Here is a 57,671-nt window from a genome sequence, read left to right on the forward strand (position 1 = left end):
GGCCGAGCAGGCCGAGCAGGCCGAGCAGGCCGAGCAGGCCGAGCAGGCCGAGCAGGCCGAGCAGGCCGAGCAGGCCGAGCAGGCCGAGCAGGCCGAGCAGGCCGAAGCGAACGTCCCGAGCGGGGTGAAGGTCGCGGCGCGGCACGCCGTACGCTGGCGCGGCAGAGCTCTACCGAAGGAGATGTCCCGTGCTGGTCCTGCTGCCGCCCTCCGAAGGCAAGGCGTCCTCGGGGCGCGGCGCCCCGCTCAAGCCGGAGTCCCTGTCGTTGCCGGGGCTGAGCGCGGCCCGCGAGGCCGTCCTCGACGAACTGGTCGAGCTGTGCGCGGCCGACGAGGAGAAGGCGCGCGAGGTGCTCGGACTGAGCGAGGGGCTGCGCGGTGAGATCGCGAAGAACACGCGGCTGCGGACGGCGGGCGCCCGCCCGGCCGGGGAGATCTACACCGGCGTCCTGTACGACTCCCTCGGGCTCGCCTCGCTCGACGCGGCGGCGAAGCGGCGCGCCGCCCGGTCGCTGCTCGTCTTCTCCGGGCTGTGGGGCGCCGTCCGCGTGACGGACCGGATCCCGTCGTACCGCTGCTCGATGGGCGTGAAGCTGCCGGGCCTCGGGGCGCTGGGCGCGCACTGGCGCGCCCCGATGGAGCCGGCGCTGACCGAGGCCGCCGGGGACGGACTGGTGCTGGACCTGCGCTCGGCGGCGTACACAGCAGCCTGGAAGCCGAAGGGCGAGGTCGCGGCACGGACGGCGAGCGTACGGGTGCTGCACGCGCCGACGCGGAAGGTCGTCAGCCACTTCAACAAGGCGACGAAGGGGCGGATCGTACGGAGCCTGCTGGCTGCGGGGATCGCGCCGAAGGGCCCGGCAGCGCTGGTGGAGGCTTTGCGGGACCTCGGCTACACGGTCGAGGAGCACGCGCCGACGCGGCCGGGGACCGCCTGGTCGCTGGACGTCCTGGTGGACGAGGTCCACTGACGGCCGCGGACTCTCCGGTGGCTTCCGATGGCTTCGGGTGGCTTCTGGTCGCTTCGGGTGACATTCGCCGGGGTCCGCCGAGGCCCGCCGAGGCCCTCCGAGGTCTGCTGAGGTCTGCTGGGGTCCGCCGAGGTCTGCTGGCGCGGGGATTCGAACCCGCCCCCTGACCGTGCGTTGCAGCATGCGCAATGACCTTTGCGCCTGCTGCAGGGCGGGGTCAGGATGAGGCGTATGACCTCACCTGCGCCCTCTCCTGCGGCTGCCTCGGTACTGGATCTGACCCCGGCCCCCGTCGTGCCCGTCGTGGTGGTCGAGGACGCCGCCGACGCGGTGCCGCTGGCCCGGGCGCTGGTGGCCGGCGGGCTGCCCGCCATCGAGGTGACCTTGCGGACGCCGGCCGCGCTCGACGCGATCAGGGAGATCTCCGGGGCGGTGCCGGAGGCCGTCGTCGGGGCGGGCACGGTGATCACGCCGGAGCAGGTGACGGCGTGCGGGGCGGCCGGGGCCCGGTTCCTGGTGAGCCCCGGCTGGACGGACGTCCTGCTGGCCGCGTTGCTGGCGTCCGGGCTGCCCTTCCTGCCCGGGGTGTCGACGACGTCGGAGGTCGTCGCGCTGCTGGAGCGGGGCGTGCGGGAGATGAAGTTCTTCCCGGCTCAGGCGGCGGGCGGCACGGCCTACCTGCGTTCGCTCGCCGGACCGCTCCCGCAGGCTCGTTTCTGCCCGACGGGCGGCATCGGCCCGACGAACGCGGCCGCATACCTGGAGCTGCCCAACGTCAGCTGTGTGGGCGGGAGTTGGATGGTTCCGGCCGACGCGGTCGCGGCCCGGGACTGGCGGCGGATCGAGGAGCTCGCCCGGACGGCGTCCGCGCTGAGGACTGCGTCCGGGCGTAGGACTGCGGCCGGGCTGAGGCCTGCGTCCGCCCCAGGCCCGCGCTGAGGACCGAGTCCGGCCCCGGGCCCGCATCCGCGCTCAGGAGCACGACCGCGCCCGGGTCCGCGTCCGATCCCGAGGCCGGGTCCGATCCCGGGTCCGCGTCCGATTCCGTGGCCGCGTCCGCCCTCAGGGCCTCAGGTGGGACGTGTCGTTGAAGAGGCGGACGCTCGCGTTCCCGTCCGCGTAGTAGGCCACGGCCGACAGCGAGGCCGCCGACAGTTCCATGCGGAACAGGGACTCCGGCGGTGCGCCGAGGGCGAGCCGCACGAGCGTCTTGATCGGGGTCACATGGGTGACCAGGAGGACCGTGCGGCCCGCATACGCCGCGACCAGCCGGTCTCGTGCGGCGGCGATCCGTACGGCGGTGGCCGCGAAGCTCTCGCCGCCGCCGGTCGGCTCGGCCTCCGGGTCGGCCAGCCAGGCGTTCAGGTCGTCCGGGTGACGTTCGCGGACCTCGCCGAAGGTCAGTCCCTCCCACGCGCCGAAGTCCGTCTCGATCAGACCGTCCTCGACGGTGACCTCGAGGCCGAGGCGGGCGGCCACGACGCCGGCGGTCTCACGGGTACGGGCAAGCGGGGACGCGAGGATGTGCTGGATCGTGCCACGCCGGGCGAGCGCGGCGGCGACCCGCTCGGCCTGTCCCCTGCCGACGTCCGAGAGCGAGGGATCGGCGCCCCCGCTGCCGGAGAACCGCTTCTGTGGCGTGAGCGGCGTTTCACCGTGCCGCAGCAGCACGAAGGTCGCGGGCGCCCCGAGATCAGGAGCGGCGCCCCAACCGACGGTCGGGGCCGGGGCAGCGGTGGGCCCGGCGGCGGAGGCTGTGGCTTCTGCGGACGCTATGGCTGCGGCTTCGGCTGTGGACTGAGCGACCGCGCGGGCGGCGCGCACGTCGTCGCCGGACTTGGCGCCAGGCTCCACAACGGCTTCCTCAACGGTTTCCACAACGGTTCTCCGCACATCTTCAGCAACGGCTTCCACGCGCATTCCCGGTGCTGTGCCTGCGCGGCCTTGAGCAACCGCTTCCGAACCCGTTTCCCCGACGGCTCCAGAACCGCTTCGCGGAACCGCTTCCGAACCCGTTTCCCCGGCGCGGCCCGAACGGCGTTCCGTAACCGCTTCCACGCGGCTTCCCGCGGCCGCACCCGCGCCGCGTCGCACAACGCCTTCCGAAACTGTTTCCGTTCCGCTGCGCGGCGACGCCTCCACAACCCCTTCCGCAATTCTTTCCGCGGCCGCACGGGACAGGGCCTCGCGGGCCCTCGCCGCGCCCGCGACGGCGTCACCGGGAGGGCCGGACGGCTCGGGGAGGGCCGGGGCGGCGGCGGAGCGGCGGGCGTCGAGCGCGGCGCGTGACGCGCCCTCGTCCCACTGCTCGCCCCGCTTGCCGGCGTCCATCGCCTCGTTCGCGAGGCGGTCGGCGTGCTTGTTCTGCTCGCGCGGGATCCACTCGTAGGCGACCTGCTCAGGCGGGAGCACCCGGGCCGCCTCCGCCGCGAGCGGCTTCATGTCGGGGTGCTTGATCTTCCAGCGGCCCGACATCTGCTCGACGACGAGCTTGGAGTCCATGCGGACGCGCACCCTCGCCGACGGGTCGAGTTCACGGGCGGCCCGCAGGCCGGCCACCAGCCCCCGGTACTCGGCGACGTTGTTGGTGGCGACGCCGATGTACTCGGCGCGCTCGGCCAGCGTCTCCCCGGTCGCCGCGTCGATCACCACGCTGCCGTAGCCCGCGGGTCCCGGGTTGCCCCGCGACCCCCCGTCGGCCTCGACGATGAACTCCCGCACGGTGAAGGCCCCTTACCCGGCTACAGCCCGGACTCGGACGTGCGCACGAGGATGCGGCGGCAGTTCTCGCACCGTACGACCGTGTCGGGCGCGGCCGAGCGGATCTCGTTGATGTCGGTGATGGCCAGCTCCTGGCGGCAGCCCTGGCAGGTGCGCTGGTGGAGCCTGGCCGCGCCGATGCCGCCCTGCTGCTCCCGCAGCTTGTCGTAGAGCTTGAGCAGGTCGGTCGGCAGGGACGCGGCGACGACCTCGCGCTCCTTGGTGACGGTGGCGGCCTCGCCGTCGAGCTCCTCGAAGGAGGCGTTCCGGCGTGCGGTGGCGTCGTCGATCCGACCCTGCACGGAGCCGACCCGCTCGGTCAGCTCGGCGACCCGCTCCTGGGCGCTCTCGCGGCGCTCCATGACCTCCAGGACGACGTCCTCGAGGTCGCCCTGGCGCTTGGCGAGGGAGACGATCTCCCGCTGCAGGTTCTCGAGGTCCTTCGGGGAGGTGACGGCGCCCGAGTCCAGTCGCTGCTGGTCGCGGGTGGCGCGCTGACGCACCTGGTCGACGTCCTGCTCGGCCTTGGTCTGCTCGCGGGCGGTGTCGCTCTCCTCGGTCTGGGCGGCCACGAGGAGGTCGCGCAGCTGGGTGAGGTCCTTGGTCAGCGACTCGATCTCGGCGTGCTCGGGCAGGGACCTGCGCTTGTGCGCGAGCTGCTGCAGACGGACGTCGAGGCCCTGGAGGTCGAGGAGTCGGATCTGGTCGGCGGGCGCGGCGTTCAGTTGGGGGCTCCCATTGAGCTAGAGGTGGCGGTGGACGCCGCGTGGGCGGTCCAGGGGTCGGTGACCGTGCGGGAGACGTGGACCCGCAGGTCCCATCCCCTCCGGTCGGAGATCTCGTCGAGCTGGGCGGCGGCCAGCTCGCACCAGGGCCACTCGGTGGCCCAGTGCGCCGCGTCGAGCAGCGCGAGAGGACTGTGGGCGCGGGCCTCGGAGACGGGGTGGTGGCGCAGGTCCGCGGTGAGGAAGGCGTCGACGCCCGCGGCCCTGACCTGATCGAACAGGCTGTCTCCGGAGCCGCCGCTGACGGCGAGGGTCCGCACGAGCGCGTCCGGGTCGCCCGCCACCCGGATGCCCTGCGCGGTGGCGGGCAGCCGTTCCGCGGCGCGCGCGGCGAGTTCGCGGACGGTGAGCGGGTGGTCGAGCTCGCAGAGGCGGCCGAGACCGCGTCGCCCTTCGGGGTCGCCGCGATCGGGGACGAGGGGTCCCGTGACGCGCAGACCGAGCGCGCCGGCGAGGGCGTCGCTCACGCCGGGATCGGCGCTGTCGGCGTTGGTGTGCGCGACGTGCAGGGCGATGTCGTTCTTGATGAGGGTGTGCACGACGCGGCCCTTGAACGTGGAGGCCGCGACGGTGGTCGTACCGCGCAGATACAGCGGGTGGTGGGTGACGAGCAGGTCGGCGCCGAGCTTCACGGCCTCGTCGACGATCTCCTGGACGGGATCGACGGCGAAGAGGACCCGGGAGACCTCCTGGTCGGGATCGCCCACGACGGTGCCGACCGCGTCCCAGGACTCGGCCCGCTCGGAGGGCCACAGATCGTCCAGCGCGGCGATGACTTCAGACAGACGGGGCACGAACGAAAGGCTACCTGGCCGTTCTGCGGGGAGGTACCGCCGCCTCGGCATGCACACGCCTTCCGCGACCCTCAGGCGAATCGCTTCTGCACCACTCTTACGAGGGAAGAAGACCGCCCGTGGGTCCCACGCCCGTGCGTGCGAAAACTAGCTTCGTCGCCGGAGGTGGCGGAACGATGACGATGCCGGCCTGTGCGATCGAGCCCACCGCGGCGGCGGACGGGGAGGACCGGGAGTACCCGGAGGACGGGGCGGACCCGGGAGAGGGGGAGAGTCCGGAGGGCGGGGGCGGTCCGGACGGCCGGCAGGCCCCCGCGAACGGCAGGGAACCCGCGGACGGTGTGGAACCCGAGGCCGAAGAGGGGCCGGCTCCCCTCGAGTCTCCGGCGCTCCTGACGCTCCCGGGGGCTCAGGACTGCTGGGAGGCGCCGGCCTTCCTGGGAGCCGCGGATCTCACGGAGGCCCCGGATCTCCCAGAGGCTCCGGACTTCCCGGCAACGCCGACGCTCCCGGAGGGCCGCGCCGCCGCCGGGACGACGCACACGCAACGCATGCACCCCGCGCGGCCTGCGCGGGGTGCATGGCCGACCGAGCTCTCCCAGCTCACGCACCACACACATCCCACGACGCACGCACAACCCACGCACCACACACAGCCCACGACGCACGCACAACCCACGCACCACACACAGCCCACGACGCACGTACAGCTCACGCACCACATGCAGTCCACGGATCACACGCAGCCCACGGACCACATGCAGCCCGCGCAGTCCCAGCAGCCCATGCAGCCCGCGCTGCACATGCCGGCACGGGGCGTCGACGTTCACGGCGTCGCGCCCCCCGCGTCCTGGGTGCTGACCGCGAACGGCGCCTACGCCGCGCGCCTCACCCGGGACGGCGACTCGTGGTTCCCCGAGCGCTGGACCCTGGACGGCCCCGAGCCGTACGCCGTGCCGCTGCCCGGCAACCAGCCCGAGGAGCCCGGCACGGAGGTCCAGCCGATGGCCGACGGCCGGGTCCTGATCAGGCGGCCGACCGACGGACGGCACGCGTTCTCCCTGCTGTACCCGACCGGACCCGGCACCGGCGAGCTGCCCCTGGGCGCCGTCGAGTGCCCGGACGACGGCGTGGAGCTGCGCCTGCTCCCGCCGGCCCCCTGCGGCGAGCGCGCGTACGCCCTCGCCGTCGGCCCCTGGACGACGGCCGTGTGGCTGGTCGCGGGCGGCGCCTTCGGCCCCGAGCACGTCGCCGAGATCCCCGGCCGGTGCTCCGGCGGCGTGTGGCTGGACCGCACCGGCCGCATGCTCGCGCTGGACCGTGAGGTCGGCGGACGGACCAAGGCCGTCGTGGTGGACCTGGAGCGCGGCGGCGAGGTGTCGCCGCTGCTGCAGATCTCCGCGGACAGCGACGACCGTGTGCTGCTCGCCGATCCGGACAGCGGACTGCTGCTGATCAGCTCGGACGCCCCTTCGCCGGGAGAGGCCCGGCTGGGCTGGGGCGTCGTGGGCAGCACGCTGCCGGTCCGCTTCCCGGAGTCCCTGCGGCTGCCCGGCCTCGCGCTGACGCCCTTCGCGATCCAGCCGGGTCAGGCCCTACTGCCGGAGGCGTGCGCGGTGGCGCTACGCATCGACGGCCCCTTCGGCGCCTGGGTGGGCGTCTGGCGTCCCACGGAACGCCGACTGCATCAACTGGCCGCCCCCGAGGGCTGGCTGACGGGCAGTGGGCTGTGGACGCCCGACGGCGTGCTGCGGCTGCCGTACGCCACGACGGCGGAACCCTGCGGGGTGGCGCCTCTCACGGCTCCGGCCGTGGGCTCGCCCGAGGCCTCGGCCGGAGCCGTGACAGGCGCGGCCGCAACTGCCGAGGACGGCACGCCCGCCGCCCTCCGCCGGCCCGAGGAAGCACCGCGACACACCACGACACCATCCGGCACGACACAACCCGGCATGTCACAACCCGACGCGACACAGCCCGACGCGACACAACCCGGCACGACACAACCCGACGCGACACAACCCGACGCGACACAACCCGGCATGTCACGGCCCTGCGCGACCCAGCCCGACTGGACGCGCTCCGACTGGACGCCGCTCGACAGGACATCGTCCGAGGCGCTCCCCTACTGGGCATCGCCGTACGAGGCGGGCGCGTCCGGCGGAGCCGTGGACGCCGGGTGGGCGTCGCAGCCGACGCCGGCCGCCGCCCGTCCCGTGCCCCTGCAACAGGCCCCGCTCGGCCGACTTGTAACGAAGTAGCGGCGGTTGGCGTGGCCGCCTGGATTCGCCCCGCGGTGTGCTGGATAAAATCGCCCGGCTGTAAAGAAAGATCATGTTGACGGGGTGAATTCTTCCGATGAGCGACACAAGCACCATGCAGGCGCCGTCCGCCGACCTCCAGGAGACGGCCGGACACGGCCGCCACCGGGGCCCGGTCTCGGCCCACGAGGCCGACTCGGCTCCTCACGGTCGGCATCGCAGGCCGGCCGTGAACGGGGCCGACGACACGACCGAAGCGGCTGCCTGACAGTACGCCGTAGGGGCCCGGTCGTCCATGGACGGCCGGGCCCCTACGCATGTCGTGCCCTCGCCTTCTTCCGACGCCTCGGCGTGGACGGCGCCTCGCCCCCCTCCCGGCGCCTCGCCCCCTCCCGACGTCTCGCCGTGGACGGCGTCTCGTCGTGGACGGGCTAACCGCGTCGCAGGCCCAGCACCTCGGCCGCCGCGAACGTCTCGCCGTCCGGCCGGTCCGCGTAGTACCCGCCGAGGACGGCGTCCAGCTCGTCGAAGCTGAACGCGTCCTGCTTGCTGTCGAACTTCGCCGCCACCCGGGGCCGTTCGACGACCGCGACGATGCCTCCGTGCACGACGAACAGCTGCCCGTTGACCCGCGCGGCCGCCGGCGCCGCCAAGTAGCCGACGAGCGGGGCGACATGCTCCGGGGCGAGCGGGTCGAGGCCGTCCGCCGGCTGCTCGAACCCGGCGAAGACGTCCGCCGTCATCCGGGTGCGGGCGCGGGGGCAGATCGCGTTGGCGGTCACGCCGTACCTGGCGAGCGCGAGGGCCGTGGAGGTCGTCAGGCCGACGATCCCGCCCTTCGCCGCCGCGTAGTTGGGCTGCCCCGCGGAGCCGGCGAGGAACGCCTCCGACGAGGTGTTCACGATCCGCCCGTACACCGGGGCGCCCGCCGCCTTGGAACGCTCGCGCCAGTGCTCGGCGGCGAAGCGGGTGGTGTTGAAGTGGCCCTTGAGGTGGACCCGGATCACCGAGTCCCACTCCTCCTCCGCCATGGAGAAGACCATGCGGTCGCGCAGGATGCCCGCGTTGTTGACGACGACGTCCAGCGTGCCGAACTCCGCGATCGCCGCGCCGACGAGCTCGCGGGCCTGCCGGAAGTCGGACACGTCCCCGGTGTGGGCGAGCGCGGCGCCGCCCGCGGCCCGGATCTCCGCCGCGACCTCCTGCGCAGGCCCTGCCGACGCCTCGCCGGAGCCGTCACGGCCGGGCTGTCCGTAGTCGTTGACGACGACGGCCGCGCCCAGCCGGGCCAGCTCCAGCGCCTCGGCGCGCCCGAGCCCGCGCCCGGCGCCCGTGACGATCGCGGTCAGCCCTTCGAGGGGCAGTGGCAGTGACATCGGGGCTGCCGCCTCTCAGATCTCTATGCACGTACGGAGCGCCGCACCGGTGCGCATCTGGTCCAGCGCCTCGTTGATCTCGGAGAGCGCCACACGGTGGGTGATCAGGCCCTCGAGGTCGATGCGGCCGGCCCGCCACAGGGCGATCGTCCGCTCGTAGGAGCGCAGGACGTCTCCGCCGCCGTACATCGAGGGCAGGATCCGCTTCTCGTCGAAGAACAGCTCGAACATGTTGAGCTGGAGGTAGTCGTCCAGGGCTCCCGCGCCGACGACGACGAGGGTGCCGCCGCGCCGGGTGTTCTCGTAGGCGGTGCGGGCGGTGGCGGAGCGGCCGACCACCTCGAAGACGTAGTCGAACCCCTCCCCGCCGGTGACCAGTTGCTTCGTTCCGGGCAGCTCGTCCGGTGAGACGGCCTTCGTGGCGCCGAACCGCAGGGCGGCCTCCCGGCGCGAGGCGACCGGGTCGACGGCGACGATCTCGGCGGCGCCCTTGAGCCGCGCGCCCTGGATCGCGGAGACGCCGACGCCTCCGCAGCCGATGACGGCGACCGACGAACCGGCTTCCACGTCGGCCGTGTTGAGGGCGGCGCCCAGTCCCGTGGTCACCCCGCAGCCGATGAGGGCGGCGATGTCGAAAGGCACGTCGTCCGGGATCGGGACCGCGCAGCCGGCGTCGACCACGACCTCCTCGGCGAAGGTCCCGGTGCCGGCGAAGCCGAACACGTCGCCGCCCGGACGGCGGAAGTTGGGGGTGCCCGCGTTCATGAAGCCTGCCAGGCACAGCTCGGTCTGGCCGCGCTTGCAGGCGGGGCAGGCGCCGCAGGCCGGCAGCCAGCAGACCACGACCCGGTCGCCGGGCTTCACCCGGGTGACGCCCTCGCCGACCTCGATGACCTCGCCCGCGCCCTCGTGGCCTGGCACGAAGGGTGCGGGCTGGGGCAGCACCCCGCCCATCGCGGAGAGGTCCGAGTGGCACAGCCCGGTGGCCCGTACCCGGATCCTGACCCGTCCGGGCCCGAAGCCCACGGCCTCGACGTCGTCGAGGACCTCCAGCTTGTCCTGGCCGATCTCGTGCAGTACGGCTGCGCGCATTGGTGCGGCTCCCCTCGGACCCCTGACGGGCGGTGTTCTGACGGGCGTTCTGACGGGCTGTGTTCGGCGGGCGGTGCTCTGACGGGCGGTGTTCTGGCGGGCAGTGTTCTGACGGGCGGTTCCCGTGATGTGGGACGGGTGGTTCAGGAGTGCTGGACGACGGTGTCGGCGAGGACCGCCGCGTCGTCGCGCTCGACCGCGCTCACGGCCGCCCGCACCTCGCCCGCACCTCGCCACATCCGGATGCGCAGGGTCTCGCCGGGGTACACCACTCCGGCGAACCGCGTGGCGTAGGAGCGGACCCGGCCGACGTCCCCGTCGAGCAGGGTGTCGACGATCGCCTTGAGCGTGACGCCGTAGGTGCACAGGCCGTGCAGGATGGGCCGGTCGAACCCGGCGAGCTTCGCGAACTCGGGGTCGGCGTGCAGCGGGTTGTAGTCGCCCGAGAGGCGGTAGAGGAGCGCCTGGTCCTCGCGCAGGGCCCGTTCGAGCGTCCTGTCGGGCTCGCCGGCGGGCGGCTCGAGCCGGGCGGACGGGCCGCGGTCCCCGCCCCAGCCGCCCTCGCCGCGGACGAAGATCTGGGCGTCGTTGGTCCACAGGGGCCCGTCCGCGTCGGCGACCTCGGTGCGCATGACGAGCACGGCGGCGCTGCCCTTGTCGTACACGCCGGCGATGCGTCCGGTGGCGGTGGCCCGGCCCTCGGCCGGGATGGCCCGGTGGATCTCCAGGCGCTGGCCGCCGTGCAGGACCCGGGCGAGGTCGACCTCGACGCCGGGCATGGACAGCGAGCTGATCACGCCCGGCGAGCCCGAGCCCGCGACGGTGGCGAAGCTCGGCAGGACGTGCAAGCGGGACTCCAGCGTGTAGCGCAGTTCGTCGGCGTCGGTGGCCGGGACGCCCGCGCCGATGCCGAGGTGGTACAGCTGGACGTCCCGGCGGTCCCAGGCGATCTCGCCGGTCCGGGGTTCGGCGGCGAGCGCCTTGGCTGCGTCGATGGGCATGGAGCTCCTGATCGTTCGGATCCGTCGCGATCAACGGATCGCGTCGGATCGCCATCGGATCGTGTCGAATCGGTCCTGATCGATCGGATCGGCCGGATGGGCTGGATCGGCTGGATCGGCTGGATGGGCTGGAGCGATCGGATCGGCTGGATCGATCGGTTCAGGTGGTTCGATCGAGTCGTTCGGAGACCTCGGCACGGCCGTCCGCACCGATCGGCCGCACCGAGGTCGTCACGGGGCCGCGGAACCCGCCCGAGCGAGCAGATCTAGAACGCGTTCCAGCGCGGCGACCCCCTGTATAGCCCAGGCCTCCGGAGTTGTGAAGACACCTGACGGCATGTCAGATACAGGACGCCGCGTGGTGGACACGGCGACCGATGACATTTGTCCCGCCCGGGTCCGTACATCCGGCTCTGCCGCGTGCGGCCCCGGAAACGTAGCGTCGGAGACACACCGCCCCGGCGCGACGGGCGGCACACGGAAACCGACGAACCGGGGGACACCACCATGAGGAGATCACCGGCGCAGTGGCGGAGCGCACTCGCCTGCCGGACGGCGGCCTGGCGCTCGGAGCTGCGGACGGGACGCGAGCGGCAGCAGCGCTGGAAGGAGGACAAGAACCGCCACAAGGCCGAACTGAAGGCCGCCCGCAAGGCCGGGCAGGCCCCGGTCCCGGTCCCCGAGGACCCCGGTCCGCCGCCCAACGGCTTCTCCCTGCTGCCCTGGCTCCTGATGGGGATGGGCGCGCTCTCCCATCTCTTCCAGGGCGAGACGCCCAACCCGTGGATCGGCGGGCTCGGGCTGCTGACGTTCAACTCGCTCTACATCTACGTCGCCTTCCGCGCCTTCGCGAAGGAGACCCGCGACGCGGTGTCCACACGGGTGGCGCTGGTCCTGCTGGCCCTCGTGACCTGTGCTCTCGCCGTGGGCTACGGCGGCAACTGGCTCCTGTTCTTCCCGCTGCTGGGCCTCGCGACGGGCGCGGTCCTGCGCGGACACGGGCTGCGTGGGATCGGCACCGCCGTGGCCGTCCTGGCAGGCGCGGTCGCCGTCGTCCACGACAGCTGGAGCAGCGCTCTGACCATCGCCTACGCCACCTGGATCTCGACGATGGTCACGGCCGCGATCCTCTCCCTCTCCGAAGCGGTCCGGGAGCTGCGCGCCGCCCGCGAGGAACTGGCCCGGCGGGCGGTGGAGGAGGAGCGGCTGCGGTTCTCCCGCGATCTGCACGATCTGCTGGGCCACACCCTCTCCGTGATCGTGGTGAAGTCGGAGGCGGCCAGACGGCTGGCGCCGCGCGACATGGACGCGGCTCTCTCCCAGGTCACGGACATCGAGGCGGTCGGCCGTCAGGCCCTGACCGAGATCCGCGAGGCGGTCACCGGCTACCGCGAGGGCAGCCTGGCCACGGAGTTGGAGCGGGCCCGCTCGGCCTTGACGGCGGCGGGCGTCGAACCGTCGGTGACCCGTTCCGGCCCGCAGCTGGAGCCGCAGACCGCGGCTCTGCTGGGCTGGGTGGTGCGCGAGGCGGTCACCAACGTCATCCGGCACAGCGGGGCCGCCCGGTGTGCGATCACGGTGGCGGGCGCGGCGGACCGGGTGCGGCTGACGGTGACGGACGACGGGGTCGGTCTGGGCGAGGACGAGGGCGTGGAGGACTGCTGCGCGCGCGGCGGCACCGGACTGACCGGTCTGCGCGAGCGTCTGGCGTCGGCGGGCGGCTCCTTGACGGCGGACCGGGCGCCGGGCGGCGGCTTCCGGGTCACGGCGGAGCTGCCGGCGGACACCAGGGCGGACGTGGGCTCCCGGTCGGACACGGGCACCCGGGCAGCCTCCGACTTCCGAGCGGACACCGACTTCCGAGCGGACTCCGACGCCCAAGCGGCCTCCGACGTTCGGCCCGGCGCGGACGGCGGCCCGGACACGGCGGGCACGGTGTCCCGGGAAGGTGCACAAGGCTCGGAGGCCGCACAAGGCTCGGAGGGCGCACAGGGCCCGGAGGCCGCACAGGCATCGCAGGGCGCACAGGGCTCGGAAGGCGCACAGGCGGTCCGGTCCCGCGTCGCGCCGGAGCCCGCGCACGGGGCGCGTTCCGCGGTCGGCGGCCCTAACCTTGGGCCGTGACCGAGATGCCGGGTGGGCCCGTGAACGAGATGCCGCGCGACCGACGTCCCGCCAAGTGCATCCGGGTGCTGCTCGCCGAGGACCAGCAGATGATGCGCGGTGCGCTGGCGCTGCTGCTGGGCCTGGAGGCCGACATCGAGGTGGTCGCGCAGGTCGGCGTTGGCGACCGGATCGTGGAGTCGGCCCTGCTCCATCGCCCGGACGTCGCTCTCCTCGACATCGAGCTGCCCGGCATCAGCGGCCTGGACGCCGCCGCCGAGCTGCGCGAGCAGACGCCCGACTGCCGGGTGCTGATCCTGACCACGTTCGGCCGGCCCGGCTATCTGCGCCGCGCCATGGAGGCGGGCGCCGCCGGGTTCCTGGTCAAGGACGGCCCGGTGGAGGAGCTGGCGGCGGCGATCCGCCGGGTGCTGGCAGGGGAGACCGTCGTGGACCCGGCGCTCGCCGCGGCCGCGCTGGGCGCCGGCCCGAACCCGCTCACCGCCCGCGAGCGCGACGTCCTGAACGCCTCCGTGGACGGTGCGACGGTCGCCGACATCGCGGCCAGGCTGCATCTGTCGGAGTCCACGGTCCGCAACTACCTCTCCTCCGCCATCGGCAAGACGGGCGCCCGCAACCGCATGGAGGCCATGCGCGAGGCCCGTCAACAGGGCTGGCTGTAAAGCGGTCAGATCCCCTTGCCGGTCCGCCGCAGCACCCGCAGCGAGCCGGTGTCCGAGACCTCCGTGAAGGCCCCCGACGCCAGGGCGCGCAGGTAGACGCGGTAGGGGGCCTGGCCGGTGAACTCGTCGACCGGGTCGGGGAAGACGTCGTGGATGACGAGGAGCCCGCCCTCGGCGACGTGCGGCGCCCAGCCCTCGTAGTCGGAGGCGGCGTGCTCGTCGGTGTGACCGCCGTCGACGAAGACCAGGCCGAGGGGCGTGCTCCAGAACGCGGCGATCTGCGGCGACCGTCCGACCAACGCGACGACGTGCTCCTCCAGACCCGCCCGGTGCAGGGTGCGGCGGAAGGCGGGCAGCGTGTCCATGAGGCCGATCTCGGGGTCGACGGTCTCGGGGTCGTGGTACTCCCAGCCGGGCTGCTGCTCCTCGCTGCCCCGGTGGTGGTCGAGGGTGAGGGCGCTGACCCCGGCCCGGCGTGCCGCGTCCGCGAGGAGGATCGCGGAGCGCCCGCAGTAGGTGCCGATCTCCAGCAGCGGCAGCCCGAGGGTTCCCGCCTCGACGGCGGCGGCGTACAGCGCGAGCCCCTCGTCGAGCGGCATGAACCCCTTCGCCGCCTCGAACGCGGCCAGGATCTCGGGCTGGGGCACCGCGGGCATGGGGGTCCTTCCGACGGACGTACGACTGAGCCCGCCCATGCTGCCCCACCCGCGGGCGACGCCGACGACAGGGGTGCGGAAACGGCGGGAAAGGGCTTCCATGGCCGCATCTTCCGCCCGCGCGGCAGGGCTGTACGGCCGCACCCCCTGTCGGCCGCGCGACAGGGGGTGCGGAATATATGTGCGGAAGTGTCGGCGCCCGGGACGGGGCGAGGCGGGGCGGGTCCGGGCGGTCAGGCCTTGACGGTCTCGCCCGGGAGGGACAGGTCCAGGTCCACCGGACGGGCGTCGCCCTCATGGGTCGCGGAGCTCGCCAGGGGGCCGTGACCCACTGCCTTCGCGGCGAGGACGTAGGGCCCCTGGGCCGGGACGGCGAGGGCGTAGCTGCCGTCCGGCTCGGAGAGGGTCGCGCCGGCCTGACGGCCGCGGCGGTCGATGAGGGTGACCCGGGCGCGGGCGACGGGGGCGCCGTCAGCGTCCAGCACCCGGCCGCGGAAGCCCCGCAGGGTCTGCTCGGCGCGTGCCTGCACGGCGTCCTCCTCGCTGCTGGCGCGCAGCTGCGAGACGTCCGACGGGCGCTGCTGCCGGGGCAGGAACAGGGCGAGGACCAGGCCGACCGCGACGGCGGCGGTGGCGATCAGGAAGGAGACGCGGAAGCCGTGCATGGTGGGCACGGCGACCCCGCCGACGTCGTTCGCGGTGTTGGCCAGCACCATGCCGATGACGGCGCTCGACACCGACGTCCCGATGGAGCGCATGAGGGTGTTGAGGCCGTTGGCCGCGCCGGTCTCGGAGGCCGGGACCGCGCCGACGATCAGCGCGGGCAGCGAGGAGTAGGCGAGGCCGATGCCCGCGCCGAGGACGACCGCGATGACGAGGCTCTGCCAGGCGGCGCTCATCAGGCCGAGGCCCGCGCCGTAGCCGATCGCGATGATCAGCATGCCGAGGATCAGGGTGACCTTGGGGCCGTACTTGGCGGACAGCCGGGCGTAGACGGGCGCGGTGACCATCATCGTCAGGCCGAGCGGGGCGACGAGCAGGCCGGCGGCGACCATCGACTGACCGAGACCGTAGCCGGTGGCCTTCGGCAGCTGGAGCAGCTGTGGCAGGACCAGGGAGACGACGTAGAACGAGACGCCGACCATGATCGAGACGAGGTTGGTGAAGAGGACGGCCGGACGGGCCGTGGTGCGCAGGTCCACCAGCGGCGCCTTCACCCGCAGTTCCATGACGCCCCACAGGACGAGGACGACGGCCGCGGCGGCGAACAGGCCGAGGGTGGTGCCGGAGGTCCAGCCCCAGTCGCTGCCCTTGGTGATGGGCAGCAGGAACAGCACGAGTCCGGCGGAGAGGCCGATCGCGCCGAGGACGTCGAAGGCGCCCTCCGCACGCGCCGGGGACTCGGGGACGACGAGGAGGGTGAGGGCGATGGCGAGCGCGCCGAGGGCGGCGGCGCCGTAGAAGAGGGCGTGCCAGTCGGCGTGCTGGGCGACCAGGGCGGCGAGCGGCAGGGCGAGGCCGCCGCCGACGCCGATGGAGGAGCTCATGAGGGCCATCGCCGAGCCGAGCTTCTCGCGCGGCAGCATGTCCCGCATCAGACCGATGCCGAGCGGGATCGCGCCCATGGCGAAGCCCTGGAGGGTGCGGCCGGCGATCATCGTGATCAGGTCGCTGGTGAGCGCGCTGACCAGCGCGCCGACGACCATGACGGCGAGGCTGGCGATGAGCAGGCGGCGCTTGCCGTACAGGTCGCCGAGGCGGCCCATGATCGGGGTGGCCACGGCGCCGGAGAGCAGGGTCGAGGTCAGGACCCAGGTGGCGTCGCTGGGCGAGGCGCCGAGCAGCTGGGGCAGGTCCTTGATGACCGGGACGAGCAGGGTCTGCATCACCGCGACCACGATGCCCGCGAAGGCGAGGACCGGGACCACGGCTCCGCTCGTCTCGCGGGTGGGCCGGTCGGTGGTCGTGTGCGTCATGAGGGGGTGCCTCCGGGCGGTGGTTCGGTGATTACATGGGAGCTGAACCTGTATGCACGGGCAACTATTCCGATGCTTCGGCGTACTAACGATTTCTTTATCCTCTCTTGACCCCGGCTCGGCTCCCCCGTCCCGGAGCGCGTCCCTTCTGGACTCCGGCTCGGGTCCGCCCTCACTGCGGACCGGGTTCGCTCTGGACTCCGGCTCGGGTCCGCGGACCCAGGCCGAAAAACCGATGCAACGGGCACAAGCCCGTTGAGACCATGACGCCCATGCTGGAGACCGCCGACACCGCCCGCGCCCGGAGATCCCCCAGATCCCCCCGCACCGCGCCCCCCGCCTGGCTGCTCGTGGCGCTCGCCTGCGCCGGACAGTTCCTCGTCGTGCTCGACATCTCCGTGGTCAACGTGGCCCTGCCGTCGATGCGGGCGGACCTCGGCATGACCTCCGCCGGGCTGCAGTGGGTGGTGAACGCCTACTCCATCGCCTTCGCCGGGTTCATGCTGCTCGGCGGCCGGGCCGGCGACCTGTACGGGCGCAAGCGGACGTTCCTCACCGGGCTCGCCCTGTTCACCCTGGCCTCGCTGGCCGGCGGCCTGGCGCAGAGCGGCTGGCAGCTGCTGCTCGCCCGGGCCGTCCAGGGTCTGGGCGCCGCGGTGCTGGCCCCGGCCACCCTGACGATCGTCACCGCCGCCGTGCCCGAGGGCGCCGCGCGGGCGCGGGCCATCGCGACGTGGACGGCGGTGGGCGCGGGCGGCGGGGCCGCGGGCGGGCTCGTCGGCGGAGGGCTCGTCGACCTGCTGTCCTGGCGCTGGGTGCTGCTGATCAACGTGCCGGTCGGCGTGCTGGTGCTGCTCGGCTCGCTGCGCTGGCTCCGCGAGAGCCGGGCCGGGGACGGACGGCGTCTGGACCTGCCGGGCGCACTGCTCGTCACGGCCGGCCTCGCCACCCTGGCTTACGGCATCTCGCAGACCGAGTCCGCGGGCTGGACGGCGTCGGCCGCCCTCGTGCCGCTGGCCGCCGGGCTCGCCCTGGTCGCGCTGTTCCTCGTCGTGGAGGCCGGGACCGCGGCCCCGCTGATGCCGCTCGGCCTGTTCCGGCTGCGGACGGTGTCCGCGGCGAACGCCGCCATGTTCGTGAACGGCTCGGCCATGTTCTCGATGTGGTTCTTCATGACCCTGTATCTGCAGAACGCGCTCGGCTACACCCCGCTGGACGCGGGCCTGGCACTGGTGCCCAGCTCGCTGGCCGTCGTCGCCGGATCCAAGCTCGCCCCCCGCCTGATGCGCGCCGCCGGGGCCCGCACCGCGGCCGTGCTGGGCACGCTGCTGGCGGCGACCGGGTTCGCGTGGCAGTCCACGATGCAGGTGGACGACGGGTACGTCACCGGGATCATGCTGCCGGGCGTGCTGATGATGCTGGGCGGCGGCCTGGGCACCACCCCGCTCGCCGCGCTGGCCACCTCCGGCGCCGCGCCGGGCGAGGCCGGACTGGTGTCGGGCCTGGTCAACACCTCCCGCACGATGGGCGGCGCGCTGGGCCTCGCGGTGCTGTCGGCGCTGGCCGCCTCCCGCACCGCCGGCCGCGGCGCCCCGGAGGCGCTGACGGAGGGGTACGCCCTGGCGTTCCGCACGGGCACGGGGGTGCTGCTGGCGGGGGCGGCGCTGGCGCTGCTGTGGCTGCCGCGGAGAAGTCCCGCCCGCTGAGGCCGCGGAGAATTCCCGCCCGCCGAGGCAACGATCCGGGCCTCTCATGGCCTCCTTTGAACATCTAGGAGGTGCCCATGGGGGATCGGGAGCAGGACAGGGACACAGCGTTCCAGGCTTTCGTCGTCGGCCGCTGGGCGCGGCTGATGCGCACGGCATTTCTCCTCACGGGGGAACAGCACGCCGCGGAGGACCTGGTCCAGTCGACGCTGGAGCAGGTCTACGTCGCCTGGCGCAGAGTCGGCGCGGCGGACGAGCCGGAGGCGTACGTACGACGCGTGATGATCAACGCCCACGCCCGCAGGCACCGCAGGAAGCTGCGCGAGCTGCTCGCCCCGAGGGACGACGGGTCGGGCCTAGCCCATGAGACCCCGGCCCCCGGCGACCTGATCGCGCGGGCCGACGACCGGCAGACCTTGTTGCGTGCGCTGGCCGCGTTGCCGCCGCGGCAGCGGGCGGCGGTGGTGCTGCGCTACTGGGAGGACCTGACGGAGACGCAGACGGCCGAGGCGATGGGCTGTTCCGTGGGCACCGTGAAGAGCAACGCGGCCAAGGGGATCGCGAAGCTCCGAGCCATACCGGAACTGGCGGACGGCGTGATGCACGGAGGGCGGAAGTGATGGGCGCGGACCGGGAGACGAACCACGACATGGCGGCACACGACATCGCGTTCCTGCTGGCCGGCGCCGCGGACGGGGTGGAGATCGGCATAGCCCCCACCCAGGCGCTGATCCGCGGCGGACGGCGGCGCAGAGCCCGGCGCTGGGCGGTCGCGGCGGCCACCGCGCTGGTGGTCGTCGGCTCGACGGGGGCGCTCGCGGTCACCGGGCTGCCGGGCGGCGACGGGGACCGGGCGACGCCCGCGGCGACGGAGCGGGTCACGCAGTCGCCGACGCCGTTCCAGCCGCACAACCGGGTCACCCTCGCGAGCGGCACGGACGACGGCGAGCCATGGCGGGTCACCCTCGACCTCTGGCCGGCGCCGATCGACGTCCAGGACGCCAGGGCCATGATGAAGGCGATGGCGGAGTACGAGGAGTTTCCCGCGGGCGTGAGCGAGCCCGGCGACCTGGTCGGCAAGAGCGCCTACTTCGTGCAGCGCAACATCGGAGAGGCGGCGACGGCCCGCTCGATCATGGCCCTGCACGGTCTGGCCGGGGAGGGCGACGCCCTCTCGGACAAGGGGTTGTACGCCGTTGCGTACCGGCTCGGCGCTTACGAGGACGAGGCCGAACGGCTGGTGATCGGCCAGGTCGCCAAGACCGCCCGGCAGGTGACGTGCACCTGGAAGAACGGCACGAAGACCACGATCAGCCGGGTGCCCGCGACCACCGGCGTCCGTGCCGACGCCCCGACCGTCCGCACGATCGACGACTCCCCGTACAACTGGTTCGTCTGCCTGGCGCCCCAGGGGACCGCGTTCGCGTCGGTGAAAGTGACCGGGTGATCCGACAGGAGTGCCCGCTAGGGTGGCGGGCGTGTCGTACCCAGGCCCGCACTCCGACCCCGCCGACCCCTTCGGGCCGTCCGGCTCCTTCGGCTCCCCGCAGCCGAGCCGTTCCCGCCTGCGGCGTCCCCTGACAGTGGCGCTGACGCTGCTGGTGCCCGGCGCGCTGCTGGGCTGGCTGGCGTACGAGGCGCTGGGCGCCTCGGGCGGCGAGGGCGCGGGAGGCGGGGCGGCCGGGGCGGGCTCCTCGTCGAGCGCCCGAGCCACGGTCCCGGTCGGCGGGGACGCGAAGCCGAACACGCTCACCGCGTCGCCGAGCCGGGCCGCCGCTCCCCTCGCGGGCAAGGTCGTCGTCATCGACCCCGGGCACAACCCCGCCAACGTCGACCACGCCTCCGAGATCAACCGCAAGGTGGACATCGGCACCAACTGGAAGGAGTGCGACACCACGGGCACGTCCACGAACGCCGGTTACAGCGAGGCGAAGTTCACGCTGGACGTGGCGCACCGGCTGCGCACGCTGCTCCAGGAGCAGGGGGCCACGGTGAAGCTGACGCAGGACGGGGACCGGCCGTTCGGCCCCTGCGTGGACGAGCGTGCGCGGATCGGCAACGCGGCGCACGCCGACGCGGTCGTGTCGATCCACGCGGACGGCGCCGGGGCCGGGCAGCGCGGCTTCCATGTGATCCTGCCGGGCGCGGTGCACAAGGGGCTGGCGGACACCCGGGCCGTCGTCGGCCCGTCCAAGGAACTGGGAGAGCTGATCGCGGGCGACTTCGCCCGCTCCACGGACACTTCGCCGTCGAACTACGTCGGCGACGGCACCGGTCTCGTCACGCGTGAGGACCTGGGCGGTCTCAATCTGTCAACGGTTCCCAAGGTGTTCATCGAGTGCGGCAACATGCGCGATAGCAAGGACGCGGCGCTGCTGACCAGCGGCGCCTGGCGGCAGAAGGCGGCGCAGGGGATCTCTGAGGGAATCGTGAGTTTCCTGCGCGGGTAGTGATCAGGGCGCTGATCCCGGCGGACAGGGCGATCGTGCGGACGATAGTGTCGTTCTTACGATGAGGGGCCACCCCCACGCTTCACACCGGGGCCTGACGGCGACATGGTGACAGCGACGCCTCTACCGCTATGTGCATGCGTGTACCGACGACGAGACGACTGACGAAGGACCTGAAGTGAATATCCGCTCCCTCACTCGAGGCGACGGCGTGGTGATCGGAGCAGCGGTATTGCTGTTCATCGCGTCGTTCCTGGACAACTACTCGATCGACGGGATCCCCGACAGCTACGATCTGCCGAACCTCTGGGGCAGCGGGCCGGTCCTGTTCAGCGTCGTTCTCGCGGGCGTCATCGGCGCCGCGCTCGTGGTCGTCAGCCGGGCGCTTCCGCAGCCGCCGAAGGTCGCCGGTCTGGAACTGCGCCAGTTCGGCGTGGCCTTCACGGTCTTCGCCGCCTGGAGCGCGCTGGGCAACGTCTTCGACCCCTCCGGCGGTTACGACAACGTCGGCGACAGCTCGAACAGCCCCGACGCCGGCGCCGGTCTGATCCTGGCCCTGGTCGCCACCCTGCTGCTCGCCGCGGCCGCTGTCGCCACCCCGCTCGTCCCGGCCCTGCAGGCCGCTCTCGTCCCGGCGCCCAGGCCGCAGGCCCCGCAGCCGTACGGCGCGCAGCCGCCCGCCGGTTACGGCTACCCGGGCGCCCCGCAGCCGTCGGCGTTCGGCGGTCAGCCGCAGGGGCAGCCCGGTCAGCCGGGTCCGCAGTCGTTCGGCGGTCAGCCCGCTCCGGCGCAGCCGTCCGCCGGGGACTTCTCGCCGTTCTGGTTCGCCGTGCCGGTGCCGCGTCCGCTGTACGCGGAGGACGGCGCGCCGACGCCGATCGCCGAACTGGCCCCCGGCACCTGGTACCTGGCCGTCGAGCAGGGCGCCCAGGGTCTGGTCGCCCAGACGCAGGACGGCCGGCGTGGCGTCCTGCGGGACGCCTCCGGCATCCAGCGCGGCTGAGTCCCGCTCCGCACCACGGCGTGCACGGCCCCTCGCCCTTCCGGGCGGGGGGCCGTTGCCGTACAGTCGCCCTCTCTGTCTGACACACCGTCAGGAGGCGGGCATGCGGCTCGGTCTGGCCCTCGGCTACTGGGGGCGCGGCCCCTCCCCCGACCATGTGGAGCTGGCCCGCGAGGCGGAGCGGCTCGGCTACGACTCCGTGTGGACGGCGGAGTCGTGGGGCTCGGACGTCTTCACCCCTCTCACCTGGATCGCCGCCCGGACGTCGAGGATCAGGCTGGGCACCGCGGTCGCGCAGATGGCGGCCCGCTCCCCCACCACGACCGCGATGCACGCCCTGACCCTGGACCACCTCTCCGGCGGCCGGATGATGCTCGGGCTGGGGCTGTCCGGCCCGCAGGTCGTCGAGGGCTGGTACGGTCGCCCCTTCCCGAAGTCGCCCCTGACGGCGACCCGGGAGTACGTGGACGTCGTACGGCAGGTGCTGCGGCGGGAGGGGCCCGTGGAACTCGACGGCCGCTTCCACACGCACCCCTACCGCGGCGCCGACGGGACGGGCCTCGGGCGACCGTTGAAGTCCATCACCCATCCCCTGCGTGCGGACCTGCCGGTGCTGTTGGGCGCGGAGGGACCGAAGAACGTCGCGCAGACGGTCCGCATCGCCGACGGCTGGCTGCCGCTGTACTGGTCGCCGAACCGGCCGGACGCGTACGGGCCGGCGGTGGCGGAGCTTCCGGAGGACTTCCGGGTCGCCCCGCTGGCGCGGGTCAAGGTCTGCGACGACGTCGGCGAGGGGCTTCTGGGCGTGAAGACCATGCTCGGCTTCTACATCGGCGGCATGGGCCACGCCACCCGCAACTTCCACGCCGACCTGATGGCGCGCATGGGGTACGAGGAGGAGGCCCGGCACGTGCAGGAGCTGTTCCTGGCCGGCCGCCGCGAGGAGGCCGTGCTCGCCGTGCCGGACGCCTTCGCCGACGAGATCTCCCTCGTCGGCCCCCGCGAACGCATCGCCGAGCGGCTGGAGTCGTGGCGCAAGGGGCCGGTGACGGACCTGCTGGCGGTCGCGCCGGACCCGACGACCCTGCGGGTGCTGGCGGAACTCAACTCCTGACACGGCCACTTCGGCGGTGCTTCCGCGCGGGCCCGACGACCTGGCGGCCCGCCCGGCCTGAGGACCTGGACGTCCTGCCCGAGGTTTCATCAGGAATCGAACGGCAATCCGGAGAACATGTCTCGATATCGCAGTGGTTCCAACTCCGCCGGAACGGTCATCGCGGTGGTAGCGGACGTCATGGCCGTCATCCTCGGCCTGTGGATCGTGATGTACCTGCTGGACGCCAACCGGGGCAACGACCTCGTCCAGTTCGTCCATCACGCCGCCAACTGGCTGGCCGGCTGGTCCCGTGACCTCTTCACGTTCGACGAGGCGTGGGCGAGGGTCGTGGCCGGCTACGGTCTGGCGGCGGTGGTGTACCTGTTCGTCGGCCACGCCATCGCGAACCGCGTCCACCGCCACTGACGTCTCCGAGCGCGGTCCCCGGACCGCGCTCCCGGCCGCTCCCGGCCTCTCAGGCGCGGGGGGTCGGCCTCTCGGGCACAGCAACCGACCTCTCAGGCGCAGCAGTCCGCTTCGAGTCCCGCCGGAAGCTGCTCGCCGCCGAACACGGCGCAGGTGGCCTCGTGGCCGCCGAGGGCCGCGACCGCGAGCAGCAACGACCCCGCGGTCCAGGCAGTGAGCTCCTCGGGCCAGATCGCCTCGTCGTCGAAGACGAACCCGGTCCAGTACAGCCCCGAGTCCGCGTCCCGCAGGTGCTGGATGGACTGCAGGATCTCCAGCGCCCGGTCGGACTCGCCCATCGCCCACAGCGCGAGGGCGAGTTCGGCCGACTCCCCGCCCGTGACCCACGGGTTGGGCACGACGCACCGCACGCCGAGGCCCGGCACCACGAACCGCTCCCAGTCGGCCTCGATGCGGGACTTGGCCTCCGCACCGGTCAACGCGCCGCCCAGCACCGGGTAGTACCAGTCCATCGAGTAGCGGTCCTTGTCGAGGAACCGCTCGGGATGCCGTCGTATCGCGTGCCGCAGCGCGCCGACCGCCAACTCCCAGTCGGGCTGCGGCTCTTCGCGCTGCTCGGCGATGGCGAGCGCGCAGCGCAGCGCCTGGTGGATGGAGGAGGAGCCGGTGAGCAGCGCGTCGGCCGTGGGCGTGCCGTCGTCGTCGCGCCGCCAGCCGATCTGTCCGCCGGGCTGCTGGAGCCGCAGCACGTACTCGATCGCCGCGTACACGCTCGGCCACATCCGGTCGAGGAAGGTGTCGTCCCCGGTGGAGAGGTAGTGGTGCCAGACGCCGACGGCTATGTACGCGACGAAGTTCGTCTCGCGCCCCCGGTCGGCGACGTCGTCGTGGGCGCCGTCGGCGTAGGCGGCGTACCAGGAGCCGTCGTCGTTCTGGTGCCGGGCCAGCCAGGCGTAGGCGCGTGCGGCGGCGTCGTGCTCGCCGGCGGCGTCCAACGCCATCGCGGCCTCGGTGTGGTCCCAGGGGTCGAGGTGGTGGCCCCTGAACCACGGGATGGCGCCGTCCTCCCGCTGCACGGCGAGGATGCCGGCGACGGTCGCGGCGGCCTGCCCTGCGGTGAGGACCCCGGGCAGGACCAGGTGTTCTGTCCGGGAAGTGGTCACCGCGCGTCCACCGCGGGCAGGTGCGGCTTGGTCGCGTAGGCCACGAAGCTCTTGCCGATCAGCGGGTTGAGGGCCTGCTCGGCGACCCGGGTGGCCAGCGGCTTCTTCATGATGTCCCAGACCAGCAGCTTGTGGTATGCCCGCACCGGCAGCGCCTTGTCGTTGTCGACGCCGAACGCGCACTTCAGCCACCAGTACGGGGAGTGCAGCGCGTGGGCGTGGTGGGTGCCGTAGGGCTGGAGGCCGGCCTCGCGGATCTTCTCGAGGAGTTCGTCCGCCTTGTAGATGCGGATGTGGCCGCCCTCGACCTCGTGGTAGGCGTCGGAGAGGGTCCAGCAGACCTTCTCGGGGCCGTAGCGCGGGACGGTGATCGCGATGCGTCCGCCCGGCCTGAGCACCCGCACCATCTCGGCGAGGACGCCCTTGTCGTCCGGTATGTGCTCCATGACCTCGGAGATGATCACGACGTCGAAGGACTCGTCGGGGAAGGGCAGCGCGAGCGCGTCGCCCTCCATGGCGGTGGCGGTGGCGCCCTCGGGGGCCTCGCCGGCCTCCTTCATCGCCGCGAACCACTTGGCGACCTCGCGGATCTCCTCGGCGTTCTGGTCGAGGGCCACGACCTGCGCGCCGCGCCGGTAGCACTCGAAGGCGTGCCGCCCGGCCCCGCAGCCGAGGTCCAGGACTCGGTCGCCCGGGGCGAGCGGGAACCGGGAGAAGTCGACGGTCAGCACGTGGCCCTGCTTTCGCGATCGGATGCTTCGGATACGACGTCGGCCGCCGCCACGGCCTCGACGGTCCCGGCGGCCTCGGGAGCTTCGGCGGCGAGCGGGGCCGCGGAGATCCGGGAGGCGTCGGGGGCTTCGGGGTCGCCGTGGGCGGCGGCGACCGGGGCGACCCGTGCACGGCCGCCGTCGGCTGGGCGGCCGCCGTCGGCTATCGCCTCGCGGTACCGGGCGACGGTCCCCTCGGCGGCGCGCGCCCAGGTGAACCGCTCCAGCACGCGTTGCCGTCCGGCCGCGCCGAGCCGGGCGCGCAGGGCGGGGTCGCCCAGCAGCCGGCCGAGGCCCGCGGCCAGTGCGCCCGCGTCGCCCGGCGGCACGGCCAGGCAGGTGTCCCCGTCGCGCCCGGCGACCTCGGGGATCGCCCCGCCGGTCGTGGCGAGCAGCGGGGTGCCCGTGGCCATGGCCTCGGCGGCCGGCAGGGAGAAGCCCTCGTACAGGGACGGCACGCAGGCGACCTCGGCCGAGCGCACCAGGTCGACGAGTTCGGCGTCGGAGATGCCCTTGACGAACTCGACGGACCCTTCGAGGTCGTACCGCTCGATCGCCTGGGCGACCGGCCCCTCCTGCGGGCGCTTGCCGACGACGACGAGGTGGGCGTGCGGGTGCTCGGTGCGTGCCTTCGCCAGCGCCTCGACGAGGAAGACCAGGCCCTTGAGGGGGACGTCCGCGCTGGACGTCGTCACGATCCGGCCGGGCACGACGGCCACGGACGGATCTGGCGAGAACAGGTCGGCGTCGGCGCCGATGTGGACGACGTGTATGCGGTCGTCGCGGACGCCGAGGTGGTCGGCGATCTCCTGCCGGGAGGTGCCGGAGACGGTGAGCACGGACGGCAGCCGGCGCGCCACGCGCTTCTGCATCCGGGTGAAGGCGTACCAGCGGCGCACCGAGAGGCGTCGGCGGCGTCCCTCGGCGGCGTCCAGCTCCAACTGCCGGTCGACGGTGATGGGGTGGTGGATCGTGGTGACCAGCGGTGCGCCGACGTCGCCCAGCAGTCCGTAGCCGAGGGTCTGGTTGTCGTGCACGACGTCGAACTCCCCGCTGCGGGCGCGCAGATGGCGGCGGGCGCGCAGGGAGAACGTCAGCGGCTCGGGGAAGCCGCCCGTCCACATCGTCGCCACTTCGAGGGCGTCGATCCAGTCGCGGTACTCGCCGCGTCCGGGGGTGCGGAAGGGGTCGGGCTGGCGGTAGAGGTCGAGGCTGGGCAGTTCGGTGAGGGTGACGCGGTCCTCGTGCCCCGGGTCGAGCACGGGGTAGGGCTGGGAGCCGATCACCTCGACGCTGTGCCCGAGGCGGGCGAGCTCCCTCGACAGATGCCGTACGTAGACGCCCTGCCCCCCGCAGAACGGGTTCCCCTTATAGGTGAGGAGTGCGATCTTGAGCGGTCGCTCGCCGTCGGAAGCACGGTCACGCCGGGACCCCGCCTGACTGGCCTCAGCGGTCACTCCGGGCCCCCTTCTGCCTGCATGGTCCCGCGAGACTACGACGGGACGCTAATCTAGAACAAGTTTCAGACTTGATCGTTCGGGAGGCTCTGAATCTACCGGCAGGTAGGAGCGCTGAGGGCAGCGGATCAGGTGATTCACGCCACGACCGGCAGGGGCCGGCCGCTCTGCCGAGTCGCATGATCACCGCCCCCTCACCGACGGTCACCACGACTGTCACGGAACGGACCGGAGCGGGACCCATGTCTGCGGATGCCACCCCACAGCGCCCGGCGCACTCACCTCTCACCGAGCGTCAGGAGGCGCGCCGTCGCCGCATTCTGCACGCGAGCGCGCAGTTGGCCAGCCGGGGCGGCTTCGACGCGGTGCAGATGCGGGAGGTCGCCGAGTCCTCGCAGGTCGCCCTCGGCACGCTCTACCGCTACTTCCCCTCCAAGGTGCATCTGCTGGTCGCCACGATGCAGGACCAGTTGGACCACATGCACGGCACGCTGCGCAAGAAGCCCCCGACCGGCGAGAGCGCCGCGGACCGCGTCGCGGAGACCCTGATGCGCGCCTTCCGCGCCCTGCAGCGCGAGCCGCACCTGGCGGACGCGATGGTGCGGGCGCTGACCTTCGCCGACCGCAGCGTGTCGCCCGAGGTGGACCAGGTGTCCCGGCAGACGACGGCGATCATCCTGGACTCGATGGGTCTGACCGACCCCACGCCCGAGCAGCTCTCCGCGGTCCGCGTCATCGAGCACACCTGGCACTCGGCGCTGATCACCTGGCTGTCCGGGCGCGCGTCCATCGCGCAGGTGCGGATCGACATCGAGACGGTGTGCCGGCTGATCGACGTGACCGACCCGAAGGCCCTCCGGACGCGCGAGTAGAGCGCGTCGAGACGAGCCCGGCCCCGCGCCCGCACGAGAAGACCTACGAGGCGACCGGGGTTCTCCGTCCGGCCCTGGCCTGCGGCCTTCCGGTCCCTCAGTCCGTCCGTCGACGTCGGCCCCGGCGGATGCCCTGTCGTGCGGCGTCGCGCCCGAGTCGGCTACTCCGGTCGAACTCCCTCACTCGCCTCGTAGGCCTCTACCAGAATAGAACACTCGAACCTGAATGAAACCCCCCAAATCGAATATTTCTCACTCGTCGGGAGGGAAGACCGCCTCGCCGTTCTCCACCAGCGTGATCATGATCGCCTCCACCGGACAGCTCTCCGCCGCGGCCAGCACCCGCTCGTTGGCGTCCGTGTCCGGATCGGCCGGATGGGACTGCCGTGCCGTGTCCAGCCGGAAGCCGCCGGGTGCGTGATGGATGCACTGGGCGGAGCCGATGCACAGGGAGCGGTCCACCTCGACGTGCCAGCGGTCGCCCATGGCAGCTCAGCCCTCCCAGCCCGCCGGCAGGTGGATCATCTTGTGCTCCAGGTACTCGCCGAACCCCTCGGGCCCGAACTCCCGCCCCAGTCCGGAGTTCTTGTAGCCGCCGAACGGGCCGAGCATGTCGAGGCTGAAGGTGTTCACGGAGTACGTCCCGGTGCGGACCCGGCGCGCGATCTCTATGCCGTGCTCGACGTCGGCCGTCCACACACTGCCGCTGAGCCCGTAGTCGGAGTCGTTGGCGATCTCGAGGGCCTCGGACTCGTCGCCGTAGGGCAGCAGGCAGATCACCGGGCCGAAGATCTCCTCGCGGGCGATCCGCATGGAGTTGTCGACGTCGCCGAAGAGGGTCGGCTCGACGTACCAGCCGCGTTCCAGGCCCGGCGGACGTCCACCGCCCGTGAGGATCTTCGCGCCCTCCTCCTGGCCGATGCGGATGTAGTCGAGGTTGCGGCGCTGCTGGCGCTCGGCCACCAGCGGGCCGACCTGGGTCGCCGGGTCCAGCGGGTCGCCGACGACCAGCGCGGCCGCCGCGGCGGCGAAGGCGTCGGCGAACTCGTCGTAGCGCGAGCGCGGCAGCAGGATGCGGGTCTGGGCGACACACGCCTGGCCGTTGTTCATCCAGGCGGCCGAGACGATCCCCGGGACGGCGGTGGCGATGTCCGCGTCCGGCAGGACGACGGCCGCCGACTTCCCGCCCAGCTCGAGGGTGACCCGGGTGAGATTGCGGGACGCCACCTCCATGACGCGCTTGCCGGCCGCGACCGAACCCGTGAAGGAGACCTTGTCGACGCCGGGATGCCCGACCAGGTACTCGCTCACCTCGCGGTCCGCGGGGAGGATCGACAGCACTCCCTCCGGCAGCCCGGCCTCCCGCGCGATGTCGGCGAGGACGTACGCGTCCAGCGGCGTCTCCGGCGAGGGCTTGAGGATCACCGTGCACCCGGCGAGCAGCGCGGGCGCGAGCTTGGCCGCGGCGACGAACTGGGGGACGTTCCACGGGACGACGGCGGCGACCACGCCGACCGGCTCGCGCCGCACGAGGATCCTGCCGAGCACGCCGTCGCGACGCTCCTCGTAGGTGAAGTCGCCGGCCACCCTGATCGCCGCGTCCCACACCATCATCGCGCCGAGGGCCTGCGCGAGGACGCTCCAGGAGTACGGCGAGCCGTTCTCGGCGGAGATCACCCGGGCGAGCTCCTCGTGACGCGCGAGGATGCCGTCCTTGATCCGGGTGACGACCGCGATCCGTTCGTCGAGCGGGAGCCGGGGCCAGGGCCCCTCGTCGAAGGCCTGCCGGGCGACCGCGACGGCACGGTCCACATCGGCCCGCGAGGCGTGCGGCACCCGCCCGATGACCTCCTCGGTGTGCGGCGAGATCACCTCGATGACGGCATCGCCCAGGGGATCCGTCAACGTGCCGCCGATGAACAGCTGTCCGTGTTCCACGAGCTCGGCCATGGCCACTGCCTTCGTTTCTGACGGTGTTTCAGAAACTGATACCAGTTCCGGTCGCACTACGCCAGGGCAGCCGCCGAACCCGCCCTCACCAGCGGCTTCTCCGTACCGCTCAACCGCCCGACGCGCCGTCCCGCCCCGTCAGCTCGTCCAGCCGCGCCAGCAGCCCCTTCAGTGCGGCGATCCCCAGATCCGACGCCCAGGCGCCTCGATCTCCGCCATGTCGCACCCGTCGGCCACCCCCGCGAGGACCCCCGGCGCCAGCCCCGCCCACTGCCGTTCGGTCAGACACCCGGGCCGACCGACCGACCGCTGCGCATGCCCGACCGACTGCTGCGCATGCCCGTCCTACGGCGGAGCAGCGTCCGTCGCGGCCGGTCCGCCGGCCTGACCGAGTGACGCATCCTCCGCATTTCTCACGACATCCGTCATGCATCTCCTCCGACATGGAACCCGGTGACTTGAGCACCTATTGGAACCAGTTCTAGTTATAGTGGGCGGTGGTCGGGCGACGGAGGGCAGATGAAGCGCAGTCAGGACGGACTCGCCGACGGACCCGGCACGTTCGACCACGGCGGCGGCGTCCGCTCGTTGCGGGTGCCGATCCCCGACAACCCCCTCGGCCACACCCTGGTGTACGTCGTCGACACCGACCGCGGACCGGTGCTGATCGACGCCGGCTGGGACGACCCGTCCGCCTGGGAGGCCCTGACCTCGGGGCTCACCGCCTGCGGCACCTCCGTCGAGGCCCTGCACGGGGTGGTCGTCACCCACCACCACCCCGACCACCACGGTCTGTCCGGGAAGGTGCGGGAGGCCTCCGGGGCGTGGGTGGCGATGCACGCGGCGGACGCCGCCATCGTGCGGCGCACCCGGAGGACCCGGCCCGAGCGCTGGTACACGTACATGGCGGACAAGCTCACGGCCGCCGGCGCCCCCGAGGAGCACATCGCGCCCCTGCGCACGCCCACCGTCCGCCGCCGCAACCTGCCCGGCCTGGCGCCTGCCCTCCCCGACCGGGAGATCGTCCCCGGCGAGTTCCTCGACCTCCCCGGCCGCCGGCTGCGCGCGATCTGGACCCCGGGACACACCCCGGGCCATGTCTGCCTGCACCTCGAGGAGGAGCACCCCGCCCGGCTCGGCGGCCACGGCCGGCTCTTCTCCGGCGACCATCTGCTCCCGGAGATCACCCCGCACATCGGCCTCTACGAGGACCCGGACGACGACACCGTCACCGATCCGCTCGGCGACTACCTGGACTCCCTCGAACGCGTCGGCCGCCTCGGCCCGGCCGAGATCCTGCCGGCCCACCAACACTCCTTCACCGACGCCCCGTCCCGCGTGAGGGAGTTGCTCGCCCATCACGAGGACCGTCTCACCGGCCTCCTGGCCCTTCTCTCCGTCCCCCTCACCGCCTGGCAGGTCGCCGAACGCATGGAGTGGAACCGGCCCTGGGAGCACATCCCCTACGGCTCCCGCAACATCGCGGTCTCGGAGGCGGAGGCGCATCTGCGCCGACTCGTGAAACAGGGCCGGGCGGAGGCGGTGACGGGGAGCGACCCGGTGACGTACGTGGCGGTGTGACGTCGCAGAGCGATCGCGCCGACGCGGTGTCACGCCGGCAAATCGATCGCCGGGTCGCGGTCGCGCCTGGTAGACAGGCGTATGGACCCTCTGGAACGCCTCCTCGCCGAGCGTGCCTGCGAACGTCTCGTCGTCGACTTCGTCCACCGCCTCGACCTCGGGGAACCCGCCACCGTGTCGGAGTTGTTCACCGAGGACGGCAGCTGGGAGTGGCCGGCGGGCGAGCGGCTGGTCGTGGGACGCACGGCCCTGCGGGAGTACTTCGGCTCGCGCCCCGCCGACCGGCTGTCCCGCCGCCTGATGGCGAACGTCCTCGTGACGGCGACCGGACCGGACTCCGCGCACGCGGTCTCGTACTTCTCGACGCACCGGGTCGACGGCTACGAGGGCGGCGTCGTCCCCGCGGGCCCGCCCGTCCAGGTCGGCCACTACCAGGACGCGTTCCGGCGGGTCGACGGCGAGTGGCTGCTGGCACGGCGGGTGCTGTTCCTCCCCTTCGGAGGACCGACACCGCGCGCCACTACACCGTCAGGGACCTGATCAACTCGGCTTCGGACGCGAATAGTTACGTCTCCGGCGGGCGCCTCGTCGGGTTCGCGGGCCGGCGCGTCGTCGGGCTGGCGGACTGCTCCCCCGGATGCGGCGACCTGGGCGAGGATCACCGCGGACGTCAGCCGGTCCGGCCCGGGTCGTCGTCCGCCCTCCGCGTTCGCCCTGGAGCACGGTGAGCCCATGCGGCCGCCCTCTCACCAGGTCGGCGGGCAGAGCGGGGGCGGACGGCCGACGCCGGGGCCCCCTCGGGCCCGTTGCTACCTGCCGGTAGAGTGGCCGCGTCGTCCACGCCCGTACAGGGGGAAGCCGGTGCAATTCCGGCGCTGTTCCTTCCCCGAGCCTCGGCTTCGCTCGCCCCGGGGAGGCCCCGTCCGCAGAGCCGGATCGCCCGGTGCGGGACGTGACCGGCTCGCGTGCGTCGGCAGGCCCGCCGTCGCACGGCACCGTCGAGGCCTACGGAGCCGAGCCGCCGGGATGTCCCGTGCCGCCCGGCTCCCCGACCGGGAGAGGCACCCGCCGATCATGAACGTCCGCCGTAGCGCCGCGGCTCTCGCCGCCGCCACCGTCGTGCTGGGTGCAGCCGTCCCCGCCGTGGCCGCCACTCCGTCCCCCGCCCCCTCCGCGGCGAAGCCCGTCGGGCTGTACGGGACGTCCGACCCGACGTACGACGGTGTCTGGCGTCAGTCGCTGGCCCTGCTCGCGCAGCACACCGTGGGCGTCACCCCCGCCGACAAGGCCGTGGCGTGGCTGACCGGGCAGCAGTGCGCGAACGGCGCCTTCGCCGCCTTCCGCGCCGACACCGCCAAGCCCTGTGACGCGAAGCTGATGACGGACACCAACAGCACGGCAGCGGCCGTCCAGGCGCTGACCGCTCTCGGCGGTCACCGGGCCGCGGCGGACAAGGCGATCGGCTGGCTGAAGTCCGTCCAGAACGCCGACGGCGGGTGGGGCTACTCCGCGGGCGGGGCGAGCGACGCGAACTCGACGTCCGTCGTGGCGGGGGCGCTGACGGCGGCCGGGCAGCAGCCCGCGCAGGTGCGGAAGGCCGGGAAGTCGCCGCTCGACGCGCTCGGGAAGCTCTCCCTCCCGTGCGGCGGGGACGGCGGCGGCGCGTTCGCCTACCAGCCGGACAAGAAGGGCGCCCTCGCGGCCAACGCGGACGCGACGGCGGCGGGCGTGCTCGGCGCCCTCGGCGAGGGCTTCGCGGCGACGGCCGCAAAGGCCTCCGCGGCGCCCGTGTGCGGCGGCACGCCCGGCACGCTCGCCCCGGCCGACCTCGCCCGCAACGGCGCCGCCCACCTCGCCCGGGCGGTCGCCGCCACCGGCCACCTCACGTCGGCCCTGCCCGGCGCCGAGGACCAGCCCGACTACGGCAACACCGCCGACGCGGTCGTCGCGCTCGCCGCCCAGGGCGCGGCCCAGCAGGCGCAGAAGCCCCTCGCCTGGCTGCGGCAGAACGCGGCGGGCTGGGCGAAGCAGAGCGGCCCGGCCGCCTACGCCCAGCTGGTCTTCGCCGCCCACGCCGCGGGCGCCGACCCGCGTGCCTTCGGCGGCACGGACCTGGTCGCGCAGCTCAACGCCACAGGTCCCGCCCCGCGGGCCGCCGCGAAGGCGGGCGACCGGACCGCCGGCGCGGACACCGCCGAGGCCGGCAAGAAGGCCGACGCCGAAGAGAAGAGCGGCTCGGACTCGGGCTACAGCGTCTGGCTGATCGTCGGCGTCTTCCTCGTCGCCGGCATCGGCATCGGGTTCCTGCTCAGCGGCCGCGGCCGGAAGCGGCAGCCGTGACGCGCCGCCGCGCCGCCTTCGCCCTCGCCGCGCTGTCGCTCGTCCTCACCGGCGCGATCGGCGTGGTCGGCGCGATCGGCCTGGCGAGCCCGGCCCAGGCGGCGGGCTACCGCTACTGGTCCTTCTGGGACCGCGCCGGCGACCACTGGACGTACGCGACCCAGGGGCCGTCCGCCGCACGCCCCGCCGACGGCGACGTGCAGGGCTTCCGGTTCGCCGTGAGCGCGGACTCCCAGGACGCGTCGCAACCGCGCGGCGCGGCCTCGTTCGCGGCGATCTGCGCCGGGACGCCCGCGCAGGACGGCGCCAAGCGCGTGGCCCTGGTCCTCGACTTCGGCACGGCGGCGGACGCCCCGGGCGGCGAGACGCCGCCGTCGCCCTCGCCGCGCACGGCATGCGCCCGGGTCTCCCGCGACGCGACGACGGCCGAGGCCCTCGCCGCCGTCGCCAAGCCCCTGCGCTACGACACGAACGCCCTGCTGTGCGCGATCGCCGGCTACCCGGAGAGGGGCTGCGGGGAGCAGGTGTCGACGGACGGATCGGCGAGCGGATCAGGGGGCGCCTCAGCGGACGGGTCGGCAGGCGCCTCGGCCGACGGGACGACGCGGGCGACGGGCGGGACGACGCCGTCCGCGCCCCGGCAACCGCAAGCCGGTGACGGCAGTGGCAGCGACGACGACGGCGGTGCCGGCGGTCCGTCGCTCGGCCTCTACGGCGGCGCGGCAGCCGTGGGCGTGCTCGCCGCGGCGGCGGTGTGGCAGGCACGGCGGCGGGGTTCGCGCCGGAATGGCTGACCGCCGCTCCCGCCCGCACCTCCACCCCGCCGCCTGGTGGCTCTGGGCCCTCGGCCTGGGGACCGCCGCCACCCGTACCTCCAACCCGCTCCTCCTCGGCCTGCTCCTCGCGGTGTCCGCCTACGTCGTCGCCGTGTGCCGCCCGGACACGCCCTGGGCCCGCTCCTACGCCGCGTTCCTCAGGCTCGCCCTCGCCGTGCTGGTCATCCGGATCGTCTTCGTCGTCGTGCTGGGCTCCCCGATCCCGGGCACGCACGTCCTCGGCACGCTCCCCGAAGTCCCGCTTCCGCACTGGGCGCAGGGCACCCGGCTGGGCGGCGCGGTCACCGCCGAGGGCCTGCTCTTCGCGCTCTACGACGCCCTGCGCCTGGCGACCCTGCTGGTGTGCGTGGGCGCGGCCAACGCCCTGGCCAGCCCGTCCCGCCTGCTGAAGACCCTGCCCGGCGCGCTCTACGAGACAGGGGTGGCGGTGGTGGTGGCCATGACGTTCGCCCCGAACCTCGTCGCGGACGTCCACCGGCTGCGCGCCGCCCGCCGGCTGCGGGGCCGCCCGGACAGGGGGCTGCGCGGCCTGCTCCAGGTGGGCCTGCCGGTCCTGGAGGGCGCGCTGGAACGCTCGGTGGCCTTGGCCGCCGCGATGGACGCCCGCGGCTACGGCCGCACGGCCGACGTCCCCGCCCCCGTCCGACGGACGACGGCCGCCCTCACGCTGGGCGGTCTGCTCGGCGTCTGCGCGGGAACGTACGGACTGCTCACCGCTGCGGGCGGCGCGTACGGCCTGCCGGTGCTGCTCGCCGGGGTCGTCGCCGCGCTCGCCGGACTGCGCCTGGGAGGCCGCCGCTCCCCGCGCACCCGGTACCGCCCGGACCGCTGGACGCCGCGCGCCTGTCTGGTCGCCGCCTCCGGCGTCGCCGTCGCGGCTCTCCTCCTCGTCGCCGCTTCCGCCGACCCGGCGGCCCTGCACCCCGGCGTGGTGCCGCTGACCGCGCCCGCCCTTCCCCTGTGGCCGGCTGCGGCCGTCCTGATCGGCCTGCTGCCCGCGTTCGTGTCCGAGGAGCCGTCGTGATCCGTTTCGAGAACGTCTCCGTGACGTACGACGGCGTCGCCGAACCCGCCGTCGCCGGCGTCGACCTCGAGATCGCCGAGGGCGAACTCGTGCTGTTGGCGGGCCCGTCGGGGGTGGGCAAGTCGACGCTTCTGGGCGCGGTCGGCGGGCTCGTCCCGCACTTCACCGGCGGCGTCCTGCGCGGCAGGGTCACGGTCGCCGGCCGCGACACCCGCACCCACAGGCCGCGTGAACTCGCCGACGTCGTCGGCACGGTGGGCCAGGACCCGCTCTCGCACTTCGTGACGGACACGGTCGAGGAGGAACTCGCCTACGGCATGGAGTCGTTGGGCCTGTCGCCGGAGGTGATGCGCCGCCGCGTCGAGGAGACCCTCGACCTGCTCGGCCTGGCCGGACTGCGCGACCGCCCCATCGCCACCCTCTCCGGCGGCCAGCAGCAGCGCGTCGCGATCGGCTCGGTGCTCACGCCGCACCCCCGGGTGCTCGTCCTGGACGAGCCGACGTCCGCGCTCGACCCGGCCGCCGCCGAGGAGGTCCTCGCGGTCCTGCTCCGGCTGGTCCACGACCTGGGGACGACGGTGCTGCTGGCGGAGCACCGGCTGGAGCGCGTCCTGCAGTACGCCGACCAGGTCGCCCTGCTGCCCGCGCCGGGTGCGCCGCCCGTGCTCGGCGCTCCGGCGGACGTCATGGCCGTGTCCCCGGTGTTCCCCCCGGTCGTGGACCTGGGCCGGCTGGCGCACTGGTCGCCGCTGCCGCTGACGGTGCGCGACGCCCGCCGAAGGGCCGCCGACCTGCGGGAACGCCTCGCCGGGCGGGAAGCGAGCCGAGACCCCGGCGACGCACCCTGCCCCGCTCCCGGTGACGCACCCTGCGGCGCGCCCGGCGACGAACGCTGCGGGTCGGCGGCGGCACCGGTACCAGCACCAGCACCAGCACCAGCACTGAATCCTGTGCCTGCACCGGCGCCGCTTGTCGAGCCCCCGGCACGGACGCCGTCCGCGAGGATCTGGGCCCGCCGCCCCGCCCGCCGCCGCCTCCGCCGCGTCCCTCCCCCTCCCCTTTCTCGCGCCGTGCCCGCCGCCCCCGCACCCCCCGCCGAGGCTCGTTCCGTGGGCGTCCGCCGGGCCGGCGTCCAGGCCCTGCGCGGCGTCGATCTGACCGTCGCGCCCGGCGAGACCGTCGCTCTCATGGGCCGCAACGGGGCGGGCAAGTCGACGCTGCTCAACACGTTCGTGGGCCTGGTCGAGCCGTCCGCCGGAACGGTCCGCGTGTCGGGCGCCGTCCCGCACCGCGCCTCGCCCCGCGACCTGGTGCGTCGCGTCGGACTGGTCCCACAGGAGCCGCGCGACCTGCTGTACGCCGACACGGTCGCCGCCGAGTGCGCGGCCGCCGACCGGGACGCGCGGGCCGAGCCCGGCTCCTGCCGCGCCCTGGTCTCGGAGCTGCTGCCCGGCATCGCGGACGGCTTCCACCCGCGCGACCTCTCCGAGGGCCAGCGCCTCACCCTCGCGCTGGCCGTCGTCCTCACCGCGCGCCCGCCGCTCCTCCTCCTCGACGAGCCGACCCGCGGCCTGGACTACGCGGCGAAGGCCCGCCTGGTCGCCGTCCTGCGCGGGCTGGCGGCGGCCGGTCACGCGATCGTGCTGGCCACGCACGACGTGGAACTGGCCGCGGAACTGGCCGACCGGGTGGTGCTGCTCGCCGAGGGCGAGGTCATCGCGGACGGCCCGACGGCCGAGGTCGTGGTCTCCTCACCGTCCTTCGCCCCGCAGGTGACGAAGATCCTGGCCCCTCAGCAGTGGCTCACGGTCGCGCAGGTGAGGGAGGCGCTGCGATGACGGCCGGACCCGGACGGCGTCTGCGGCCCGTCCGCCTTGCGCGAGCCGAGCGGCTGGCGCGAGCCGAGCAGCTTCCGCGAGCCGGTCGGCGTCCACGAGCCGTCCGGCTGGGACCGCGCTCGCTCGCCGCGCTGACGCTGGTCGGCGCGGTGGGCGTGGTCGCCTTCGGCTGGCCCTTCCTGGCCCCGCCCAGCTCTGCCCTGAACGCCCACGCCGAGGACGCCCCCTGGCTCTTCGCGGGCCTCCTTGTGCTGCTGGTGGCGGTCGTGGCGGCGACGATCTCGGAGTCCGGGCTGGGCGCCAAGGCGGTGGCGATGCTGGGCGTGCTGGCGGCGACGGGCGCGGCGCTGCGTCCGCTCGGCGCGGGGACGGCGGGCATCGAGCCGATGTTCTTCCTCATGGTGTTGAGCGGGCGGGTCCTCGGTCCCGGCTTCGGCTTCGTCCTCGGCTCGGTGACCATGTTCGCGTCCGCGCTGCTCACCGGCGGGGTGGGCCCGTGGATGCCGTTCCAGATGCTGGCGATGGGCTGGTTCACGATGGGCGCGGGCCTGCTGCCGGGCGGCGACCGGCTGCGCGGCCGGGCCGAACTGCTGCTGCTGTCGGTGTACGGCTTCCTGGCCGCCTTCGCCTACGGCACGGCGATGAACCTGGCCGGCTGGCCCTTCATGGGCACGCTGGCCTCGGGCGTCGCCTTCGATCCCGACGGGACGGTCCCGGCGAACCTGGCCCGCTTCGTGGCGTACTGCGTGGCGACGTCACTGGGCTGGGACCTGGGGCGGGCGCTGGTCACGGTGCTGTTGACGTGCACGCTCGGCCCGGCGGTGCTGAAGGCGCTGCGCAGAGCCACTCGTCGGGCGGCCTTCGAGACCGCGGTCACATTCGAAGCCTCCCGGACGCCCTCCGAGCACCGTTGACCGGTGAACCACCCCACATGACCCACATCACCTACTAAACCCCATAGTGGGGTGAATCGGATGCCATGGGCATGCCATTAGCGGCCCTGACCTGCACATTGAGAGCCAGGTCACATCAACGCCCTGCCCCCGACATACGACGTCAACTAGCAAAAGGGGTCTTTGCGGACACCGCTCGATCCTGTTTCTCTGGATGACGTCGCACGGCGCCGACGAGCCCACGGGCCTCGGCGCCGCGGCATGCAGCCACCCACCGCACACCACGCGGTGCGGCCACGCACCGCGTGACTCCGGCATGCAGGCGACCGCCACTGTCCCCGAAGGAAAAGGTTCTCCGTGTCCGTCTCCGTCATCCGTCGCATCGCTTCCCCGAAGAAGGCCCTCACCGGCATCGCCGTGGCCACCGCCGCCGCCGGCATGGCGCTATCCGCGGCGCCGGCCCACGCCGCGACGGCGTCCGCGCCCTCCGCCGCCAAGGCCCAGGCGATCGCGCACAAGATGATCCCGGACGCCGCGCAGTACAAGGCCTTCTCCAACATCGTCAAGCACGAGAGCGGCTGGGACGTCGACGCCACCAACGCCTCCTCCGGCGCCTACGGCCTCGTCCAGGCCCTGCCCGGCTCCAAGATGGCCTCGGCCGGCTCGGACTGGAAGACCAACGCCAAGACCCAGATCAAGTGGGGCCTGGACTACATGAACTCCCGCTACGGCAGCCCGGTCGGCGCCTGGACCTTCTGGCAGGCCAACGGCTGGTACTGAGCCACGCCGCACGCCCCGCACGCATGACCTGCACCGCCCGCATCACCTGCATCACCTGCACTGCCTGCATCACCGGCACCGGTGCTTGAGCCCCGCCGTGTGACCCGCGCCTCGCGCGCCCCGATACGCGTCGAAGGCGGCGGCCCCCGATCCCCCGGGCCGCCGCCTTCGGCGTTTTCCCACCTCGCCGTGCTCCACTGAGCGAATGACCGGCACCGAGCCCCCGACCGACCCCCCGGAGCCCTCACAGCCCCCGGGACCGGCACAGCCCGCGCCGCAAAATCCGGGAGGGCGCGGAGGCGTTCGTCTGGTCCCCGTCCTCCTCGTCCTGACGGCCATGAGCGGCCTCATCGACGCGGTCACCTATCTCGGTCTGGGGCATGTCTTCACCGCCAACATGACCGGCAACGTCGTGGTGCTGGGTTTCGCCGCAGCCGGCGCCCCCGGCTTCTCGGTCCCGCACACGGCGACTTCACTCGTCTTCTTCCTGGCAGGCGCCGCGACCGGCGGCCGTGTCGCCCGGCGGCTGGGCGACGGCTCACGCCGTGCACCGGCGCGGGCGATGCTGGCCACCGAGGCGCTCCTCCTAGCGGTCGCGGCGGCCGTGGCGTCCGCCACCTCGGACGACGCCCAGGTCACCGTCTACGCGGTCATCACGTTGACCGCGTTCGCGATGGGCCTGCGCAACGCGACGGTCCGCAGACTGTCGGTGCCCGGCATCACCACGACCACCGTCGTGACGATGACCCTCACCGGCCTGGCCGCGGACTCCTGGGCGGGCGACGGCTCGGGCCGGGGATCGCCCCGCCGCGCCGCGGCCGTGACGGCGATGTTCTCGGGCGCGGTGCTCGGCGCGGCCCTGGTGCTCCACACCGACCTGGCGATTCCGCTGCTGCTGGCCTCCGTGACGTCGGCGGCCATGGCCTGCACGGCGTCCGGCGAGGACTGACCGCGAGCGAGGCCCGGCTGCGAGCAGGGCCGACCGCGAGGGAGGCCGCCCGGCGGCCGTCCCGATGCGCGGGGACGGCGCCGCCGGGGTCACCCCGCGCTGACCCTCAGCTCCTTCACCCCGTTGATCCAGGCGGACCGCAGTCGTCGCGGGTCGCCGACCAGCGTCATGCCAGGCATGGCGTCGGCGATGGCGTTGAAGATGAGGTTGATCTCGAGGACGGCGAGCGACTTGCCGAGGCAGAAGTGCGGTCCGCCCCCGCCGAACCCGAGATGCGGATTGGGATCGCGGGTGACGTCGAAGGAGTCCGGGTTCTCGAACACCTCGGGATCGCGGTTGGCGGAGGCGTAGAAGATGCCGACCCGGTCCCCCTTCCTGATCGGCTTGCCGCCGAGCTCGGTGTCCTGGGTGGCGGTCCGCTGGAAGGCGACGACGGGGGTGGCCCACCGCACGACCTCCTCGGCGGCGGTGTCGGGCCGTTCGCGCTTGTAGAGCTCCCACTGCTCGGGGTGGGTGAGGAAGGCGTGCATCCCGTGAGTGGTGGCGTTGCGGGTCGTCTCGTTCCCGGCCACGGCGAGCATGAGGACGAAGAACCCGAACTCGTCGGAGTTGAGGTTGCCCTCGTTCTCGGCGGCCACCAGCGTGGAGACGATGTCCTGCGCGGGGCACTGCTTGCGCTCGGCGGCCATGTTCATGGCGTAGGCGATCACCTCGGCGGCCGACTGCTGGCCGACCTCGGCGGTGATGGCGTACTCGGGGTCGTCGTACGCGATCATCTTGTTGGACCACTCGAAGATCTTCGCGCGGTCGTCCTGGGGGATGCCGATCAGCTCGGCGATGGCCTGCAGCGGCAGCTCCGAGGCGACGGAGGTGACGAAGTCGAAGGAACCGCCGCCCTGTTCGCGCGCCCGCTCGACGATGTCGACGGCCCGCGCCCGCAGCCGCTCCTCGAGCCCGCGGATGGCCCGCGGGGTGAACCCGCGCTGCACGATCTGCCGCACCCGGGTGTGCTCGGGCGGATCCATGTTCAGCAGGATGAACCGCTGGGCGTCGATCGAGGAGCGCTCGATGCGCTCGTTGAACCGGATGATCGCGGTGTTGAGGTAGGAGGAGAAGAGCTCGGGGTGCGTGGACACGTATTTCACATCCGCGTGCCGGGTCACCGCCCAATAACCCTCGTCCTGGAAGCCGGCGACATTGCCCGACTGAGGGATCCAGCGGACCGGTTCGGCCTGCCGCAGCGCGGCGAACTCGGGCAGGGGAACGTGGCGTTGCAGCAGGTCGGGGTCGGTGAAGTCGAACCCGTCGGGAAGCGCTGGACAGTGCATCGGCGGCTCCAGCCATCTGACGACGCCGGCTACGTCGGCATCCGCAGAATCTGACGTGTCATCAGAAACAGATTGCGGAGAAGGTAGTTCAGGAGCCTTGAGGCTGCAAGACCCTTGCGGTGACGCACGTCACGTCAGCAGACTGCACAGAGCAGAACTAGAACACGTACTAGTTCCGAAGGGATCCGCACCCATGGCCGCCGAACCCGTGATCGTGGAAGCAGTCCGCACTCCCATCGGCAAGCGCGGCGGCGCGCTCGCCAACCTGCACCCCGCCTATCTCCTGGGCGAGACCTACCGCGAACTCCTCGGCCGCACCGGCATCCCCGCCGACGCCGTGGAACAGATCGTCGGCGGCACCGTGACCCACGCCGGCGAACAGTCCATGAACCCCGCCCGCACCGCCTGGCTGACCGTGGGCCTCCCCTACGAGACGGCGGCGACCACCGTCGACTGCCAGTGCGGCTCCTCGCAGCAGGCCTCGCACATGACGGCGAACATGATCGCGGCGGGCGTGATCGACGTCGGCATCAGCTGCGGCGTCGAGGCGATGAGCCGCGTCCCGCTCGGCTCGGGCTCGAAGCACGGCCCGGGAAAACCGTTTCCGGACGAGTGGAACGTCGACCTCCCCAACCAGTTCGAGGCGGCGGAACGCATAGCGCGCCACCGCGGCCTGACGCGTGCGGACGTGGACGAGCTGGGCGTCCTCTCGCAGAACCGGGCGGCGACGGCCTGGTCGGAGGAACGCTTCAAGCGCGAGACCTTCGCCGTCCAGGTCCCCACCACGGAGGACGAACAGGCGGCGGGCCAGGGCATGTGGCGTCTGGTCGACCGTGACGAGGGCCTGCGCGACACCTCGCTGGACGCGCTGGCGGGCCTGAAGCCGGTGATGCCGACGGCGATCCACACGGCCGGCAACTCCTCGCAGATCAGCGACGGCGCGGCGGCGATCATGTGGGCCTCGAAACGGATGGCTCGCGCCCTGAAGCTGAAGCCGAGGGCTCGGATCGTCGCCCAGGCCCTGGTGGGCGCGAACCCCCACTTCCACCTGGACGGCCCCATCGACGCGACCCGCGCGGTGCTCGGCAAGGCGGGCATGACCCTGAAGGACATCGACCTGGTCGAGATCAACGAGGCGTTCGCGTCGGTGGTGCTGAGCTGGACGAAGGTCTTCGACGCCGACCTGTCCAAGGTCAACGTCAACGGCGGAGCGATCGCCCTCGGCCACCCGGTCGGCGCGACGGGCGCCCGCCTGATCACCACGGCCCTGCACGAACTGGAGCGCACCGACAAGGAGTTCGCCCTGATCACCATGTGCGCAGGCGGCGCCCTGGCCACCGGCACGATCATCCAACGCCTGTAACCCACCCCAGAAACCGCGAGAACCCGGCGGGCCCAACAGTCAACACCGGCCCCGCCGGGTCCTTGGAATCACGAACAGCAACAACGGCACCTGCCTCAGCAACAGGCTGGGCGATTTCGACGCAGTCCCCGCCCTGGTCCCCGCTGTAGCTGGACTTACGCCACTGGATCCCCGTCAGAGTCACTTTGCTCCCCATAGCGCTCCTCCATCACTCGCCGGATTAGCTCCGCAGAATCCTTGAGGGAGAGAGCGGCAGCCCGAAGATGATCGTAACGGAGTGAACAGTCCTTGACTGTGTCCGGGTTTGCGCTCGGATAGCCGATGCCATAGCCCTCGGTATAGACGATGGCCGGGTCGCCGGTGAAGCGGTAGACGTTGAACGAGCCTTGCGTGCCAGGGTGGGCCCCGGCGGCAAACGGCAGCACCTGCACATTGATCCGAGGGTTCCCCTCGAACGACAACAGATGGGCCAGTTGCTCGCGCATGACGGCCCGTCCGCCGATCTCCTGCCGCAGCGCCGCCTCGCTCAACACCAGCCAGAACACGGGTGGATCGGCCTTGCCGAAAATGCGCTGGCGAGCGAGCCGGACTGCGGCGCGGTCATCGAGGTCATTGCGATCGAGCACCCCGAGAACGGCACGGGCGTAGGCCGGGGTCTGCAGCAACCCGTGCACCAGATGGGTCTGGAAGGTGCAGATCTCGATAGCCTGCGCCTCCAACTCAGCCACCTGCTGGAACCAGACCGGAAGCTGACTGCGCAGGACGAGGACGACGAGCCGAGAGAAGAGGCCACCAGTACCCAGCGCCGCGTCCACGCGCTCGCTGAACTCAGGGGTGGGAACCTTCCGGGCCGTCTCGATCTGCCCAACCAGCGAGCCGGTGTAGTTGAGGACGTCCCCCATCTGCCGTTGCGTAAGGCCGGCCGCCTCCCGCAGTCGCCGCAACTCGAACCCGTAGTAGTCGAGCGGCGAAGCTCCGGGGTCAAGAACGCTCACATGGGTCACGCAGGGCCCCTCTCTCACACGACCACGGGTTGCATTCACTCTGTAGCCCAGAGTAGTTGCGCGAGGTCATCCTCGGAGCGTGAACGGATACTTCCCCTCGATCTACGCACCCCCGGTCCCCACCCAGTACCGTATGGCCCTCACGGCCGACGCCCACTCGGCCCGCCACATCCGCAGAATCGCCCGCAGGCTCCTGGCGGACTGGAACATGGAGCCGCTGACGGACACGGTGGAACTGGCGCTGACGGAGCTGATCGCCAACGCCGTCCGCCACGTCCCGAACCGCCGGTGCACCCTGCTGCTCCAGAGGCAGGCAACAGGAGTCCGTGCAGAAGTAACAGACACTTACGGCCAACGCCTCCCGACCCTCACGGAGTCACCACCGGACCCGGACTCAGAAAGCGGCCGAGGCCTGTTTCTCCTGAACGCCCTGGTGGACAGGTGGGGCGTGACACCGACCCCCGAAGGCGGAAAAACGGTGTGGTTCGAGTGCTGATTGCCAGTGCTCGTTCACCCACTCGCCGCTGACGTGAGGGGGTGAGATTGGCACCTCACCTCTAGACTAGGCTAGGGCGTCGATCTCGCCGAGAGAAAGCAACTGCTGGGCGAACCTATTGAGGCTTTCAGCGGCATCTCGGAACCTCTTTGAAGAGCCACCCACTGCGGCGCACGTCCGATAATTAAACAACGACTGGTGCTGGCGCCCCACCGCAACGGCCCGCCAGTCGGCGAGCCGCCACGATAGACCGAGATCAAGTTACAGATCGTACGGGTAGAGCAGAATTTCGGGAACTCGGAAGGAAATCGCCCCGTCCAAGGGAACTTCTGCGCGCCGGTCCGGGATCTCGGTCAGAACGATGTCAGACCCCACTCTGATCTCTACGACCGGATCATCACTCCCGCCGACCCTGACGACTTCTCCCGTAATCAAGGTACCGGGCTCCGCGCCGCCCCCCTCCGAGATGGAGCTGACACCTGAGGCGACTGGAGCCCAGTCCGTCACCTCTTCGGGAACCTCAATCTCGACATCGAATCCACCAGTCCTGGGAGGACTCGACCCCATCCAACGGCCGGATGCAGCGCCGAAGTCACACCAGAAGGACACAATCCCTCGGGAGGGATCCACTATGCGCAAAATCTCCACTCTCACTATTTCACCCCCAAAGGAACGCGCTGCATCGTATTACCTACGGTCCATGTATTGTTGAGAGAGTTCCAATCCCAAGTCTCCTCGTGATAGTGGAACTTCGTGGGCTTACTGTTCATCTCGTGATCACCCATTCGGATACTGCGACGCCCGTCGGCGGATACGAGACGGTTAGGGTCAGCCTGTCCGGTCCGCGGATGAATATTCGTGTACGGACCGGGTCCCAGGAAATTTTCCCACGCTTTCTCAACCTGAGAAGGCTTGAGAGGCTTGGCAGCTGCTACCTCAGGCAGATTGATGACTGCGGAAGCGGGCGGGCAGGCATTGTGAACCAGGACTGGGGTCTTGCCCGCCAACACATAGTACGTGTGCAGTTCATCGACGGTGAGGTTGTACATGTCGGCGTCACCGGGTCGATCCTTGACCGCAATGACCCGGACGCGTTCATCGGTAGCAGTCTTTAGGACGTGGCCGGGTCGGAGGCTGCGGGCCTGCACCCAGGAGTGGGTGGTGTCGTCCCAGAAGGGGTGACGCGACGTGGTCCGGAGTGTCAGATCCTTGCCCTTGAGATCCTTGATCACTACGTCGATCAAGTCGTCGTCATGGTGCACGAAAGCGGCAGTGACCTTGCGTACGCCTCGATGCTTTCCAGTTTCGGGATCGGCGCTCTCGACGCGATCCCCCGCCTCGACCTTGTCGATGGGCTTCGTTTCACCGTCCGCCATAAGGACTTTCGTCTCCGGGTCGAAGCTGCACAGCCCGCCCGCAGCCGAGTTTTTACCGGATCCCCGTCCGCGCAGAGCACCGAGCCTCCCGTTGCCGGCAACCAAGCCGGACTCGGCTCCGGCGGTTACCAAGTCGACAGGATTGAACCAGTCATCACCACAATCCCACCCCGAGGGGCACGAATACATTTTCCCCTTGAGTCTTTGATAGGAATTTGGATCAGATCCGTCCGCCCCAGGCGCCATGCAGTCGTAGCTGTATCCCAACTTGGGGTCACAAACGTAGTCAACCCACTCATGGAATGACTCAGCAACCTCAGTAGCATGTGGATTATTGGCGGGCACATAAACGCCCGGATAGATCTTGACGTTCCATTCGCCATTTTTCTTGACGACATTGTTTGAGTCGCCGTGAGCAGCTGCTGGAAGATCGCCGACGTATCCAGCCCCGCTGTACGAGGGAGCTCCCACCCCGCCAGCACCGGAAGGGGCATGGGTGACGTATTCTTTCTTTCCGCCGTTGGAACCGGTTCCCCCAATGGGGTAGCCGATGCCACACTGATCGGCCATACAAAGACCGGTGGGGTCGCTATGGGTGACTGGGTTGTTGTCGCTGTAGCTGTATCCGTTGAGACTCTGCGGATCAGCGAGGATGAGGACGGGGTCGACGCTGAGGAACTGGCCGATGGACGGGTCGTATTCGCGGGCGCCGATGTGCGTCAGGCCGGTCGTGGTGTCCCGTGTTTTGCCGAGGAAGCCCTTGTCGTCGGGCCAGGGACCGAACAGCGGGGCGCCGCGGTCGCTGCCGAACGGCGTCGTGTAGCGCTTGGTGAAGGTCTGGTTGGCGTCCGGGTTCAGGGAGAGCGACGAGGTGTTGTGTCGGTCGCCCGTCAGGTAGCTGAGCTTGTTGGTGCCCGACTGGTTCGTGCGGACGGCCGCCGTGACGTCGCCGGCCGCGTAGTAACGCTGGGCCCACATCGTGCCGTTGGCACGGAGGTGGAGTTCCGTGGCACCGGCGTACAGGACTCGCTCGCCGTTCTGCGTGTTACGGATCAGCAGGGAGCCGTCGGCGGAGTACACGTAGTCCGTCGACGCGCCGTTCTCCGTGAGCTTGCTCAACTGACCCTCGGTGGACCACGTCAGGGTCTGGGTTCCCTTTGCGCCGGGGCGCAGCGACGTGTTGCCCGACTTGTCGTACGTATAGGTCCGCTCAGGAGCCGTGCATGCGGGCTTGGTCGTGGTGCCGGTCAGGGTGTGCGGCTGGGCGGTGCTGCCGTAGCAGTAGGTAGTCTTCGTGTCGCCGGTGCTCTTGTGGACCGTCTCGCTGGTCCGCTGACCCGCTTGGTTGTAGGTGTAGGACGACCAGTACGGGGCCGGGCCCGACAAGCTGGACGCGCTTCGGGCGTCGGAGCACTTCTGTGAAGCGGGGGTCCAGGCCTCCGTCAGGCGCTGGTGGCCGTCGTACGCGAAGCACTGGGTGTCGGCGGAACTCGCGCCGCCCAGAAGGGTCGGATCGCTGATCGCCGTGACGTTGCCGGTCTCGTCGTAGAAGTAGTTGAGGTCCTGCAGCATGTAGCCGTGGGTCTTGTCTGTGACGTGGCTGTTGCGGAGGCGGCCGGTGCCTTCCTCAAAGGTGTTGGCGACGAAGAAACTCTTGGCGTCCGTGCCGCCTGTTCCCAACTCCAGTTGCATGGGCTGCGCGAGAGCCGAGTAGTCGACGTTCAGCAGATAGCCGGTCGCGCCGCCGATCGACTTCACATGCCCCAGGGAGTCGTAGTCGTAGTCGACATACTCGGACGGCAGCCCTCCGAGAGCCGGCTCCTTCGTCATCTTCAACGTGCCGTCGATGTTGTAGTACGTCTCGAACGCCAGGGTGGTCGGCGCTCCGGCCTTCACGAACGGGTCGCTCGCCGGCAGTTGCAGCTGGGTGGCGGTGGCGCGGTTCAGGTTGTCGTACGCGGTGACGGTCTGCGTGTACGCCGCTCCGGACTTGCCGCCCACGTACCTGGTGGACGAGGTGGGCTCACCCTTGAGGGGGGCGTCATAGGCGAAGGCGGTGAGCTGGGTGGCGTCCGTCTGGGAGTTCTCCCAGGTACCGGTGGGGCGGCCCAGTTCGTCGTATGCAGTCAGGACCGACTTGCCTCGTGAATCCGTGGACTTCACCGGGCGGTCGAGGACGTCGTACTCGGTGGTGGTGGATCCCTTATCGGGGTCGACCGCGGACACCGGGCGGCCGAACAAGTCGTAGACGTATGACCATGTGGCGTCGTCCGGTCCGGTGATCGTCTCCTGCTGTCCGTCCAGGCCGTAGGTCAGCTTCGTACGGGTGTACGAAGCTCCGACAGTGCTGCCGAAGGAGGCGTCGGCCGGGCTTGTGCTCGCGTACTCACGAGTCTCGGTCGTCTGGCCGCGCACGTCGGTGATCGTGCGGTGCGCCGAGCCGCCCTCGAGCGCCGTGGTCGCGACGGAGTCACCGGTGTAGCTGGTGGCGGTGGTCCACTTCTTGACCCCGAAGATGTACAGGCTGGTGCTGGTGGCGCGGCCCGCGCCGTCGAACACCGTCTCTGCCTGCGTGGGGGCCTCACCGTTCTCGGCCCGGGTGTACGTGCCGTTGGGCGTGCTGGTGTTGTCGAAGGTGTCGGCGTGCGTCTCGTACGCCAGGCCACGCGTGTCGTATCGAGTGTCGGTCACCAGCCGACCGCCGTTGGGAGTCGGTGACTGTGACTGGAGGGGACGCAGGAGTGCGTCGTACAGCGCGTAGGTGGTGTTGTACGTTTCGCCGTCGTTATTCAGGGACGAGGACGAGACCCACGACGCCTTGGTGTTGTCCAGGTGATAGGCGAACTTCTGATTCGGCGCCTGGCTCCCGCTCGTCCGGTTCGGCAGCCAGACCTGGGTCGTGCGGCCGAGCGCGTCGTAGCTCAGCTCGGTCTTCTTGCTGTTGACGTCGTAGACGCGCAGTGGCTGGCCTCGGCGCGGGTCGAGGTAGCTGACCGTCTTGTAGGTCTTGGGGTCGGTGGTGATGGTCCGGGTCAGCGGACCTGCGTCAACGGGGGTGTAAGCGAGCACGGTGGGAGAGTTCGTGGTCGCGTCGCTGACGCTCAGGGGTCGGCCCAGAGTGTCGTATGTCGTGGCGGAGATCTTCTGCCATGCGCTCGGCAGCCGGTCGCCGTCGGCGTCGGCGTCGGCGGTGGCTGCGTAACCGGTGGCGCGGCCGGTCCAGGTCGCCAGACCCTTGGTGGGCTTCTGGGACGCCGACCAGGCCGTGACGGTGGCGGTGTCGTACACGGTGCTGACGTCGGCGATCACATCGCCGCGCTTGGGCTTCGCCGGGTCCATGGACGCGGGCAGAACCAACGAACTGTCCGCCGTCGCGCAGGTACGGGCGACCGCGCGGGTGCGGGACACCGCACTGGTGATGCCGAGGTCGGCGTTGCGGGCGTACCACGTGCGCGTGCAGGTCTCGTCCGATGCCTTGCCCACCTCCCCGGCGTCCTCCACCGTCACCGGCATGCCGTAGCTGTCGAAAGACGTGCTGGTCAGGCGTTCCCGCCAGGTCTTGGACATGGTCAGGTAGGTGTAGCCGTGCACCTTCTGCGTACGGACGTAGCGTGCGACGTGGTCACCGGCGCCGGGCGGCGTCTGCCGAGCCGTCTCCTGTGACCAGGGATCGTTCACTGTCGCCGCGATCGCCGTGGCGCCGTCGTAGGTGACCTGTTCGCGCAGTTGCCCCGCGTACTCGTCCCTGTCGGTGACGGAGGCCGCTCCGAGAGCCGGTGCCGCCAGCGGTGCGACGGAGACGGACTTCGTGGTGCCGTCGTTCTTCTCGTCGCCGTGCATGCCCTGCAGGTAGAGGGAGACCGTCTTCGAGCGGGTTCTGTCTGTCGCACCCGTCCAGGCCGTGACCTGGGCGTATCCGCGCCATTGCGACCAGGTGCGCTCGGCCTTCTTCGTCATCGGATCGTCGTCGTAGTGCCAGGCGGCACCGCTGTAGGAGTACGCGTGCTCGACCGTCTCGTTGGCGGCGGTCGGATCGGAGACGGTGACGGCCAGTACCCGGTACTTGTGGAACCAGTCGATGGAGGCATTCTCGGCGCCGTTGATGTGCCAGAACTGCGGATAGCAGGATCGGGTGTTGGTGTCGGGCGCCGCGTTCAGCACCTGGCTGCGCACGCACTCCTCGCCGGAGAGGGTCACGGTGGTGATCGCACCGGTCTCGGACGTGACGGTGTTGATGCGCGGGCGGGTCAGGGGCAGGATGTTGTCCGTGGCGTCGACCCGGTTGGGGCGCATGTGGTAGGTGAACGTCACCGGTGCGAGGGTGATGGGCGTGTCGCCCGCCTTCGCGGTGCGCCTGAGGGACTTCAAGGTCAGCACTTGGTCGGAACTGTCACCGATGTCACCGCCGTCCAGGTACTCCTCCGTCAGGTCCCAGGAGTCCACGGGGTCGTACGCGGTCGTGGTGGCGTTGTAGGAGAAGGTGTCGATCCCGGTCAGGCGCTTGCGGGAGAAGAAGGACGGGCTGGACGCGTCGCAATCGTCGTCGTCCTTGGAGCAGATCGCGTCGAAGGGGACGTCGGGCCAGTTCTCGGAGGTTTCCTTGGTCAGGCTGGAGCAGTCCGAGGCGGTGCAGCGTTCGGCGTAATCGAAGGTGACCTTCGCGTCGGGCTTGTCGGTGAAGAGAGCGCCCTTGCGCAGTCCGTATTCGATGCGGCTCAGGTAACCGCCGCGCGTGTAGGCCGCTTTGGCGGTCTCGGACTTGTTCTTCTTGTAGTAGTTGGTTTCCTTCGCGTACCAGTAGGTGGCCGCGTTGCCTCGGGTGTCCTCGACGTAGTCGAGGTTCCACCGCCAGGCCTGGTCGAGGGAGCGGTCGGCGAAGGCGTCGCCGCCGGAGTAGCCGGGTTCACCGGAGTCGTCGCCGAACACCGGCACCGTCGAGACGGAGTTGGTGCGCTGGGCGTCCGCGCCGTCGAGCTTGTTCTGGCCGAACACGTACTTGGTGCCGTCGCCGGTGACGACGGTCCAGTACTCACCGTTGTCGTCGCCGTTGTCCGCGCCGGTGGAGCGAGTCACCTTCGAGGCGTCGTCGTTCTCCAGCCGCCACAGGCCGTCACCGTCGTTCTTGACCAGCTGCGACGACTTGCCGTTCAGCACGATGCGCGCGTTGTCGTACTTCCAGCAGGAGTCGAAGACGTCGTCGTGACCGTCGTCGTCGCAGGATCCGTAGGAGCGCTCGATGTAGGACTCGATGATGCCGAAGCCCTCACCGACCGAGGTGCCCTGGTTGTTGGAGGTGGCGGTACGACCGTCCACGCTGCCCGAGTCGTACGAGAGGGACAGCGGCGGCTGCGGGCCTGCGGCCGCCGGAGGCAGCGTGAAGTCGTACGACCAGGTGAAGGAGCCCGAGCTGCCACCGGACTCCCAGGACGAGGACGCCGACAGCGGCGTAGCCGCGTAACTTCCGGAGCCTTTCGGGGATGCTCCGGAACCGGGTGCGGCGGCCGTCACGGCCAGCACGGTGGCGGCGGGAGCAGCGGCACTGCCCGACGTCTTCATAAGCTGCGTGGCAGGTCCGCTGCCGGCCTCGGCGAGGCTCACGTTGGCTGACACAGACTGACGCTCGAGGTCGTTGTCCGACACCAGCGGACGCTGCTTACGGCACTCCGGCTTCTCGGGCGTCGTCAACGCGCAGGCGGGGATTTGCACGAGACGCAGTCGCTGCGACCAGCCGCCGCCGATGGCCGAGGCGAAGCCGCTGTAGTCGACGCTGACCTTCGCGTCTCCGGCGGTGTCCGCGTCCGCGGTCAGCAGCACGCCGGTGACGCCTGCCGCGCGGGCGGCGTTCTGGTCCAGCATGGTGAGACGCGTCTTGCCGCCCGCGGCGGCTTTCCCGGCGGTGAGCGGCGCGATGGTGACCGGGACGCCGGCCGGCTTGGCGCCGACTGCCTTGCCCTGCGAGAGACCGAGTGTCGCCTCGCCCCTTCCGGGCCAGATCGCCTTCTGTTGTGTGCGGGCCTGGTCGGCCTGTGCCTTGTTGGCCTTCTTGTCCCGCGCGACCTGCTGTCGGGCCTTCTCCGCGCCGAGGCCCTCGAACTCCTTGACCTTGCTCACCCGGGACGCGGGCACGTCGGAGCGCCCGAGACCTGGGGATTCCGCGGCTTGTGCCAGTTGCGCCACGCCCAGGGGCACGACAAGCGCTAGTGCCAGCGACTGCACCAGGATCCGGCCGGTGCGGCGCTTCACATCCCGGGCAATCCCTGAGGTGCCCCTGCCAAGGTTCATTTCTTCCGCCCCACCGGTCCCGTTGAGAGTGGTTTCAGCCAGCGCGTCCGCGGCCTGCTGTGCCTGCTGTGCCTGCTGTGCCTGCTGTTGTGATGGGAGCCGTCGAGGCCGCCCCCACCACATCTGCCTGTCAGTCACCGACCGTCTCTGCGACCTGATCGGGTCCCGCCATCGCGCCCGCCCACAGACGGACCTCGGCTACCCGTCCGGGCAGGTAGTGCTTCCACGCGTTACCGCTGAACCCCTTGCCGACGGCGAAGTCCCCCGTGCCGATCTTGGCGGTGAAGGCCTGTTGGTCACCGTTGGGAACGGCTCCCAGATAAAGGCCGATCGTGCCGTCTTGGGCGTTGACGACACCGGTCATCCTGACCATGCCGTCCAACAGCGCGTTGTCCTCAGAGGCCACCGCACTGAAGGTGCCGTCGGCGTTGAGCCGACCGAAGCGCCAGAAACCCTGCGGGACGGTTTTCTCCTCCCCGGCCTCCTCGTCGAAGACAGTCACCTTGTCCGTCAGCTCGTACCAGAAGCCCCAGGCCGAGCCGTCGGACGTCCGCTGGCCGACCACTTGACCTGTGTAACCGACCTGCTTGTCGAGCAACTTGGCACCGTTCAAAGCCGCCAGGGCCGTGACGGTGAACGAACCGGTGTCGTCCACTACGGGACCGGCCGTGGTTGCCGCGCCGTCTATTCCGTCCAGCACGATCGACTCACCGTCCAGCGAAGCTCCACCACTGAGGGTCAGCGACCGGCCGTAACCGGACGTGGTGTCGGCGATCGTGGTGCCCACACCTCTGTCGGCCGACCAGTCGGCGACCAGTTCCACTCCGGCGTAGTTCTTCGACGTCAGTGCACGTGCTGTCACCGCGATCTCCGTCTGCGACAAAGCCCGCTGCCACGTCGTCGGCTCGTCGATGCTGCCTTTGAAGTAGTCCGTGTATGCATCGGCCCAGACGCCTCTGCCGATCTGAAGCGGACCCGAGCCCTTCCATGCCGTTCCTGCGTCGACAGTGCTCCGCAGTGTCCCGTTCACGTAGAGGCTGGCCTTCTTCGCCTCCGCGTCGTAGACACCGGCAACGTGGGTCCACACACCGCGCGGCGACGTCTGCGGGGCACTGGCCTTTCGTAGGACGCCGTCCGTGCTCAGCACGCTCAGGCTCCAGGTGTCGGCCCCTCCGCCCGCGTACGACAACCCGAACGGGGTGAACTTCTGGGAGAACGGGCTTGCACTGTTGGGCGCCTGGCTCAGTACCGTCAAGGTTCGCGCGGCCTCGGGGTCGACGCGCACCCAGGCAGAGACGGTATAGGAGCCAGAGGTGTCAAGGACCGTCGCGGTCGTTGCCGCGTAGCCCGTGCTTCCGTCGAGAGTCAGGCCCCTGTCCCTCACCGGCGTTTCCAAGGCCGCACCGGACGTATCGTGCGTGATCAGCCCACGACGGCCGTGGTCGTCGCGAACGGCTCCGCCGGCCAGCGTCGCGTCATCCGCGCCGTCCCACGTCGCCGAGTCCGACGCTACGCCGCTGCTCTCGGTGAAGTTCCATTGTCCGACCGGCTTTTGACCGTCGGCGACCAAGAAGTCCACGATGGACTCGGCACCGTAACGGCCGACCTTGTCCTTTGCCCGGACGATCAGGCGATACGTGCCTTCGACCGGCGGTGTCACGCTGACTGAGGCAGACGCGCCCGCCTGGTCCGACGACCACCCGGCAACCGTGGAGAGCCGGTACTGGTAGGCGACGATGTTGTTGTCACCGGTGGCCGGGTTGAAGGAAAACTTGGCCAGCACTCCGGGTCCGCCGTGCGCCGTACAGTCGTTGGGCAGGCACTGCGTGTACGGCGCGCCGACAATCACCTGCGACGGCTTCGGCGCGGTGGGGTCGACCTTGAAATAGCAGGGCGTGGTGTAGCCCGTGTTCTGCCGACTGCTGCCGTCCTGGTAGTAGGACAAGGTGAGGGCCTTCAGCCGGTACAGCACGCCCTCCTGGAGAGCGGGCAGGCTGCGAGACTGCTTGACGAGGTTCCCGACGTAGCCGGAGGTCGGACCGTCGACGTCCGTGTGCGTGACCGTCCACGACGTGCCTGAGGACTTCTCCGTCCGCCACCGGATACGCAGGCTTGCGCCCACCGAGCCACCGGACGCGGTGCGCGGTCTGCCCTGCACCAGCGGGGTCGGATCGGACACGACAGCCGGGTCGGCCGCGTTGGTGGAGCAAACGAAGCCAGTTCCAGTGACCAGCCCGACCTCCGTAGGAAGGGCGGGTACCGCCACGTACTTGACCGCGAGCACCGCGTCGTTCTTGAAGCGCTTCCACGCCGACGGATCCGACTCGTCGTGAGCCTTGATCTCCAGGGTCAGCCGGGCGAACTTGCCTGCCGCGAAGTTCGCCACCGTCGACGTCAGGTTCTCGTTCGTCTCGCTCGGGTTGTCGTTGAACTCGATCGGGGCGTCCGGGGCGTCCGGGGAGCACAGCGAGCCCCGGCCCGCGGACACGTTGACGTCCACCATCAGGTCCAGCTCGGCCGGCCGTGACGACCAGGTGGTCGCGGAGGAGATGTTGTTCGTGCGGACGAGGTCCACCCAGCGCGGGTCGCACTGGAACGCCCAGGGCTCGGTCACCCGGAAAGTGGCGTCGAGGACCTTCTTGCCCTGCAGACTTGCCGGCGAGAACTCGTAGTACAGCTTCTGCACGTACCCCGGACCGCAGTAGTAGCCCTGCCAGGTACCGCACTTGCCGGCGCCCTTGCCCTGGCCGTCGTCGCCGTTGCTCCAGCCGTAGGACTCGTATCCGTCACTGCGCAGGAGCGTCCGCTCAGATCCTCCCCAGCCCACGGTCGGATCGATGAAGAGAGGGAAGGCCGACGCCTCGGTCTTGGAGAGCATGGTCGCGTCCGGAACGACGGAAAGCGAGTCCTTGGTGACGGCCACGTCCATCTTGGCGACCTTGTCGCCCTGACCCGGCTCCAGACCCGAACCGGAAGGTGCGAGTTCGGACGGGTCAGAAGGCTCCGCCGTGCCCTCGGACAGCGTCTGGGCGCTCATCAGTTGCGTTGTCTTCGCGGACGCTCCGGTCTGCCCGGACGCTTCGCCTGCGGAGTCCCACATCCGCGCGGGCGGCGCTCTGAACACCGTGCGACCGCTGCCGTCGACAGCGGCCAGGTTGCCGGCCGCGCCCTTACGGACGTCCAGGCCATGGGCCTTGAGCCCGAACGTGAGCTGCTTCAACTCCTCGTTGGCCGCCGCCTTCGGCGTCTTGACGACGAAGACCGGCTGGAAGCTCTCCGGAGTCGCCGTCACCTGCAGATCGACATCCTTCAGGACGTCCTCGTAGACGGCCTTGGTCCCCTCCAGCCGCGGGGCGGGCAGCTTGCCCGGCCACTGCAGTTCGAGTGAGGTGCCCTCGCCCGCGATCCGCGCCAGAGGCTCCTTCTCGCCGCCTGCCGAGAAGGCGATCGACACTGCGGCAGCCTTCGGCCCCACGGACCCATCGGAACGTTTCTCCAGTGTCGCGTCCGGCTTCTGCCAGCCGCCGCCGGGCTTGCTGACCCGCACAGGGACGACCGACTGCTCGAGCGTCAAGGTGAAACCGTCCGGGTTGGCGAAGGTCGTCGTACGGTCCGTGCGCTCGCCCGTCACCTCCACACGCTGCCCGGACTTCTCGGCATCCGCCAACGCCTGCTGCGCCTCGGTCAGAGGCGCGGATTCCGCCTCAGCGGCGGAGGCAGCGGCCAGTTGGCCCGGCAGGACAAGTACGCCCGACAGTACGACCAACACAGCCGTGGCCGCTGGTCCGCGCCTGCCACGCGCCGGGCCAGGGCTTCTGGGCATGCCTGATCTCCCCCGCACGAACTGCACAGAACCCCGCCCCCAGAGTCACAAGATCTTCAAAATTTAAGCGAATTCAAACCTTCGCCTCACCTTGCGTCAAGGTCATATGACGATGCGCAGCCACTCCCGACGCTCCACGTGGCTTGAATGCGCGCAACAAAAACGAACAAGGTCCAGCACAGGCACCGATCGACGGCGGCCCGTTGGCCGGAAGCGGCCTGCGTGGGCTGCGGGCGTCTGCGGCGGGGTTCTGCGCTGTGCCGGTGTTAGCCTCTGCCTTTTGTGCGTGGGGCGGGCGGGTCGGCTCGGTTTCCGGCCCGCGCAGGTCGTGCCGCCGCCGTCGATGAAGGACCGCCGTTGATCTCCATACCGGGAGCCGGACGCGATCGGCTGCCCTCGCTCACGGGGCTGCGTTTCTGGGCGGCTCTGCTCGTCGTGCTCTATCACCTGTCCCGGCAGGCGGGGAAGGTGCCGGGGGTGAGCGACGCCGTCTGGTACGGGCGCAGCGGCGTCACCTTCTTCTTCGTGCTGTCGGGTGTCGTGCTCGCCTGGACGTACGACGGCGCGAACGTGCCGGCCCGGGTGTTCTTCTGGCGGCGCTTCGCCCGGATCTGGCCGCTGCTCGCGGTCGGCGTCGCGGCGTCGGTGGCCGCGTACCTGTACATGGACCGCGCCGTGTCGGCCAAGGCGGTGGTCGCTAACCTGCTGCTGATGCACGCGTGGTTCCCGCAGCGGGTGATCAACGCCGGAGGCAACCCGGCGGCCTGGTCGCTCAGCGACGAGGCCTTCTTCTATCTGGCCTTCCCCGTTCTGCTGGCGCTCCTCGCCGGTCGGCGCGCCCGGGTGTGGGTCTGGACCGCGGTCGGCGTCACCTGCGCGGCCCTCGTGCTGTGGCCGGCCCTGTCCGGGCTGCCGCCCGCCACCCGGAGCTGGGCGCTCGACTACCTGCCGCTGACCCGTTTCCTGCAGTTCGTGCTGGGCGTGGTGGCCGGGCTGGCGCTCAAGCGCGGCTGGCGGCCTCCCGTGTCACTGCCGGTGGCCGCCGGACTCGTCGTCGCCTGGCACCTCGTCCTGCTGCCCTGGTCGAAGGCGGTGCCGGACGCCCTCTGGTACAGCCCCTACTCCGCCTCCCAGTTGCTCTCCGCTCCCGTCTTCGCGGTCCTGATCTGCGCCGCCGCCCGTGCCGACCTGGACGGCCGGCGCACGGGCCTGGGCGGGACCTGGATGATCAGGCTCGGGCACTGGTCGTTCGCCTGGTACCTCCTCCACGAGATCGTGCTCCGCCTGGCGGTCTTCCGCTGGGGCAAGCCCGCTCCCGGCAGCGACACGCTCGTGTTCTGGGCCGGTGTCCTCGTCGCCAGCCTGGCCCTGGCCGCCGCGGCCTACCACTGCGTCGAGCACCCTGCGGAAAAGCGGCTGCGACGACTCGTCGGCCGGCCCTCCGCTCCCGTCCGCCCGTCCTCGGACGTGACCGCCGCCCGGTGAGCGTGAGCGACGTCAGCGGGCAGTCCGCCGCGTCCGCCACAAACGCCGGGCCCGGACGAACGTCGTCCAGCAAGCCGCGAGGAGGCTGCCCACGGCGACCAGGGAGAAGAGGACGAGCGCTGGGTTGACCCAGGCCGGGACCAGGTCGTAGGACGCGTTGCATTTGTCGTGCAGGGGGAAGAACCGGCTCGGCTCGCGCCAGTGTTCGCTGCGGTAGGCGTCGTCGTAGGTCTGTCCGCGCAGGGCGCATGTCTCTCCCACGTCCAGGCCGCCGGAGAAGACTCCGCAGAGCCAGACGAAGAACGTCACGGCGCCGGACAGTGCCGAGAGCAGGAACCACAGGACAGGGTGACGGCGGCCGAGGCGCGCACCGACGGCAGCGGCGGCGGAAGGGGTGCGGTCGGGGACACCTGCGGCGCACCCGGCGGTCTCGCCGTCGCTCATGCCTCGCCCCCTCGAACTCCCCCTGTCCTCCCCGCACTCACCCGGGCGAGGGTACAGGGGTGGGCGGCGTCCGGCAGGCGGCGGTCCCGGCGGGCGTCCGGGCTCCGTCCGAAGTCGGCGCCCGCTCCAACTCAGCTCTGTAGCATGCCGTTTCACACGGACCAGGGGAGGGACCGGGAATGCTCGGCGAGGCGTTGACCGCGGCTGCGGCCGGTGGGGGGATGGCCGTGGTGCAGGCGGCCGGATCGGACAGCTGGGCCTGGTTCCGGGCCCGGTGTGCCCGGCTCGTCGGGCGGGGGGACGGCGACGCCGAACGTGAGGCGCTCGATCGGCTCGACCGGACCGCCGCCGTACTGGACGCCGCCGACGAGAGGGAACGGGCGCGTGTGCGGGCGGTGCACGCCGTGCTGTGGCAGGGCGAGTTCGCCTCGCTGCTCGAAGCGCTCGGCGAGGCGGAACGCGAACGGCTTCTCGATCAACT

The 57,671-nt window shown here is 71.4% G+C and carries 46 protein-coding genes (1 of these 46 cut by a window edge); 27 read left to right on the forward strand and 19 right to left on the reverse strand.

The genetic code is table 11. The features are described 5' to 3' along the window. The first annotated feature begins 188 nt into the window (after positions 1-188). Together yaaA and eda are read left to right on the forward strand one after the other, a co-directional pair. Entirely contained in the window at positions 189-971 is a 783-nt protein-coding gene (yaaA, locus tag ABT300_RS06985) for a peroxide stress protein YaaA (protein ID WP_351672956.1), read from the forward strand. A 231-nt stretch (positions 972-1,202) separates the two neighbouring features. Continuing rightward, the gene (gene eda / locus ABT300_RS06990) at positions 1,203-1,910 is read left to right on the forward strand and encodes a bifunctional 4-hydroxy-2-oxoglutarate aldolase/2-dehydro-3-deoxy-phosphogluconate aldolase (protein WP_351672958.1); all 708 of its coding nucleotides are present in this window, start codon (positions 1,203-1,205) and stop codon (positions 1,908-1,910) included. A gap of 123 nt (positions 1,911-2,033) precedes the next feature. Here the strand turns inward: eda and ABT300_RS06995 are convergent, their stop codons facing one another. From ABT300_RS06995 to ABT300_RS07005, 3 genes are read right to left on the reverse strand one after another with little or no spacing between them, the layout of a single operon-like run. Beyond that, entirely contained in the window at positions 2,034-3,692 is a 1,659-nt protein-coding gene (locus ABT300_RS06995; RefSeq protein ID WP_351672960.1) for a bifunctional RNase H/acid phosphatase, read from the reverse strand. 20 nt (positions 3,693-3,712) lie between these two features. Beyond that, a complete protein-coding gene (locus ABT300_RS07000) occupies positions 3,713-4,456 on the reverse strand; it encodes a zinc ribbon domain-containing protein (protein ID WP_351673021.1) in 744 nt (247 codons plus the stop codon). Further along, positions 4,453-5,310 (reverse strand): Nif3-like dinuclear metal center hexameric protein, encoded by an 858-nt coding sequence (locus ABT300_RS07005; protein ID WP_351672962.1) that lies wholly within the window; start codon positions 5,308-5,310, stop codon positions 4,453-4,455. Before ABT300_RS07005 ends, ABT300_RS07000 begins: the two co-directional genes overlap by 4 nt. An 803-nt stretch (positions 5,311-6,113) precedes the next feature. On the opposite strand from ABT300_RS07005, the gene ABT300_RS07010 reads away from it, so the two are divergent. Together ABT300_RS07010 and ABT300_RS07015 are read left to right on the forward strand one after the other, a co-directional pair. Continuing rightward, a complete protein-coding gene (locus tag ABT300_RS07010; protein ID WP_351673022.1) occupies positions 6,114-7,568 on the forward strand; it encodes a hypothetical protein in 1,455 nt (484 codons plus the stop codon). Positions 7,569-7,665: 97 nt separating this feature from the next. Continuing rightward, positions 7,666-7,836 (forward strand): hypothetical protein, encoded by a 171-nt coding sequence (locus ABT300_RS07015; RefSeq protein ID WP_351672964.1) that lies wholly within the window; start codon positions 7,666-7,668, stop codon positions 7,834-7,836. A gap of 163 nt (positions 7,837-7,999) precedes the next feature. Here the strand turns inward: ABT300_RS07015 and ABT300_RS07020 are convergent, their stop codons facing one another. The 3 genes from ABT300_RS07020 to chsH3 form a co-directional block, all read right to left on the reverse strand. Then, entirely contained in the window at positions 8,000-8,944 is a 945-nt protein-coding gene (locus tag ABT300_RS07020) for a 3-oxoacyl-ACP reductase (RefSeq protein WP_351672966.1), read from the reverse strand. 15 nt (positions 8,945-8,959) lie between these two features. Then, positions 8,960-10,036: a Zn-dependent alcohol dehydrogenase gene (locus ABT300_RS07025; protein WP_351672968.1), complete on the reverse strand. Its 1,077-nt coding sequence runs from the start codon at positions 10,034-10,036 to the stop codon at positions 8,960-8,962. Positions 10,037-10,179: 143 nt separating this feature from the next. Next, a complete protein-coding gene (gene chsH3 / locus ABT300_RS07030) occupies positions 10,180-11,037 on the reverse strand; it encodes an enoyl-CoA hydratase ChsH3 (protein WP_351672970.1) in 858 nt (285 codons plus the stop codon). Positions 11,038-11,544: 507 nt separating this feature from the next. Here chsH3 and ABT300_RS07035 point away from each other — a divergent pair. Beyond that, the gene (locus tag ABT300_RS07035; protein WP_502977886.1) at positions 11,545-13,161 is read left to right on the forward strand and encodes a sensor histidine kinase; all 1,617 of its coding nucleotides are present in this window, start codon (positions 11,545-11,547) and stop codon (positions 13,159-13,161) included. 29 nt (positions 13,162-13,190) lie between these two features. After that, the gene (locus ABT300_RS07040) at positions 13,191-13,823 is read left to right on the forward strand and encodes a response regulator (RefSeq protein WP_351673023.1); all 633 of its coding nucleotides are present in this window, start codon (positions 13,191-13,193) and stop codon (positions 13,821-13,823) included. Between the two features lie 5 nt (positions 13,824-13,828). On the opposite strand, the gene ABT300_RS07045 is transcribed toward ABT300_RS07040, so the two are convergent. Both ABT300_RS07045 and ABT300_RS07050 read right to left on the reverse strand, forming a co-directional pair. Continuing rightward, the gene (locus ABT300_RS07045; protein WP_351672972.1) at positions 13,829-14,479 is read right to left on the reverse strand and encodes a class I SAM-dependent methyltransferase; all 651 of its coding nucleotides are present in this window, start codon (positions 14,477-14,479) and stop codon (positions 13,829-13,831) included. A gap of 233 nt (positions 14,480-14,712) precedes the next feature. Then, positions 14,713-16,455: an MFS transporter gene (locus ABT300_RS07050; protein WP_351672974.1), complete on the reverse strand. Its 1,743-nt coding sequence runs from the start codon at positions 16,453-16,455 to the stop codon at positions 14,713-14,715. A 263-nt stretch (positions 16,456-16,718) separates the two neighbouring features. On the opposite strand from ABT300_RS07050, the gene ABT300_RS07055 reads away from it, so the two are divergent. From ABT300_RS07055 to ABT300_RS07085, 7 genes are all read left to right on the forward strand, one after another. Further along, positions 16,719-18,161, forward strand: a complete 1,443-nt coding sequence (locus tag ABT300_RS07055) for an MFS transporter (protein ID WP_452994848.1) — start codon at positions 16,719-16,721, stop codon at positions 18,159-18,161. A 77-nt stretch (positions 18,162-18,238) separates the two neighbouring features. Next, the gene (locus tag ABT300_RS07060; protein ID WP_351672977.1) at positions 18,239-18,781 is read left to right on the forward strand and encodes a SigE family RNA polymerase sigma factor; all 543 of its coding nucleotides are present in this window, start codon (positions 18,239-18,241) and stop codon (positions 18,779-18,781) included. Then, entirely contained in the window at positions 18,781-19,608 is an 828-nt protein-coding gene (locus ABT300_RS07065) for a hypothetical protein (protein ID WP_351672978.1), read from the forward strand. Before ABT300_RS07060 ends, ABT300_RS07065 begins: the two co-directional genes overlap by 1 nt. Before the next feature lie 31 nt (positions 19,609-19,639). Continuing rightward, positions 19,640-20,611 carry an N-acetylmuramoyl-L-alanine amidase gene (locus tag ABT300_RS07070; RefSeq protein WP_502977887.1) on the forward strand — a complete coding sequence of 324 codons (972 nt, stop codon included), beginning with the start codon at positions 19,640-19,642 and terminating at the stop codon, positions 20,609-20,611. Between the two features lie 178 nt (positions 20,612-20,789). Further along, the gene (locus ABT300_RS07075) at positions 20,790-21,614 is read left to right on the forward strand and encodes a DUF5336 domain-containing protein (protein ID WP_319279509.1); all 825 of its coding nucleotides are present in this window, start codon (positions 20,790-20,792) and stop codon (positions 21,612-21,614) included. Positions 21,615-21,717: 103 nt separating this feature from the next. Beyond that, on the forward strand, positions 21,718-22,728 hold the full coding sequence (locus ABT300_RS07080; protein ID WP_351672979.1) for an LLM class F420-dependent oxidoreductase: 1,011 nt from the start codon (positions 21,718-21,720) through the stop codon (positions 22,726-22,728). A 117-nt stretch (positions 22,729-22,845) separates the two neighbouring features. Then, complete coding sequence (locus ABT300_RS07085) at positions 22,846-23,136, forward strand: hypothetical protein (protein WP_319279506.1); 291 nt, start codon at positions 22,846-22,848, stop codon at positions 23,134-23,136. Positions 23,137-23,228: 92 nt separating this feature from the next. Here the strand turns inward: ABT300_RS07085 and ABT300_RS07090 are convergent, their stop codons facing one another. From ABT300_RS07090 to ABT300_RS07100, 3 genes are read right to left on the reverse strand one after another with little or no spacing between them, the layout of a single operon-like run. Further along, entirely contained in the window at positions 23,229-24,299 is a 1,071-nt protein-coding gene (locus tag ABT300_RS07090; RefSeq protein ID WP_351672980.1) for a prenyltransferase/squalene oxidase repeat-containing protein, read from the reverse strand. Then, the gene (locus tag ABT300_RS07095; RefSeq protein WP_319279504.1) at positions 24,296-25,030 is read right to left on the reverse strand and encodes a class I SAM-dependent methyltransferase; all 735 of its coding nucleotides are present in this window, start codon (positions 25,028-25,030) and stop codon (positions 24,296-24,298) included. The genes ABT300_RS07090 and ABT300_RS07095 overlap by 4 nt, the downstream gene beginning before the upstream one ends. Continuing rightward, positions 25,024-26,526, reverse strand: coding sequence for a glycosyltransferase family 4 protein (locus tag ABT300_RS07100; protein WP_351672981.1), 1,503 nt, complete (start codon positions 26,524-26,526; stop codon positions 25,024-25,026). Before ABT300_RS07100 ends, ABT300_RS07095 begins: the two co-directional genes overlap by 7 nt. A gap of 242 nt (positions 26,527-26,768) precedes the next feature. Between ABT300_RS07100 and ABT300_RS07105 the strand changes: the two genes are divergently transcribed. Continuing rightward, positions 26,769-27,398 (forward strand): TetR family transcriptional regulator, encoded by a 630-nt coding sequence (locus ABT300_RS07105; RefSeq protein WP_351672982.1) that lies wholly within the window; start codon positions 26,769-26,771, stop codon positions 27,396-27,398. A gap of 252 nt (positions 27,399-27,650) precedes the next feature. On the opposite strand, the gene ABT300_RS07110 is transcribed toward ABT300_RS07105, so the two are convergent. After that, positions 27,651-27,884, reverse strand: coding sequence for a ferredoxin (locus ABT300_RS07110; protein ID WP_319279502.1), 234 nt, complete (start codon positions 27,882-27,884; stop codon positions 27,651-27,653). Between the two features lie 6 nt (positions 27,885-27,890). Continuing rightward, the gene (locus ABT300_RS07115) at positions 27,891-29,348 is read right to left on the reverse strand and encodes an aldehyde dehydrogenase (protein ID WP_351672983.1); all 1,458 of its coding nucleotides are present in this window, start codon (positions 29,346-29,348) and stop codon (positions 27,891-27,893) included. Between the two features lie 519 nt (positions 29,349-29,867). On the opposite strand from ABT300_RS07115, the gene ABT300_RS07120 reads away from it, so the two are divergent. The 9 genes from ABT300_RS07120 (at position 29,868) to ABT300_RS07160 (ending at position 39,589) form a co-directional block, all read left to right on the forward strand. Further along, entirely contained in the window at positions 29,868-30,929 is a 1,062-nt protein-coding gene (locus tag ABT300_RS07120; RefSeq protein WP_351672984.1) for a Strvi_7410 family MBL fold metallo-hydrolase, read from the forward strand. Between the two features lie 81 nt (positions 30,930-31,010). After that, entirely contained in the window at positions 31,011-31,469 is a 459-nt protein-coding gene (locus tag ABT300_RS07125) for a nuclear transport factor 2 family protein (RefSeq protein WP_351672985.1), read from the forward strand. 534 nt (positions 31,470-32,003) lie between these two features. After that, on the forward strand, positions 32,004-33,269 hold the full coding sequence (locus ABT300_RS07130; protein WP_351672986.1) for an SCO2321 family membrane protein: 1,266 nt from the start codon (positions 32,004-32,006) through the stop codon (positions 33,267-33,269). Then, a complete protein-coding gene (locus ABT300_RS07135) occupies positions 33,266-34,063 on the forward strand; it encodes an SCO2322 family protein (RefSeq protein WP_502977888.1) in 798 nt (265 codons plus the stop codon). The genes ABT300_RS07130 and ABT300_RS07135 overlap by 4 nt, the downstream gene beginning before the upstream one ends. Then, positions 34,056-35,129, forward strand: coding sequence for an energy-coupling factor transporter transmembrane component T (locus ABT300_RS07140; protein WP_351672987.1), 1,074 nt, complete (start codon positions 34,056-34,058; stop codon positions 35,127-35,129). The genes ABT300_RS07135 and ABT300_RS07140 overlap by 8 nt, the downstream gene beginning before the upstream one ends. Beyond that, on the forward strand, positions 35,126-36,967 hold the full coding sequence (locus tag ABT300_RS07145; protein ID WP_351672988.1) for an ABC transporter ATP-binding protein: 1,842 nt from the start codon (positions 35,126-35,128) through the stop codon (positions 36,965-36,967). Before ABT300_RS07140 ends, ABT300_RS07145 begins: the two co-directional genes overlap by 4 nt. Next, complete coding sequence (locus tag ABT300_RS07150; RefSeq protein ID WP_351672989.1) at positions 36,964-37,881, forward strand: ECF transporter S component; 918 nt, start codon at positions 36,964-36,966, stop codon at positions 37,879-37,881. Before ABT300_RS07145 ends, ABT300_RS07150 begins: the two co-directional genes overlap by 4 nt. A 336-nt stretch (positions 37,882-38,217) precedes the next feature. After that, positions 38,218-38,640: an aggregation-promoting factor C-terminal-like domain-containing protein gene (locus ABT300_RS07155; protein ID WP_351672990.1), complete on the forward strand. Its 423-nt coding sequence runs from the start codon at positions 38,218-38,220 to the stop codon at positions 38,638-38,640. 205 nt (positions 38,641-38,845) lie between these two features. After that, positions 38,846-39,589, forward strand: a complete 744-nt coding sequence (locus ABT300_RS07160) for a YoaK family protein (RefSeq protein WP_351672991.1) — start codon at positions 38,846-38,848, stop codon at positions 39,587-39,589. Positions 39,590-39,678: 89 nt separating this feature from the next. Here the strand turns inward: ABT300_RS07160 and ABT300_RS07165 are convergent, their stop codons facing one another. Beyond that, the gene (locus tag ABT300_RS07165; RefSeq protein WP_351672992.1) at positions 39,679-40,917 is read right to left on the reverse strand and encodes a cytochrome P450; all 1,239 of its coding nucleotides are present in this window, start codon (positions 40,915-40,917) and stop codon (positions 39,679-39,681) included. A gap of 193 nt (positions 40,918-41,110) precedes the next feature. Here ABT300_RS07165 and ABT300_RS07170 point away from each other — a divergent pair, with 193 nt between their 5' ends. Continuing rightward, positions 41,111-42,280 (forward strand): steroid 3-ketoacyl-CoA thiolase, encoded by a 1,170-nt coding sequence (locus tag ABT300_RS07170; RefSeq protein ID WP_351672993.1) that lies wholly within the window; start codon positions 41,111-41,113, stop codon positions 42,278-42,280. Here the strand turns inward: ABT300_RS07170 and ABT300_RS07175 are convergent. Further along, positions 42,264-42,476, reverse strand: coding sequence for a DUF397 domain-containing protein (locus tag ABT300_RS07175; RefSeq protein WP_351672994.1), 213 nt, complete (start codon positions 42,474-42,476; stop codon positions 42,264-42,266). The genes ABT300_RS07170 and ABT300_RS07175 overlap by 17 nt on opposite strands. After that, positions 42,436-43,284 carry a helix-turn-helix domain-containing protein gene (locus ABT300_RS07180; RefSeq protein WP_351672995.1) on the reverse strand — a complete coding sequence of 283 codons (849 nt, stop codon included), beginning with the start codon at positions 43,282-43,284 and terminating at the stop codon, positions 42,436-42,438. Before ABT300_RS07180 ends, ABT300_RS07175 begins: the two co-directional genes overlap by 41 nt. Before the next feature lie 79 nt (positions 43,285-43,363). On the opposite strand from ABT300_RS07180, the gene ABT300_RS07185 reads away from it, so the two are divergent. Next, positions 43,364-43,780, forward strand: a complete 417-nt coding sequence (locus ABT300_RS07185) for an ATP-binding protein (RefSeq protein ID WP_351672996.1) — start codon at positions 43,364-43,366, stop codon at positions 43,778-43,780. A gap of 653 nt (positions 43,781-44,433) precedes the next feature. Here ABT300_RS07185 and ABT300_RS07190 read toward each other — a convergent pair. Then, entirely contained in the window at positions 44,434-51,438 is a 7,005-nt protein-coding gene (locus ABT300_RS07190; protein WP_351672997.1) for a polymorphic toxin-type HINT domain-containing protein, read from the reverse strand. Between the two features lie 130 nt (positions 51,439-51,568). After that, positions 51,569-55,261, reverse strand: coding sequence for a LamG-like jellyroll fold domain-containing protein (locus ABT300_RS07195; RefSeq protein WP_351672998.1), 3,693 nt, complete (start codon positions 55,259-55,261; stop codon positions 51,569-51,571). A gap of 357 nt (positions 55,262-55,618) precedes the next feature. Between ABT300_RS07195 and ABT300_RS07200 the strand changes: the two genes are divergently transcribed. Then, positions 55,619-56,746 carry an acyltransferase family protein gene (locus ABT300_RS07200; protein ID WP_351672999.1) on the forward strand — a complete coding sequence of 376 codons (1,128 nt, stop codon included), beginning with the start codon at positions 55,619-55,621 and terminating at the stop codon, positions 56,744-56,746. A 12-nt stretch (positions 56,747-56,758) separates the two neighbouring features. Here ABT300_RS07200 and ABT300_RS07205 read toward each other — a convergent pair whose 3' ends face one another. Next, on the reverse strand, positions 56,759-57,190 hold the full coding sequence (locus ABT300_RS07205) for a hypothetical protein (protein WP_351673000.1): 432 nt from the start codon (positions 57,188-57,190) through the stop codon (positions 56,759-56,761). Positions 57,191-57,411: 221 nt separating this feature from the next. Between ABT300_RS07205 and ABT300_RS07210 the strand changes: the two genes are divergently transcribed. Further along, positions 57,412-57,671, forward strand: the 5' portion of a protein-coding gene (locus tag ABT300_RS07210; RefSeq protein ID WP_351673001.1) for a hypothetical protein. It continues 139 nt past the right edge of the window; the window shows 260 of its 399 coding nt (coding positions 1-260); its start codon is at positions 57,412-57,414; its stop codon lies off the right edge, out of view.

Origin of the sequence: Streptomyces sp. NPDC001027, assembly GCF_040299045.1 — a bacterium.
Taxonomy (GTDB): domain Bacteria; phylum Actinomycetota; class Actinomycetes; order Streptomycetales; family Streptomycetaceae; genus Streptomyces.

What these genes read in the sequence shown, in the direction of transcription:
- ABT300_RS07050 (WP_351672974.1), bottom strand. Translation starts at nt 16,455, where the DNA reads ATGACGCACACGACCACCGACCGGCCCACCCGCGAGACGAGCGGAGCC.
- ABT300_RS07065 (WP_351672978.1), top strand. Translation starts at nt 18,781, where the DNA reads ATGGGCGCGGACCGGGAGACGAACCACGACATGGCGGCACACGACATC.
- ABT300_RS07125 (WP_351672985.1), top strand. Translation starts at nt 31,011, where the DNA reads ATGGACCCTCTGGAACGCCTCCTCGCCGAGCGTGCCTGCGAACGTCTC.
- ABT300_RS07140 (WP_351672987.1), top strand. Translation starts at nt 34,056, where the DNA reads ATGGCTGACCGCCGCTCCCGCCCGCACCTCCACCCCGCCGCCTGGTGG.
- ABT300_RS07010 (WP_351673022.1), top strand. Translation starts at nt 6,114, where the DNA reads ATGCCGGCACGGGGCGTCGACGTTCACGGCGTCGCGCCCCCCGCGTCC.
- ABT300_RS07025 (WP_351672968.1), bottom strand. Translation starts at nt 10,036, where the DNA reads ATGCGCGCAGCCGTACTGCACGAGATCGGCCAGGACAAGCTGGAGGTC.
- ABT300_RS07040 (WP_351673023.1), top strand. Translation starts at nt 13,191, where the DNA reads ATGCCGCGCGACCGACGTCCCGCCAAGTGCATCCGGGTGCTGCTCGCC.
- ABT300_RS07045 (WP_351672972.1), bottom strand. Translation starts at nt 14,479, where the DNA reads ATGCCCGCGGTGCCCCAGCCCGAGATCCTGGCCGCGTTCGAGGCGGCG.
- ABT300_RS07055 (WP_452994848.1), top strand. Translation starts at nt 16,719, where the DNA reads ATGACGCCCATGCTGGAGACCGCCGACACCGCCCGCGCCCGGAGATCC.
- ABT300_RS07205 (WP_351673000.1), bottom strand. Translation starts at nt 57,190, where the DNA reads ATGAGCGACGGCGAGACCGCCGGGTGCGCCGCAGGTGTCCCCGACCGC.
- ABT300_RS07035 (WP_502977886.1), top strand. Translation starts at nt 11,545, where the DNA reads ATGAGGAGATCACCGGCGCAGTGGCGGAGCGCACTCGCCTGCCGGACG.
- ABT300_RS07115 (WP_351672983.1), bottom strand. Translation starts at nt 29,348, where the DNA reads ATGGCCGAGCTCGTGGAACACGGACAGCTGTTCATCGGCGGCACGTTG.
- ABT300_RS07130 (WP_351672986.1), top strand. Translation starts at nt 32,004, where the DNA reads ATGAACGTCCGCCGTAGCGCCGCGGCTCTCGCCGCCGCCACCGTCGTG.
- chsH3 (WP_351672970.1), bottom strand. Translation starts at nt 11,037, where the DNA reads ATGCCCATCGACGCAGCCAAGGCGCTCGCCGCCGAACCCCGGACCGGC.
- ABT300_RS07175 (WP_351672994.1), bottom strand. Translation starts at nt 42,476, where the DNA reads ATGGGGAGCAAAGTGACTCTGACGGGGATCCAGTGGCGTAAGTCCAGC.
- ABT300_RS07170 (WP_351672993.1), top strand. Translation starts at nt 41,111, where the DNA reads ATGGCCGCCGAACCCGTGATCGTGGAAGCAGTCCGCACTCCCATCGGC.
- ABT300_RS07085 (WP_319279506.1), top strand. Translation starts at nt 22,846, where the DNA reads ATGTCTCGATATCGCAGTGGTTCCAACTCCGCCGGAACGGTCATCGCG.
- ABT300_RS07120 (WP_351672984.1), top strand. Translation starts at nt 29,868, where the DNA reads ATGAAGCGCAGTCAGGACGGACTCGCCGACGGACCCGGCACGTTCGAC.
- ABT300_RS07080 (WP_351672979.1), top strand. Translation starts at nt 21,718, where the DNA reads ATGCGGCTCGGTCTGGCCCTCGGCTACTGGGGGCGCGGCCCCTCCCCC.
- ABT300_RS07150 (WP_351672989.1), top strand. Translation starts at nt 36,964, where the DNA reads ATGACGGCCGGACCCGGACGGCGTCTGCGGCCCGTCCGCCTTGCGCGA.
- ABT300_RS07195 (WP_351672998.1), bottom strand. Translation starts at nt 55,261, where the DNA reads ATGCCCAGAAGCCCTGGCCCGGCGCGTGGCAGGCGCGGACCAGCGGCC.
- ABT300_RS07190 (WP_351672997.1), bottom strand. Translation starts at nt 51,438, where the DNA reads ATGAACCTTGGCAGGGGCACCTCAGGGATTGCCCGGGATGTGAAGCGC.
- ABT300_RS07020 (WP_351672966.1), bottom strand. Translation starts at nt 8,944, where the DNA reads ATGTCACTGCCACTGCCCCTCGAAGGGCTGACCGCGATCGTCACGGGC.
- ABT300_RS07060 (WP_351672977.1), top strand. Translation starts at nt 18,239, where the DNA reads ATGGGGGATCGGGAGCAGGACAGGGACACAGCGTTCCAGGCTTTCGTC.
- ABT300_RS07015 (WP_351672964.1), top strand. Translation starts at nt 7,666, where the DNA reads ATGAGCGACACAAGCACCATGCAGGCGCCGTCCGCCGACCTCCAGGAG.
- ABT300_RS07105 (WP_351672982.1), top strand. Translation starts at nt 26,769, where the DNA reads ATGTCTGCGGATGCCACCCCACAGCGCCCGGCGCACTCACCTCTCACC.
- ABT300_RS07160 (WP_351672991.1), top strand. Translation starts at nt 38,846, where the DNA reads ATGACCGGCACCGAGCCCCCGACCGACCCCCCGGAGCCCTCACAGCCC.
- eda (WP_351672958.1), top strand. Translation starts at nt 1,203, where the DNA reads ATGACCTCACCTGCGCCCTCTCCTGCGGCTGCCTCGGTACTGGATCTG.
- ABT300_RS07110 (WP_319279502.1), bottom strand. Translation starts at nt 27,884, where the DNA reads ATGGGCGACCGCTGGCACGTCGAGGTGGACCGCTCCCTGTGCATCGGC.
- ABT300_RS07165 (WP_351672992.1), bottom strand. Translation starts at nt 40,917, where the DNA reads ATGCACTGTCCAGCGCTTCCCGACGGGTTCGACTTCACCGACCCCGAC.